At 39.3% G+C, this 57671-nt stretch carries 50 protein-coding genes and 1 pseudogene (2 of these 51 cut by a window edge); 7 read left to right on the top strand and 44 right to left on the bottom strand.

Annotation, left to right across the window (positions count from 1 at the left end):
- Positions 1-591 carry the 3' portion of a ThuA domain-containing protein gene (locus ACY3XC_RS09645; RefSeq protein WP_464868328.1) on the top strand. It extends 147 nt beyond the left edge of the window, so 591 of the gene's 738 nt are visible here — the last part of the coding sequence; its start codon lies off the left edge, out of view; it ends in the stop codon at positions 589-591.
- A 42-nt stretch (positions 592-633) separates the two neighbouring features.
- Positions 634-1725 carry a Gfo/Idh/MocA family protein gene (locus ACY3XC_RS09640; RefSeq protein ID WP_464868327.1) on the top strand — a complete coding sequence of 364 codons (1092 nt, stop codon included), beginning with the start codon at positions 634-636 and terminating at the stop codon, positions 1723-1725.
- Positions 1726-2185: 460 nt separating this feature from the next.
- Here the strand turns inward: ACY3XC_RS09640 and ACY3XC_RS09635 are convergent, their stop codons facing one another.
- From ACY3XC_RS09635 to ACY3XC_RS09620, 4 genes are all read right to left on the bottom strand, one after another.
- Entirely contained in the window at positions 2186-2815 is a 630-nt protein-coding gene (locus ACY3XC_RS09635; protein ID WP_464868440.1) for a nitrite reductase, read from the bottom strand.
- A gap of 114 nt (positions 2816-2929) precedes the next feature.
- Positions 2930-5362 carry a heavy metal translocating P-type ATPase gene (locus ACY3XC_RS09630; protein WP_464868326.1) on the bottom strand — a complete coding sequence of 811 codons (2433 nt, stop codon included), beginning with the start codon at positions 5360-5362 and terminating at the stop codon, positions 2930-2932.
- A gap of 73 nt (positions 5363-5435) precedes the next feature.
- Positions 5436-5642, bottom strand: coding sequence for a copper chaperone CopZ (copZ, locus tag ACY3XC_RS09625; protein WP_464868325.1), 207 nt, complete (start codon positions 5640-5642; stop codon positions 5436-5438).
- Between the two features lie 75 nt (positions 5643-5717).
- On the bottom strand, positions 5718-6050 hold the full coding sequence (locus ACY3XC_RS09620; protein ID WP_179157376.1) for a metal-sensitive transcriptional regulator: 333 nt from the start codon (positions 6048-6050) through the stop codon (positions 5718-5720).
- Between the two features lie 199 nt (positions 6051-6249).
- Here ACY3XC_RS09620 and ACY3XC_RS09615 point away from each other — a divergent pair.
- Positions 6250-6417 (top strand): annotated as a pseudogene (locus tag ACY3XC_RS09615) (winged helix-turn-helix transcriptional regulator); the annotation flags it as partial.
- Between the two features lie 168 nt (positions 6418-6585).
- On the opposite strand, the gene ACY3XC_RS09610 reads toward ACY3XC_RS09615, so the two are convergent.
- The 4 genes from ACY3XC_RS09610 to ACY3XC_RS09595 form a co-directional block, all read right to left on the bottom strand.
- Positions 6586-7188, bottom strand: a complete 603-nt coding sequence (locus tag ACY3XC_RS09610; RefSeq protein WP_464868324.1) for a class I SAM-dependent methyltransferase — start codon at positions 7186-7188, stop codon at positions 6586-6588.
- Between the two features lie 408 nt (positions 7189-7596).
- Complete coding sequence (locus ACY3XC_RS09605; protein WP_464868323.1) at positions 7597-8451, bottom strand: TlpA disulfide reductase family protein; 855 nt, start codon at positions 8449-8451, stop codon at positions 7597-7599.
- A gap of 106 nt (positions 8452-8557) precedes the next feature.
- Positions 8558-8707 (bottom strand): hypothetical protein, encoded by a 150-nt coding sequence (locus ACY3XC_RS09600; protein WP_464868322.1) that lies wholly within the window; start codon positions 8705-8707, stop codon positions 8558-8560.
- Positions 8708-8950: 243 nt separating this feature from the next.
- A complete protein-coding gene (locus ACY3XC_RS09595; RefSeq protein WP_464868321.1) occupies positions 8951-9397 on the bottom strand; it encodes an Lrp/AsnC family transcriptional regulator in 447 nt (148 codons plus the stop codon).
- Between the two features lie 121 nt (positions 9398-9518).
- Here ACY3XC_RS09595 and ACY3XC_RS09590 point away from each other — a divergent pair, with 121 nt between their 5' ends.
- Positions 9519-10070, top strand: coding sequence for a cysteine hydrolase family protein (locus ACY3XC_RS09590; protein WP_464868320.1), 552 nt, complete (start codon positions 9519-9521; stop codon positions 10068-10070).
- A 215-nt stretch (positions 10071-10285) separates the two neighbouring features.
- Here the strand turns inward: ACY3XC_RS09590 and ACY3XC_RS09585 are convergent, their stop codons facing one another.
- On the bottom strand, positions 10286-10459 hold the full coding sequence (locus tag ACY3XC_RS09585) for a hypothetical protein (RefSeq protein ID WP_464868319.1): 174 nt from the start codon (positions 10457-10459) through the stop codon (positions 10286-10288).
- Between the two features lie 210 nt (positions 10460-10669).
- Here ACY3XC_RS09585 and ACY3XC_RS09580 point away from each other — a divergent pair, with 210 nt between their 5' ends.
- On the top strand, positions 10670-11506 hold the full coding sequence (locus tag ACY3XC_RS09580; protein WP_464868318.1) for an AEC family transporter: 837 nt from the start codon (positions 10670-10672) through the stop codon (positions 11504-11506).
- A gap of 421 nt (positions 11507-11927) precedes the next feature.
- On the opposite strand, the gene hutH is transcribed toward ACY3XC_RS09580, so the two are convergent.
- The 7 genes from hutH to hutU form a co-directional block, all read right to left on the bottom strand.
- Positions 11928-13448 carry a histidine ammonia-lyase gene (gene hutH, locus ACY3XC_RS09575; protein ID WP_464868317.1) on the bottom strand — a complete coding sequence of 507 codons (1521 nt, stop codon included), beginning with the start codon at positions 13446-13448 and terminating at the stop codon, positions 11928-11930.
- 55 nt (positions 13449-13503) lie between these two features.
- Positions 13504-14820 carry a Na+/H+ antiporter NhaC family protein gene (locus tag ACY3XC_RS09570; protein WP_464868316.1) on the bottom strand — a complete coding sequence of 439 codons (1317 nt, stop codon included), beginning with the start codon at positions 14818-14820 and terminating at the stop codon, positions 13504-13506.
- Between the two features lie 150 nt (positions 14821-14970).
- A complete protein-coding gene (locus tag ACY3XC_RS09565; RefSeq protein ID WP_464868315.1) occupies positions 14971-16137 on the bottom strand; it encodes a M20/M25/M40 family metallo-hydrolase in 1167 nt (388 codons plus the stop codon).
- Positions 16138-16159: 22 nt separating this feature from the next.
- Positions 16160-17416, bottom strand: coding sequence for an imidazolonepropionase (hutI, locus tag ACY3XC_RS09560; protein ID WP_464868314.1), 1257 nt, complete (start codon positions 17414-17416; stop codon positions 16160-16162).
- A 92-nt stretch (positions 17417-17508) separates the two neighbouring features.
- The gene (locus ACY3XC_RS09555) at positions 17509-18870 is read right to left on the bottom strand and encodes a YjiH family protein (protein WP_464868313.1); all 1362 of its coding nucleotides are present in this window, start codon (positions 18868-18870) and stop codon (positions 17509-17511) included.
- Positions 18871-18972: 102 nt separating this feature from the next.
- Positions 18973-19119: a hypothetical protein gene (locus ACY3XC_RS09550; RefSeq protein WP_464868312.1), complete on the bottom strand. Its 147-nt coding sequence runs from the start codon at positions 19117-19119 to the stop codon at positions 18973-18975.
- Between the two features lie 660 nt (positions 19120-19779).
- Positions 19780-21501: a urocanate hydratase gene (gene hutU / locus ACY3XC_RS09545; protein WP_464868311.1), complete on the bottom strand. Its 1722-nt coding sequence runs from the start codon at positions 21499-21501 to the stop codon at positions 19780-19782.
- Between the two features lie 346 nt (positions 21502-21847).
- On the opposite strand from hutU, the gene ACY3XC_RS09540 reads away from it, so the two are divergent.
- Complete coding sequence (locus ACY3XC_RS09540) at positions 21848-23575, top strand: sigma-54 interaction domain-containing protein (protein WP_464868310.1); 1728 nt, start codon at positions 21848-21850, stop codon at positions 23573-23575.
- Between the two features lie 106 nt (positions 23576-23681).
- On the opposite strand, the gene ACY3XC_RS09535 is transcribed toward ACY3XC_RS09540, so the two are convergent.
- From ACY3XC_RS09535 to bglB, 18 genes are all read right to left on the bottom strand, one after another.
- Positions 23682-24467: a CAP domain-containing protein gene (locus tag ACY3XC_RS09535; RefSeq protein WP_464868438.1), complete on the bottom strand. Its 786-nt coding sequence runs from the start codon at positions 24465-24467 to the stop codon at positions 23682-23684.
- Between the two features lie 484 nt (positions 24468-24951).
- Positions 24952-25752 (bottom strand): alpha/beta hydrolase, encoded by an 801-nt coding sequence (locus ACY3XC_RS09530; protein ID WP_464868309.1) that lies wholly within the window; start codon positions 25750-25752, stop codon positions 24952-24954.
- Positions 25753-25754: 2 nt separating this feature from the next.
- The gene (locus tag ACY3XC_RS09525; protein ID WP_464868308.1) at positions 25755-26729 is read right to left on the bottom strand and encodes a Gfo/Idh/MocA family protein; all 975 of its coding nucleotides are present in this window, start codon (positions 26727-26729) and stop codon (positions 25755-25757) included.
- Between the two features lie 92 nt (positions 26730-26821).
- On the bottom strand, positions 26822-27454 hold the full coding sequence (locus ACY3XC_RS09520; RefSeq protein ID WP_464868307.1) for a YesL family protein: 633 nt from the start codon (positions 27452-27454) through the stop codon (positions 26822-26824).
- 103 nt (positions 27455-27557) lie between these two features.
- Positions 27558-28403: a carbohydrate ABC transporter permease gene (locus tag ACY3XC_RS09515; protein ID WP_179157359.1), complete on the bottom strand. Its 846-nt coding sequence runs from the start codon at positions 28401-28403 to the stop codon at positions 27558-27560.
- A 2-nt stretch (positions 28404-28405) separates the two neighbouring features.
- Positions 28406-29365 (bottom strand): carbohydrate ABC transporter permease, encoded by a 960-nt coding sequence (locus ACY3XC_RS09510; protein WP_179157358.1) that lies wholly within the window; start codon positions 29363-29365, stop codon positions 28406-28408.
- Positions 29366-29456: 91 nt separating this feature from the next.
- Positions 29457-30764, bottom strand: a complete 1308-nt coding sequence (locus tag ACY3XC_RS09505) for an ABC transporter substrate-binding protein (protein ID WP_464868306.1) — start codon at positions 30762-30764, stop codon at positions 29457-29459.
- A 194-nt stretch (positions 30765-30958) separates the two neighbouring features.
- The gene (locus ACY3XC_RS09500; protein WP_464868305.1) at positions 30959-32254 is read right to left on the bottom strand and encodes an ABC transporter substrate-binding protein; all 1296 of its coding nucleotides are present in this window, start codon (positions 32252-32254) and stop codon (positions 30959-30961) included.
- A 25-nt stretch (positions 32255-32279) separates the two neighbouring features.
- Positions 32280-33839, bottom strand: coding sequence for a response regulator transcription factor (locus tag ACY3XC_RS09495; protein WP_464868304.1), 1560 nt, complete (start codon positions 33837-33839; stop codon positions 32280-32282).
- Positions 33832-35616 carry a cache domain-containing sensor histidine kinase gene (locus ACY3XC_RS09490; protein ID WP_464868303.1) on the bottom strand — a complete coding sequence of 595 codons (1785 nt, stop codon included), beginning with the start codon at positions 35614-35616 and terminating at the stop codon, positions 33832-33834. The genes ACY3XC_RS09495 and ACY3XC_RS09490 overlap by 8 nt, the downstream gene beginning before the upstream one ends.
- Before the next feature lie 248 nt (positions 35617-35864).
- Positions 35865-36179, bottom strand: coding sequence for an L-rhamnose mutarotase (gene rhaM, locus ACY3XC_RS09485; RefSeq protein WP_464868302.1), 315 nt, complete (start codon positions 36177-36179; stop codon positions 35865-35867).
- Between the two features lie 25 nt (positions 36180-36204).
- Positions 36205-38193 (bottom strand): beta-galactosidase, encoded by a 1989-nt coding sequence (locus tag ACY3XC_RS09480; protein WP_464868301.1) that lies wholly within the window; start codon positions 38191-38193, stop codon positions 36205-36207.
- 33 nt (positions 38194-38226) lie between these two features.
- Positions 38227-38892, bottom strand: a complete 666-nt coding sequence (locus tag ACY3XC_RS09475; RefSeq protein WP_464868300.1) for a rhamnogalacturonan acetylesterase — start codon at positions 38890-38892, stop codon at positions 38227-38229.
- 33 nt (positions 38893-38925) lie between these two features.
- Positions 38926-41001: a glycosyl hydrolase 115 family protein gene (locus tag ACY3XC_RS09470; RefSeq protein ID WP_464868299.1), complete on the bottom strand. Its 2076-nt coding sequence runs from the start codon at positions 40999-41001 to the stop codon at positions 38926-38928.
- A 112-nt stretch (positions 41002-41113) separates the two neighbouring features.
- Positions 41114-42145, bottom strand: a complete 1032-nt coding sequence (locus ACY3XC_RS09465) for a glycoside hydrolase family 88/105 protein (RefSeq protein ID WP_464868298.1) — start codon at positions 42143-42145, stop codon at positions 41114-41116.
- A gap of 82 nt (positions 42146-42227) precedes the next feature.
- Entirely contained in the window at positions 42228-43547 is a 1320-nt protein-coding gene (locus ACY3XC_RS09460) for a Gfo/Idh/MocA family protein (protein WP_464868297.1), read from the bottom strand.
- A gap of 30 nt (positions 43548-43577) precedes the next feature.
- Positions 43578-44405, bottom strand: a complete 828-nt coding sequence (locus ACY3XC_RS09455) for a sugar phosphate isomerase/epimerase family protein (RefSeq protein WP_464868436.1) — start codon at positions 44403-44405, stop codon at positions 43578-43580.
- Positions 44406-44431: 26 nt separating this feature from the next.
- Positions 44432-45517, bottom strand: coding sequence for a beta-galactosidase BglB (gene bglB / locus ACY3XC_RS09450; protein ID WP_464868296.1), 1086 nt, complete (start codon positions 45515-45517; stop codon positions 44432-44434).
- A 388-nt stretch (positions 45518-45905) separates the two neighbouring features.
- Between bglB and ACY3XC_RS09445 the strand changes: the two genes are divergently transcribed.
- Positions 45906-48488: a rhamnogalacturonan lyase gene (locus tag ACY3XC_RS09445; RefSeq protein WP_464868435.1), complete on the top strand. Its 2583-nt coding sequence runs from the start codon at positions 45906-45908 to the stop codon at positions 48486-48488.
- A gap of 101 nt (positions 48489-48589) precedes the next feature.
- Here ACY3XC_RS09445 and ACY3XC_RS09440 read toward each other — a convergent pair whose 3' ends face one another.
- From ACY3XC_RS09440 to ACY3XC_RS09395, 10 genes are all read right to left on the bottom strand, one after another.
- Positions 48590-49570: an electron transfer flavoprotein subunit alpha/FixB family protein gene (locus ACY3XC_RS09440; protein ID WP_464868295.1), complete on the bottom strand. Its 981-nt coding sequence runs from the start codon at positions 49568-49570 to the stop codon at positions 48590-48592.
- 13 nt (positions 49571-49583) lie between these two features.
- Positions 49584-50378 carry an electron transfer flavoprotein subunit beta/FixA family protein gene (locus ACY3XC_RS09435; protein ID WP_464868294.1) on the bottom strand — a complete coding sequence of 265 codons (795 nt, stop codon included), beginning with the start codon at positions 50376-50378 and terminating at the stop codon, positions 49584-49586.
- Positions 50379-50414: 36 nt separating this feature from the next.
- Positions 50415-51260: an aspartate/glutamate racemase family protein gene (locus tag ACY3XC_RS09430; RefSeq protein WP_464868293.1), complete on the bottom strand. Its 846-nt coding sequence runs from the start codon at positions 51258-51260 to the stop codon at positions 50415-50417.
- A gap of 420 nt (positions 51261-51680) precedes the next feature.
- Positions 51681-53057 carry an FAD-dependent oxidoreductase gene (locus ACY3XC_RS09425; RefSeq protein WP_464868292.1) on the bottom strand — a complete coding sequence of 459 codons (1377 nt, stop codon included), beginning with the start codon at positions 53055-53057 and terminating at the stop codon, positions 51681-51683.
- A gap of 6 nt (positions 53058-53063) precedes the next feature.
- Complete coding sequence (locus ACY3XC_RS09420; protein WP_464868291.1) at positions 53064-53510, bottom strand: GlcG/HbpS family heme-binding protein; 447 nt, start codon at positions 53508-53510, stop codon at positions 53064-53066.
- A gap of 31 nt (positions 53511-53541) precedes the next feature.
- A complete protein-coding gene (locus ACY3XC_RS09415; RefSeq protein WP_464868290.1) occupies positions 53542-54270 on the bottom strand; it encodes an SDR family NAD(P)-dependent oxidoreductase in 729 nt (242 codons plus the stop codon).
- A gap of 17 nt (positions 54271-54287) precedes the next feature.
- Positions 54288-55709 carry an FAD-binding protein gene (locus ACY3XC_RS09410; RefSeq protein ID WP_464868289.1) on the bottom strand — a complete coding sequence of 474 codons (1422 nt, stop codon included), beginning with the start codon at positions 55707-55709 and terminating at the stop codon, positions 54288-54290.
- An 18-nt stretch (positions 55710-55727) separates the two neighbouring features.
- Positions 55728-56600, bottom strand: coding sequence for an isocitrate lyase/PEP mutase family protein (locus tag ACY3XC_RS09405; RefSeq protein ID WP_464868288.1), 873 nt, complete (start codon positions 56598-56600; stop codon positions 55728-55730).
- Positions 56597-57433, bottom strand: coding sequence for an FAD synthetase family protein (locus tag ACY3XC_RS09400; protein WP_464868287.1), 837 nt, complete (start codon positions 57431-57433; stop codon positions 56597-56599). Before ACY3XC_RS09400 ends, ACY3XC_RS09405 begins: the two co-directional genes overlap by 4 nt.
- A 49-nt stretch (positions 57434-57482) precedes the next feature.
- On the bottom strand, positions 57483-57671 hold the final stretch of the coding sequence (locus tag ACY3XC_RS09395) for an acyl-CoA dehydrogenase family protein (protein ID WP_464868286.1). It continues 1008 nt past the right edge of the window; 189 of the gene's 1197 nt are visible here — the last part of the coding sequence; the start codon falls outside the window, past its right edge; the stop codon is at positions 57483-57485.

The following is a 57671-nucleotide window of genomic DNA, read 5'->3' as shown; positions in this document are numbered from 1 at the left end:
TTAAAATCGTTAGATTTAATCGTTCCCCACTGGACGATGGGTGAAATTGAAAGGAAGTATGTCTTAAATATCTCGGAAGCCGTGGCCGCTGGTGTAGGTTTAGCGGGATGCCATGGTGGAATGTGTGACTCTTTTCGAAATAATGTGGACTGGCAATTTATGACCGGGGGTAATTGGGTGGCCCATCCCGGAAATGACGGTGTAGAATACATGGTCAATATCAAGTATTCCTCAAGTCCATTATTAGAGGGTATCTCTGATTTTAAAGTATCAAGTGAGCAGTATTACCTTCACTACGATCCAGCTGTTGAAGTATTAGCTACCACTCGTTTCCCGGTTTTTCACGGACCGCACGCGGCGAATAAAGCAGTAGATATGCCTGTGGTTTGGACAAAACGCTGGGGCAATGGGAATGTGTTTTATAGTTCGTTAGGACATCAAGCGAATATTGTCGCTATGCCGGAAGTTTCGCTGATCATGCGACGCGGATTTTTGTGGGCTGCTGAAGGTAAGAAACGGGCCGGAGAATGGGATGCTGCGTCTATTTATGGAAATGTACGGACCTACACCGGCATGGGAGACAGTCAGTAAGGCGGAAGGCAAGCTATCCATAAAAATATACTGGAGGTTCCTATGAAAAAACTTAAAATCGGTATTATTGGTTGTGGAAATATTAGTTCTATTTATATGGAAAACTGTCAGAAGTTCCCTCACCTCGAGTTAATTGCTTGTGCGGACTTGGATGTACAGCGGGCACAATTACAAGCTGAAAAGTTTGGTGTCCCTAGGGCTTGTTCCGTTGAAGAGTTACTGTCTGACCCAGCAATTGAACTCGTCATTAATCTAACCATCCCTAAAGCACATGCTGCTGTTTGCATTCAGGCACTTGAAGCTGGAAAGCATGTTTATACAGAAAAACCACTTGCTGTGACACGCGAGGAAGGAAAACAAATTTTAGAAACAGCTAAGAAGCATAATCTTCTTGTTGGCAGTGCACCTGACACCTTCTTAGGTGCTGGTATTCAAACTGCTATCCATCTAATAGAACAAGGTGAAATTGGAGTACCAATTGGTGCATCTGCATTCATGATTTGCCGCGGGCACGAACATTGGCATCCAGACCCTGCTTTTTATTATGATATTGGCGGCGGACCCATGTTTGATATGGGACCTTATTACTTAACAGCCTTAGTGGCTCTTTTAGGACCAATCAAACGAATTTCTGGTTCTACTCGTATCAGTTATCATGATAGAACTGTGCTTAGCACACCAAAAGCGGGTACAAAAATTGAGGTATCAACCCCTACACATATAACAGGTGTGATCGATTTTGCCTCGGGGGTAATTGGAAGTATTACCACAAGCTTCGATGCCTTTGGCGGAACCTCGCTGCCCCCTATTGAAATTTATGGCAGTGAAGGGACCTTACTTGTCCCTGATCCTAATACGTTCGGCGGACCTGTGAAAATTAGGAAACGTGACGAAAGTGAGTTTAAAGAGGTACCTCTTGCATATGGATATTCCCAAAACAATCGAGGGCTTGGCGTTGCTGATATGGCCAAAGCAATCCTTGAAGGTGGGAAATACCGAGCAAATAGCGAATTAGCGTATCACGTCTTAGAAGCGATGCATGGCTTCCATGATTCCTCTGATAGTGGTAAACATTATATAATGGAAAGTACATGTGAGCGTCCTGAATCTGTGTCTTTGGAATTACAAGCTTAAGTAATTCGCAAGAATAGAATATTATCATAAACGAAATAAAAGGGCTCCCCCATTCTTGGAGAGCCCATTTTAATATGAAACTAGTATTGTTCCGGTACACTACGTTTTTCGCAGTTCCAGGGAACGATTCTACGATTATTGTTCCCTATACCCCTTTTTTTCGTTGTTTACGGGAACGATTATCCAAGTATCGTTCCCTCACCACTCCGCTATCACGGTTCAAGGGAACAATTAATAACAATGATTATGTAGGTTAATTAGCTAATTGGAGGAAATGGCACGTAAGTTGTATGAAATAAGTAGGAAGGAAAAATAAGAAATCAACTCTAATGTCTTATTGAACACAAAAAGGGCTAAGTAGCCCTTTCGTTTTTCGAATGCAGGGGCCAAAATAAATTTCCGGGTCATATTTTATTCTTAGTTTTAATAATTGCCCAGGAAGCTCCATCGGTTCATTTTTTTATCCAGTTACTTGACTTTTTAAGTTTTCGAATCCAAAACGGTTAATAAATTTAAATAACGGTTCTCTCTTTTTTCCTTGTTCAGCATAGATAGTAATGATTTTTTCGACTATCTTGTATAACTGTTCAGGCATTAGTTGCTCCATAAATAAAGTACCTATTTGGGCATCCTTTCCTTTTGCTTTTCCTCCAATGTATAAATCATATCCGTTTTTCACTTTCATGACGCCAATATCATTTACTAGTGGTTCACCACATCCAACCGGACATCCCGTATAAGCTGGGCGAAGTGTAAACGGAACTGATTTTCCTGCTATTCTCTTATTTAGTTCAATGGCCACAGGCATTCCTTCTTCCTCTTCCCCTTTACAAAAATTGCAGGTTCTTAAGCTTTTTACAAAATTCCCCACTGGGTAACAGGACAATCCCACCTCCTTAAATTTTTCCTTGACGAATTCCACCTTACTTTCAAGTACCTCAATGTAAAGTTGTTGGAAAGTGGTTAACTCCAGTTCATCTCCATCATTCATGTACTCGGCAATGACACCCAGTTGTTTTGCATTTAATTTTGCACCGAATGAAATGCCGCCATTAACAGCCAATTTCACCTTTTTTTCCTTTTGATCCATTACCATTCTCACATCCTACTAATCTATTTTTATAAAAAATATACATTTTTCAGGTATGAAAGGCTATAGAGTAAACTATGCAAATCGTGGTTTACTCTACAGCTAACAGTAACTTTATTTTTCTAATTTCACTCTTTGTAAGCGCAAGGCGTTCAACACAACCGACACAGAACTAAATGCCATTGCTGCACCAGCGACCCATGGTGCCAGGAATCCTGCTGCCGCTATTGGAATCCCGATGACATTATAGGCAAACGCCCAAAATAGGTTTTGCTTAATATTACGCATTGTTTTACGGCTCATTAAGATTGCATCGGCAATACTGTTTAAGTCTCCTCGGATCAGTGTAATATCCGCAGCTTCCATTGCGACATCTGTACCTGTACCAATGGCCATCCCAACATCCGCTGTGGCTAGTGCTGGTGCGTCATTAATCCCATCACCGACCATTGCAACTTTTTTACCCTGTTGTTGTAACTTTTTCACTTCATCTGCCTTACCTTCAGGAAGGACTTCCGCAATGACTGCGTCAACTCCCACCTCTTTCCCAATTGCTTTCGCTGTACGCTCATTATCACCTGTCATCATAATGACGTTGATGCCCATTTCTTGTAAACGATGAATAGCTTGTCGAGATGTATCTTTAATAGTATCCGCTACGGCCACTAGCCCTGCGTATTGTCCATTAATACCAGCTAGCATCGCTGTTTTACCATCACTCTCCAATTTCTCCATGCTTGAGAGAACTGCTGTAATATCGATCCCATATTGCTGCATAAGCTTACGTGTACCAATGACAACCCCTTGACCTGAAACTGTTGCTTGAACACCATAACCTGGAATTGCTTCGAAGAACTGGACGTTGCCAAGTTCGATGCCTTTCTCCACAATACCTTGAACGATTGCTTCAGCTAATGGATGCTCAGATTGTCTTTCCGCTGCACCAATCAGCGATAAAAACTTCTCTTCGTCTTGACCATCTGCTGCTAAAACATCTGTTAATACAGGTTTACCGTGTGTAACTGTACCCGTTTTATCTACCACCACTGTGTCAATGCCCTGTGTTTGTTCTAAATGCTCGCCGCCTTTGAATAAAATACCAAATTCTGCTGAACGACCGCTTCCTGCCATAATGGAAGTCGGAGTGGCTAAACCAAGAGCACATGGACAAGCTATGACAAGTACCGCGATTAACACTTCAAGCGCCGGTGTAAACTCACCTGGTTGAACCCAGATAATCCAAACTAAGAATGTGAGAATGGCAATTCCTACTACAATCGGCACAAAAATACCTGAAATTTGGTCCGCTAAACGTTGGATCGGTGCTTTCGAACCTTGTGCATCCTCTACTACTTTAATGATTTGAGCTAACGCTGTATCACGCCCAACCTTTGTTGCTTTCATTTTGATGAAACCATTTTTATTAATGGTAGATCCATATAATACGTCACCAGCCTGTTTATCTACTGGTAAGCTTTCGCCTGTTAACATTGATTCATCAACGGCTGTTGTTCCTTCTAATACTTCTCCATCAACTGGAATTTTCTCACCTGGTTTCACTAAAATGGTGTCACCAATAACTACTTCCTCAAACGGTATTTCTTTTTCTACTCCGTCACGTACAACAATCGCGGTTTTAGCTTGAAGACCCATTAATTTTTTAATCGCTTCAGATGAACGGCCTTTTGCTTTTGCTTCAAATAATTTTCCTAATAGAATCAGTGTGATCAGTACCGCACTTGTTTCAAAATATAGGTGCGGTGCATGGTGTGTTCCAGCTGTGACAATTGCTTGATATACGCTATAAAAATAGGCTGCTGAAGTACCCATGACAACGAGCACATCCATATTAGCACTGCCATTACGAAGTGATTTGTAAGCACCAACATAAAACTGTTTCCCGATAATAAATTGTACCGGTGTTGCCAGGATTAGTTGGAACCATGGATTCATTAAGATATCTGGTACATATAGAAACGATATAAATGAAAAGTGCGCTACCATCGTCCATAATAGTGGTAACGATAAAATCGTCGAAATAATAAATTTACGTTGCTGGTCTTTAATATGCTTTTCACGATGATCTACCTGAGCTTGCTCGTCTTGCTTTTGATGTGCACCGTAACCTAGATTCTCAACTTTTGCAATAATGTCTGCAATCGTAACTTCCGATGGATTAAATTCGATGGTTGCTCTTTCAAGGGCTAAGTTGACGTTCGCAATTGCAACACCTTCCATCTTATTTAACCCTTTTTCAATACGTGTGGAACATGCTGCACAGGTCATTCCAGTAATCTCGAATTCTGCCTTTTGTTTCACAACACCGTAGCCAAGTGCTTCAATTTTCTTTTCAAAATCTGCTTCACTTAGTTTTGACGGGTCATATTTAATCGATGATTTTTCTAGTGCTAAGTTGACAGTTGCTTGCTCGACACCCTCCATTTTATTTAACCCTTTTTCAATACGTGTCGCACATGCGGCACACGTCATTCCTATAATTCCAATACTTGCTTCCTTAACAGCTACACTTTTTGCTGCTGAACTCATAATGCTTTCCACCTTTCCTATACCTTATAGGGGTATATTTTTTTGAAAATAAGAGAGTGCAAAGGGAGCACTCTTATTCTACGTCATATCCTTGGTCTTCAATCGTTTCTTTAATTTGTCCTAGTGAAACTTGTGATTCATTAAAGGTTACTTCTACTTGAGCATCGTCTAGTTTAACGTTTACTCCATTAACGCCTTCTAATTTACCAACACTTCCCTCAACTGCCTTCACACAATGACCACAAGACATTCCTTGTACGTTTAATGTTATATTTTTCATGTTTTCTCTCTCCTTAAAATGATATGTTATTTTGCATAATATACACCATAGGGGTATAATGAAGATAAAAAATTTTTACTTTTTCAATAGCTTTTGAATCGTCACAACTAATTCATCTAAAACCTCTTCATCACCTACTGAAAGGCGGTCGACCACACAACCTTTTAGATGACCTTCCAAAAGAATTTTGGCTACACTATTTAAAGCCGATTGGGTGGCAGAGAGTTGTGTAATTACATCATCACAGTATACATCTTTGTCGATCATTCCTTTAATGCCTCGAATTTGACCTTCGATACGATTTAATCGTGAGGTTAAATTATTTTTTACACGTTCGGGATGATGACTTTTTCGGCAAGAAGTAACACCCTCAGTATGGCAATCTTCTACTTTCATTGAGTTTTCCATCAGCCTTACCTCCTAAATTGATTTCATCTTACCATACCCTTGTAGGGTATGTAAAGTGTTAAAAAATAATAAACGATTATTTTAATGTTCACTTTTAGCAACTCATGGAATTAGGAGTCAGTCTCAATTTCAGTAACTTTGGATTAAGAAAATGTACGTTAGCAACTGTATCTATACCTATAGTTCAAGTAGACGCGCCAGTCTCAGTTCTACTTTAAAGGAAATGGAGAGTGATGGCCTAATTCATCGAAAGGAATATCCACAAATTCCTCCAAAGGTCGAATATAGCCTTACTGAAAAAGGGCAAACTCTTTGGCCTCTTATCCAGGAAATGTGCCAATGGGGAGAGCATAATAAGGAAAAATAAAAGAGGGAAAAACCAGATATTATACATGGATGACTGGCTAATTAATATAACAAAGGAGGCTTAATAAGCCCCCTTTAAAAAAGTTTGGTTAAAACGTTAAAGTAACATCCGTTTCTTTATTATAATCGTACCCCGATTAGGCTTCTGGCTTATCCCCTGTACCGTGATTTATTCAAGTTTTTGGCCAACAAATTGAATAACATGTGCTAAGCCGGTATGTAATTCTCCCTCATGGCGAATAGCTTCACCCATGAAGAAATGAACAATCCGCCAATCCGAAAAGGTTTGCAGGAACTCTTCCGGAGAATAGAGGAAATTAATATCTCTAGGACCCCCGCTTTTATAGGGAAGTTGATAAATCGAATATACTTCTGTCACAAAATAACCACCTGGTTTTACTGCTTTTTTTACTCCTTCAAGTGTTTTTTTACGTGTTTCTTTTGGGAAGTGTCCAAAAACACAAACTATTTCGTCCCACCGCTCTTTTTCCCAGGCAGCTTCGTTTAAATCGACAAGCTCTGTTCGAACGGTTACCCCTTTGTTCTCGGCAAGCTTCCCCGTTTTTAGCAGACCAGATTCGGCGAAATCCCAAGATGTCACCCTCATTCCTTGTTCAGCTAAAAAAACGGCATTCCTGCCTTCACCTTCAGCAATGGCCAAAGCATCTCCGGATAACTGAAGTTTTTTCTGCATTTCAGATATGAACACATTTGGCTCCGTACCATAAACATAATTCTCAGCTAGAAAGCGAGTATTCCAGTGGTTGTTCATATAATTCTGCTCCTTTTTGTTATAATCCAAATGTGAAAAAAGGGCTTAAATAGCCCTTTCACTTAAACCCGAAGCACAGTAAACTGTCCGCCTCCGAGTAATGACTTTACATAGTCAATCTTTACATCATTAAAATAAACTTGATGTCTTTCATTTACTAAAAAGCCGATTCCATCTTGCTCTGTGATTTCATCATTTTCTAAAGCCGACTCTTCCAGAGTCAGACGAAGCTGTGGGCCCCCTCAGCCAATGCCCATTGAAAAGCGGATCAGCGGTTTTTTACCCTCATTGATGACATCTTGAACTTCGCTTTTAATAGCTGAAATTGCAGCATGTGTTACTTTGACCATTTCAGTACCTCCATTGTCTTTTTATGTTTATAAAATTTCTATCCTTGTTTTATTTCCTTCAATCAACATTTTCTATTAATTGGTTCATCATATCTTTGTCCATAGGCCCGACTATTTTCTTGCGAACAATCCCTTGAGAATCAATCAGGTAACTTGTTGGAATTGTAAGCGCTTGGTATTGGACGCCTACATCCCCATCCTGGTCGAGTAAAACAGGAAAAGTTACATTTCTATCTTTTACAAATCCCTTTACATTTTTTGGATTTTTCTCTGATGTGGTCAAATTAATGGCGAGTATTTCTACTTTGGATTTGTCGCTTGAGACATAAAAATTCTGCATGTGCGGAATTTCTGCTTTACAGGGCGGACACCAGGTTGCCCAGAAATTTAAAATGACCTTTTTTCCTCGCAAATCAGACAGTTTAACGTCAGCATCGTCTAATGTCTTTAATTGAAAATCAGGTGCTTTATTTCCTTCCTGGAGACCAATTTCTACTGTCTTTGTGCTGACTGTATTCACTTTCGGCTTATCCTCATTTAAGAAAAGGTTCAATAAAAAAGACCCGCTCATGACGGCAAACACAAAAACCAGTATCGACTGTAGAACCATTAGGTTTGTTATTTCTAATTTTCTGGCTTTAAAAATCAAATAAATTAATGCACCGAGCGTTCCTAAAATTAATCCCTTCGTTCCACCGGTAAAATATAATAACGACAGTGGACTTTCAATCATTAATTTCGGCTCCAGCAGCAGCTGACTACCTTTCCAAATCAGAAAGCCACAAAAAATACTGTTAAATACCAAATCAAATAATTGTTTACCAGGTTCTTTTTTTTGTGATTGCAACAGCCATAATTTCAGAAAAACAAATCCGATCACAACGGCGATACCCAGAACTAACCATTTCATCATAATAGTAAAAGAACCAATTTGGATAAACTCTATTACCGGTTCCCCCCTTCTTTTGAGTTTCTTCTCATGTTTATGAAATTAGAATATCAATTAAAAGCTTTATAAATCAGGTAAATGACTCCTGCCAGGAGCCATACAAACGTTCCTGGTCATATTGGAAGCGGTTGTTTAACCTGTTTTCCATCTCCAGAAACCTTTGTCCGACTGATTCCTCAAGAACCAGTCGTGGAACAATCCTTGATTTGTTTTTCTTCATCCGACATCATAAAACCCCCTAATTAATGTTTTCTAATTACCCAACAGGGTATTAAAGCATTCAAAAATAAAAGAGGCGATACCTCTTCTATCTACTTTTAACCAACAGTTCATGCTTTCATGCTATACCCACACAGGTATAATGTCAACGGAATTGTTTTGATTGGTTTTTATTTTTGGTCATTTCAAAATCTGGTATAAGAAGCCAGGCTTAAAATTTATAACCTTCTAGAAAATAAATTGTTTATTCCAATGTTGCCGCCAACGGACTATGTTTTTTAAGCTCTTGTATTGATAGATACAAAGTATAATTTCCATAATCGAGAACTTTATTAAGAAAAAGATTCAATTTTTCTTGAGAATTAACTTTTATTTTTATATGGTAACAGCCTTCTCCCGATACACGGTGAGCTTCAACTACCTCATTTTGATCATTAATAAAACGTATAAACGAATCATGGTTTGCTGTTTTCATATAAATAATGACAAACGCTGTAAAGATCAGTCCTACTTTCATTTCATCGACTATGAGAGAATAAGCTTTAATCACACCACTTTCCTCAAGTTTTTTAATACGATTTCCTACTGCTTGTCCCGTCATATGAATTTGTTCACCTAAGTCTTTCCATTGAATACGTGAATTCTCGGATAGTAACCGAAGGATCTGAAAATCAATGTTATCAAGTTCCATTATAAATTCCTTTCACCATGAAATGATTTGAGCTAAAAGTGTTTCATCAAAGTATCGATAGAAATTAAGATATTGTATATCATCATACTTGTAATAAAAATTTTTTATTGAGGTGAATAAAATGAGTACAGCTTTAATCATTGTTGATATACAAAACGACTATTTTCCAAATGGAAAGATGGAGTTAAGCAATCCTGTTAAAGCAGCTGCTAATGCTGCTAAAGTTCTTGATTGGTTTAGACAAAATAACAAAGGTAATATTTTCCATGTTCAACATATCGCAAGTAGTCCAGAATTAGGCTTCTTCCTTCCAAATACAGAGGGAGCTGAATTACATGAAACTGTTGTACCATTAGAACACGAAAACATTATCGTAAAAAATTTCCCTAACAGCTTTTTAAAGACTGATTTAGAAAGCAAATTAAGAGAACAAGGTGTAACCAAGGTAGTGGTTGTAGGTATGATGACGCATATGTGTATTGATGCAACCGTTAGAGCTGCAGTCGACCTAGGTTTTGAAACTACACTAATTGAAGATGCATGTGCGACTAGGGAGTTATCTTACCAAGATGTGGTTGTACCAGCAGAACAGGTTCATTATGCGTTTGTCAGCGCAATTAACGGTATGTATGCCAATGTTATTTCGACCGAGGATTTCCTGCAACAAAGCTAACCAAACTTGAATAATAAATAATTAAATATCAATGGGAGTTGTTCATAAACAGCTCCCATTTTTTTTGATGATAGACTATTAATCCAACCATTATACGTTATATCTTCAGTTTCCTAAAAACTGTTTGTCATACATTATCAAACCGAACCAACGGACACTAGGCCAATAATCAGCATTAGATTGTGATAAAGACAATTATGCAAGAGAATAATACATTAATAGATAGGATTAATTTTCTGTCCACAAAAGGTGTTCAAAGAGAAAGTGCCTGGCTTTCGTCTATTTCCCGAGCCAACGACACCATCAATATACTCTAATTGCTGATCTGATTCTTTCCTTAATTCTTCATATTCCTCAAGGGTAATATATCGGTTTTCAGGTAAATTCATAGAAAACACCTTCTTTCAAACCTAGTCTTATTAATATTATATGAGAAAGCAATGAATTAAACAAAGTTGAAAGTTTTATTTCCACTCTTTATATGAAGAAACCATATCCCTGCTGAAAACAGTCGGTTTTCTGTCCTTTTACTACAATAAACTTAATTAAATTAACCATCTTTATTTCTGCCTCATACAGTAAACGAGGGGGGAATGTGGATGCATTCATCAGGATTATTTTTACAGGAAATGTTCGTCCTATATGGTATTGCATTATTGGGGTTTATTGTAAGAAAAAATGGAATCCTAAATGATCATGCTAATGATGTGCTGACACAGCTGATTCTGAATATCACCTTACCTGCCCTCATTTTATTCTCATTAGATATTTCCTTTTCTTATACAATTGTAAAAGAATTTCTGTTGCTTGTATCAATGTCTGTTTATATACTGCTTTTATCCATTTTTTTAGCGTGCTGGATGAGCAAGCTCTCCAAACTCGCTGTTAAACAAAAAAGTGTTTATGAGGGTCTTATTATTTTTGGAAATCAGGGATTTATTGGTTACGCAGTAGGTTATATTCTTTTTGGCGACCAAGGAATTATTTATTTAACCATATTTAATATATGTTATTTAATTCTCATTTGGACGTACGGAATTTACCTGTTTAGTAAAGGCACGGAAATGATTAACTGGAAAAAGGTTTTTATGAATCCAGGAATCATGTCAACCTTCACCGGACTCTTCCTATTTTTCCTTCCGATCAGTTTGCCCGATATAATATCCAGAGGACTTGAAAGCGTTGGTAAAATGACCATCCCTCTTTCTATGATGATGGTCGGTATGTTAATGGCAAATGTAAAGAGTAAAGACTTTTTTTTATTCATGAAAAATATCTATTTATGGAAATCGGCGATGGTCAGACTTTTGTTCATTCCCTTGCTGCTGCTTCCATTTGCTCTCTTTCTCTGTTCCATATCCATTACTTGTAATTGCTGTCCTAGTTTCTGGTATGCCCTCTGCCCCAACGATTTCCCTTTATGCACAAAAATATGACGCTGATACTAGTTTTGCCTCTTTGGGTGTTCTACTAACAACATTGTTATGTATTATTACCCTTCCATTTCTTTATTTTGTCTTATATTTTTTAAGTAATTAAAGGTAATATGTTTAACACTAAGGAAAACTCTGAAGTCTTTTTAATATTGGCTGTGTTATTATTCATTGTTGATTATCGTGTAGGGTTGATCATTCATAGGCGGAGAATTTCCGGCTAATGTATATAAAGGAACCTTAAGAAGCAGATATAAACGGAAATATTACGGTTAACCGCTTCAAATAAGACAAAATCCAATGATTTGGATACCATAAGCGGAAATTCTCCGCTTATTTTCCAAACACAGTAAAATCAATATTCAGCTTTAACACAGCCTTAATATTAAAAGTGCCCATAATTTATGGGCACTTCTAGCGTTTACTATCTCAGAATATTTTCTCTTAAAATAAATTGTGCCAATTCTTCTATTTGTTCCGAGATGGCGCGGTCACTTTCCAGTGGCGGACAAATTCCACGGATTTTCTCTAGGTACTCTCTTGTTTTAGGGGCCAGGTCTCTTTCAGCCCCTTCTAAGTAGATGGCTTGAGAAGCACATATCATTTCAATGGCAATTACTCGGGCCGAATTATGAATAATTTCCCTTGCTTGTCTTGAGGCGATGGTGCCCATGCTGACGTGATCTTCCTGGTTTGCAGATGTAGGAATGGAATCTACACTGGCAGGATGGGCAAGAACTTTATTCTCAGAAACAAGGGAAGCGGCAGCATATTGCGCAACCATTAATCCACATTCCAAACCTGGATCTACAGCAAGGAAAGGAGACAAACCGCTTAACTGAGGATTAACAAGCCGCTCAATCCTGCGTTCAGAAATATTAGCCCACTCCGCTGAAGCCACTTTTAAAAAGTCCATTGATAACGCAATCGGCTGACCATGGAAATGTCCTCCCGAAATGATTTCACCGCTTTCTAAAATAATGGGATTATCCGTAACCGCATTGATTTCGACTTTTAAGCGGTCTTCCACATAGTGAATTGTCTGCCAGGAAGCACCATGTACCTGAGGGATACAGCGAATCGAATAGGCATCTTGAACTCGAACTTCTCCCTGATGAGTAATCCTTTTACTGCCTTCAAGCCATTTTCGCATCCGGGATGCAACCAATTCCAGCTCTGGATGCGGGCGAACTGCCAAAAGTTCGCTTTCGAAGGCAGAAATGATACCTTTTAAAGCCTCCATTGTTAAACAGGCTGCCATATCTGCAGCTAACCCTACACGCTCTGCTTCATTTAGTGCAATGGTTCCCACTGCCGTCATTGCTTGTGTTCCGTTAATTAGAGCCAGCCCTTCTTTTGCCTCTAGTGAAACAGGAGTAAGCCCCGCTCGTTTAAGCGCCTCTGCTCCAGGAAGAAGTTCTCCTTTATATTCAGCCTTCCCTTCTCCAATTAATACAATGGCAATATGCGAAAGTGGAGCTAAATCACCGCTTGCACCGACTGAACCTTTACAAGGAACGTTTGGGTGAACCCCAGCATTGATCATATCCACTAACAAATCTAGTGTTTCTTCCCGAATTCCGGAGAAACCCTTGACTAAGGAGTTTGCCCTCAGGGTCATCATTGCCCTAACCACCGGAGTTGGCAGGGGTTCGCCGACGCCAACGGCATCCGCACGAAGCAGGTTCAGCTGTAGCTTTGCAATATCTTCCTTTTCAATTTCAATATCACTTAATTTACCAAAACCGGTATTGACTCCGTAAATCACTTTTCCATCATTTATTTGTTTTTCAATCCGCTTACGACTTGCTCGAACTCGAATTCGGTTTTCTTCAGGGATGGAAACGTTTGCATTCCCCTTCACAATACTTTCAATCTTGTAACGATCAAGAGTCAGTCCGTCAAGTTCTATTACTTCCAATTCTACTAATTTACTATAACCCATTCGCTATCAAACTCCCTTTAGTGCTTTCGCAAAAATATTCTGTACATTGACTCTATTATAAAACTAATGCTGCTGTTACACCAAACACAAATAGTGGGATGTTATAATGCATAAACGTCGGAACACATGTATCCCATATATGGTCATGCTTCCCATCCGCGTTTAATCCAGATGTCGGCCCAAGAGTACTATCAGATGCAGGTGATCCGGCATCCCCCAAGGCGCCTGCTGTACCAAGCAATGCCACAGTTGCTAGGGGACTAAAGTCCATCATAATACATATCGGCACAAACACAGTTGCCAAGATTGGAACAGTACCGAATGATGTACCGATTCCCATTGTTACTAAAAGCCCGATTAGCAGTAATAATATAGCGGCTAAAAGCTTACTATCCCCGACAAGGGAGTTTACTGCTCCTACCAATTCACTAACCGCTCCAGTTTCTTTAAGAACGGTAGCATAGCCTGAGGCAACTAACATTACAAAAGCAATTGCCCCCATCAATTTCACACCGTCCTGTACAACCTGTTCCCCATCATTCAATGTTACAATTCTTCCTATGAACATAACAAGAATCCCGGCAAGAGCTCCTAATACCATTGACCCGACGATAAGCTGTGTGGCCAAAGCGATAACAACGGCTCCTATCGTGATAAAGTCTCTAACCTGAAACCTTCTTGCAGCCGTTTCATTCGTTGCACTGACCTCTGCAAAAGCTTGGTCCTGACTTGCTTCATATGCTCTTGCTTTACGATAAGAGAAAAAGATAGCAATAAATAAACCGACAAACATGCCAGCCGCTGGCAGTATCATCGCAAGTGGAATTTGCGATTGAGCAATTGGCATACCATTCGCTTTCATTTCCGCAGCTAGAATTCCATGGAAAATGATTCCATAACCAACTGGAATTACGATATATGGCATTTTCAAACCAAAAGTAAGGGCACTGGCCACAGCTCTTCGGTCCATTTTTAAATAATTAAAGAAAAGCAATAGAGGCGGGATTAAAATTGGAATAAAAGCAATATGGACAGGAATTAAGGTACCAGAAAGACAGGTAAGTCCAGCGATCATTAGCAATAATACATATTTGCTCTGCTTTTTCTTTGCCAGTAACTTGTCAATCAATATCTTGGTAATTCCTGAGTAGGCAATCATGGCGGCAAAAACACCAAGTAAAATATAACTTAAAGCCGTTTCCGCCTGTCCCCCCATCCCGCCGATTAGAGTTGAGAGCGTTTCCGATAGTGATAATTTGGCTGTCAGCCCGGCAATCATGGCGGCAAAAAGCAAAGCAAAAATGACATGTACCCTCAAAAGACTTAAGACCGTTAAAACAAGTACAGATATTAGTACAGGATTATCTAACATATAGGCCCCCCTCATAATTTGACCAATTAATAAATTCATTTTTTTCCGCCGTCCCTGGAAAAAAGCAACTTGCCACATATAAATTTTGAAGAGATATGCGGGCTTATTATAGTATTTTTATCTATACATGCCCCTGGTCTTCCTCACCGATTATGATTCTTTATGATTGGTATACCATTGCTCAATGAGTGCAGCCGTTAGTCTGCCAGTGTTAATTAGGTTTTCAATGCTGATACATTCCCTGAAAGAATGGATATTCTGAAACCCAAGTCCCAGTGTCAAACAAGTTAATCCATTTTCATTCAATACATTCGTGTCAGCTCCGCCCAATGTTTCTGTTAAATAAGGTTTTACAACGATATTTTCCGCGGCTATCCAAACTGTCTTTACTAAAATATCATCTTTAGGAATATCAAAGCCAAAATACTTTTTCTCGATTCTTACCTTTACCTTTCCGCCTTTTTTTTCAGCAGATTGCTGCATGACTTCTTCCATATGCTTTAGCTGAGCATCAAGCTTTTCCTTTGAAAAGCTTCTGACTTCGCCTGAAACTGTGACACTGCCAGGTATAATAGAGGTAAGCTCTCCCCCGTTAATAATCCCGATATTAGCCAGTGTTCCTTCTTCGATTTCACCAAGCTTCATATTAGAGAGACCTTCAGCAGCTATTAAAATAGCACTATTGCCTTCTTCTGAATTAAGCGCAATATGGGCGGCATTGCCTTGAACCTCCATATAAATACGGCTGCTATATGGACCTTTAAGAATAATTTGACCAACATCGCCGCTGCTATCAAAAATATAACCTGTTTTACTTTTTGCTTTAGAGTAATCCATATAGCGGGCACCAACTAATCCCGGCTGTTCATTTACCGTTAATATAAATTCAATTGGACCATGTGGAATACCGCCCTCAATGATGGCTCTCATGGCCTCAAGATAGGCCGCTAATGCCGCTCTGTCGTCTGCCCCTAAAATCGTTGTCCCGTCAGAATGGATCACACCATCTTTAATTACCGGCTTCAAACCCTCTGTTGGTAAAACGGTATCCATATGTGTAGAGAAGAATAATGGCGGGATTGTTGGATCTGTTCCTTCATGCCAAGCAATCAGATTGCCTGCTTCCCCATTAAAATTTTTATGTGCTTCGTCAAACTCAAGAGTAAACCCTAGCTCTGGTAAAGCCTTCTTTAAATAATCAGCGACCTGCTGCTCTTTTGTACTCGGTGCGTTTAATTTCGCTAATTCCAAAAATAAATCTAAAAGACGCTCTCCATTTACATGCTCAGCTGCACTAGATTTAAGTTTAGTTTGCATTTATACCCCTCCATACCTCTATTCATTTAGACTTGCGGTTAACAACCACTTTACCGTTTTTTATAACCGTTTCTACGACATTTGTTCCTAGTTCATATGCCACATGCTTATAGGTTGGAACATCCCAAATCTGTAAATCTGCTAATTTTCCTTCCTGAATGACTCCGCGGTCATCGAGGTTGAGTGCCCTCGCACCCGCGATTGTGGCTGCTTTAATCGCTTCCTCCACGGAAAACTTATACAAACGGCAAGCAAGAGCGATGACAAACTGCATTGATTGTGTATAGGATGCAGGGCAAAGGTCTGTAGCCAGTGCGATGTCCATTCCTAAATCGAGCATCTGTCTAGCATCAAATGGTCGCTTATGACCTACAGCAAAATCAAGTGCCGGCATTAAAACAGCTGTTACTTTTGCCTCTGCCAGCTTTTTCATTACTTCCACTGGCGTGTAATTTAAATGATCAATGGAAACCATTTTCATTTCAGCCGCCAGGTCAGAACCCCCAATGTAGGAGTAGGCATCTGCATGAATTTTTGGCTTCATTCCGTACTCTAAGCCAGCCTTAAGAATCCTTTCCGATTCCTCTGCTGTAAAATAACCAGCATCACACCATACATCACAAAACTCAGCCAGTTTTCGTTCAGCAACCTTTGGAATCATATCATTGATAATGACTTCCATATATTCCTCTTTCGAAAGGTTTTCTGGAATTCCATGTGCTCCTAAAAATGTATTTATCACATCAAGCGGCGTTTCTTCACCGAGTCTTCTGCTTACTTCTAGAATTTTAATTTCACTTTCTGTCGTTAGACCGTAGCCGCTTTTACTCTCCACTGTTGTAATTCCATTCTCAAGCATTGTCAGCATACGTTTCTTTGATTGTTCGAATAATTCATCTGAAGGGGTATTCCGTGTAAGCTCAATTGTTCGATTCGGCCCTATTGTCATCAAAAGCTTTTCAAGCTTCTCCGGCTTTCCTGTCAACTTAGCCGCATATTCTTCCACCCTTGTGCCATAAAACACTAAATGGGTATGGGAGTCAACAAAGCCTGGAACAACAACTTTGCCTGCACCATTAATTACACTGCCCGAATCAAATTCAAATTGGGCTTTGACCTCTTCTTCCGACCCGACTCCGACTATTTTGTCATCCTTGATTGCAATCCAGGCATTTGTAATTATGCCGATGTCTTCCATGCTATCTCCAACACAGGTTAAAGCTTCTGCGGCCTGTGAGATTACTAAATCTACCTTTATCTTTACCTTGGTATTAGACATTTTTAGCTATACCTCCATGATTATTTTTCACATATCTAGTTGTACTAGAGGTGATTCTTTCCTAATTTATACAAAAATCACAAACTTGCAATTTATAAAAATAGCAAAGCAAGCGGTGTGATTAGCATAAGAGAAAATACCGTTCTTAAGAACCAGATAGAGATGATATCTCTCATCTTCAACGGAATTTCTGTTGACATGATGCACGGAATTAACGAAGAAAAGAAAAGAATGACAGAAATGGATAAAGATCCAATGATAAATCTTGTCTCTAAACTAGACTTCAAAACGACTAAAGAAGGAACAAACATATCTACTAAATTAATTGCTGCAGCCTTTGCTGCCAAAAATGGCTCTGGGATTTGCAAAAGCGCTGTTAGCGGATAAAAAACATAGGCTATATAATCAAAAACTGGTGTTTGATTTACTAATATTAAACCCAGTAAGCCGATTGACATAATCGTAGGCAGAATGCCCATTGCCATTAGGACTCCGTCTCTTACATTTTCAAAGATATTCCGCCACAGTTTAGGGGCTGAATAGGCTGTCACCATCGCTTGATTCCATGCTACTTTCAGGCGGTCCTTCTTTATTACTTCTTCTGGATAACCTTCACCCGAATAGTAATCATCACTCATTTTACTGATTGGTCTTAGACGTACCGTAATGGCTGTAACCGCAAATGTAACAACTAATGTTAACCAAAAGTAAAGATTCCAAATATGCATTAAATCCAGTGTTTTCGCGACAACAATCATAAATGTGGCGGAAACGGTTGAAAAGCCAGTGGCAATAATCACCGCTTCTCTTTTCGTATATTTTCCTTCTTTATACACCCTATTTGTAATTAAAAGTCCAATAGAATAGCTGCCAACAAATGATGCAACAGCGTCGATTGCAGACCTTCCCGGTGTTCTCCAGATTGGCCTCATGATTGGCTGCATAAAAATACCGATAAACTCCAATAATCCATATCCAACCAACAAGGCTAAGAAAACGGCTCCGATTGGAACAAGCATACCAATTGGAATGAGTAAGAAGTTTAACCAATAAGGCCCCATATCTTCAGCCATTAACCAGGCGGGACCAGCCTTAAAAATGACAAGAACGGTTGCAATTGCCCCAAGAACTTTAAATAAAGAAAAAACCACTTCCACAGCATTTTTATTCCATGTCTTCTTATAAAAGGGGTGGATGGCGCCTAACACAACAAGGATTAAGACATAATAGGATGCCCCATTTCCAACCAATGATCGAACCCAAGTCACGAAATGATCTAATGGAATAGAGCTTTTCCCGTTCCATTCGATTGGAATAAAGAACATGAAGATACCAATTGAGCTGAACAGTAAAAACTTTATAATGTTCGGAATGGTATGAATGGGCGCCAGAAAATCAGTATTTTGTTTGAGCCCTAGCTGATGGGTTTCAACGGATTCTTGAAGTTTACTCATATGTTCACCTCTTTCAATAATTAACCGGAGTATGGGATTCTTTATTCAAAGGCTGTTTTCGCAAAGATTGTGGTTTTTTTATTGGTTAATAACGTTTTTTGCTTAAGTCGCCTCTGATTCGACACCATGGCTCATAGATTCAGCAAACTTGTCTGAGTTTCCACAGGTTCGGACACCTTGACTCTTAGATTCATCAAACTTGTCTGAAGTTCTCTCTGGTTCGGACACCATGACTCTTAAATTCATCAAACTTGTCTGAAGTTCCCTCTGGTTCGGACACCATGACTCTTAGATTTATCAAGCTTGTCTGAAGTCACCTCTGGTTCGGACACCATGACTCTTAAATTCATCAAGCTTGTCTGAAGTCACCTCTGGTTCAGACACCATGACTCTTAAATTTATCAAGCTTGTCTGAAGTCACCTCTGGTTCGGACACCATGACTCTTAAATTCATCAAGCTTGTCTGAAGTCACCTCTGGTTCAGACACCATGACTCTTAAATTTATCAAGCTTGTCTGAAGTCACCTCTGGTTCGGACACCATGACTCTTAAATTCATCAAGCTTGTCTGAAGTCACCTCTGGTTCAGACACCATGACTCTTAAATTCATCAAGCTTGTCTGAAGTCACCTCTGGTTCGGACACCATGACTCTAAAGTTCATCAAACTTGTCTGAAGTTGCTACAGGTTCAGGCATGATGCCTCTAAAGTTCAACAAACTTGTCCGAAGTTGCGATAAATTTAGAGTAATTTGTACAGAAAGCAACTAAGTTTACAAAAGAGCCAATTCAAAAGAAAGGGCTGCCCCTTAAGTTCTATTCCATTCTAAGATCATACCGATTTCATCTAGATGATTTTGAATGGCAGGTTCATACCCCTTTACTTGGGACAGCCTTATTTCAGAGTAAAATTAAGCCTTTACATTTTCCTTCTCAAGATCCTTTGGACCAAATGTTGCCTTCGGTGACCACCATAGTGGAATCTTAATGCTTTCATCAGTCAGTTTTCCGTTTCCGTTAGCTACATCACGGGCAGTTTCGTAACCAGCCTGGGCATGGCGTACAACTCCGATACCTGAGTCAACGGTCATTGCCACTTCAAGTCTCATATCAGATTCTGCAGTACCATCAGCAATCATCGTTACACCCGTATGAACCGCTTCACCCATCGAGTAGTTTGCTTGTAATGCGATTAAATCACACATACCAACTGCATTTAATAGACCATTCAATACCGGCCAGTCAGAGATTAAGTCACCGCCATCCTTCATGTTCTCAGACTCGAATGTTGGGTTTACGATGGAACCAGAGTCAAGGTTGTCACGGGAGAATGCTACTGGTCCTGCAAGTTCACCTTTCTTAATCATGTCATTTACTTTTAGGGCAAATTTCTTTCGCTGTCCAAAGCCCATGTAACAAATACGTGCAGGCAAAGCTTCGATTGGAATATGTTTCATTGCCAAATTAATCCAGCGTGTTACTAGGAGGTCATCACTAAATTCTTCAAGAATCATTTCATCAATTTTGCGTAAGTCTTCTGCTTCACCTGATAAGCAGATCCAGCGGAACGGTCCGCGGCCTTCGCAGAATAGCGGACGAATGTATTCAGCCACGAATCCTGGAAGACGCTTTGCTTCTTTTGCATCAAACCCAGCATCGATACATTCCTTACGGATACTAGTGCCGTACTCGAAGGAATGTACGCCAAGATCCAATAATTTAATTAATGCTTCTAGCTCACGGATCATTGTTTCACGGGCTTTTTCTAAATAAAGATCACGATTTGTGTCGCGCAACTCTTCTGCTTCTTGAACAGTGTAACCGGATGGTAAGTAAGAGATTGGGTCATGTGCCGGTGTCATTGAGGTTGAGATATCTGGTAACCAGCCTGTTTGAAGTACTTCCTCGAATATATCTGCAGCGTTTCCTACCACAGCCACACCAAGAGGTTTGCCTTCTGACGCATATTGCTTAGCCATTGAAATTGCTTCATCTAATGTGTCTGCTACACAATCTATAAATCCTTTTTCAATTCTTCGATTAATAATTTCAATGTTAGAGTCACATAGAATCGCAACCCCGCCATGCATGGTCATTGCTCTTGTTTGGTTGCCACCCATTCCGCCAGCACCGGCAGTTAGAAGGATCTTACCAACAAGGGAATCATTATAGTGAAGGCGGGCAATAGCCGATAAGGTTTCAAATGTCCCTTGGATAACACCTTGTGTACCTATGTACTCCCATGGAGCAGCAGTATAGTTAGCATACATTGTTAAGTTCTTATCTTGAAGTTCATAGAAAGTTGGCCAGTCCGCTTTCATAATATTAGTTGTTGCCATAACAACGGTTGGTGCATATTTATGAGTTTTGAAGACGGCAACAGGCATACCAGATTGAACAACAAGTGTTTCATCATCTTCAAGCTCTTTTAACGATTTTACAATCGCATGGTAGGACTCCCAGTTTCGTGCAGCCTTTCCAATCCCGCCGTAAATGACGAGTTCTTCTGGTTTCTCAGCATTTTCCATATTATTTTCAAGCATTCTTAGGATTGACTCTTGTCTCCAACCTTTACAACGAAGTACATTTCCTCTTTGTGCCTTTACGGAATATAAAATTTCTGGCTTTGACATATACATTTCCTCCTAAAAAATAAATGTAGTATTAACTCTACTCACTTTAGATATTGCAAGTTGCGTGCCAACTTTGGAAATTCCCCTAATTTTATTGAATTCCCGCAAAGAGCCTGAATGGAAACTTATAATTTTCAATAAAACAAACGAATAAATGGAAATATATTCAAAAATACCGCAGATAGATTTTGCACCGCTTTTGTCTATAAAAGTCATGTAAACATAATTACTGTTGAAAACGGTTACGTTTTCTGAGTGCAGATATTTTTTGCATGCAGACTATTAATAAAATTCAAAATAAGTGTTATATTCTGATAAGGGTTATCTTTTGAAGGAGGTAAAAAATATGATTGCACAATCGATAGGTTCTATTATTAAAAGTTTTGTTGACGGAGTGGTTGTTCTAGATGACACCTCCCATATATTATGGTATGACCTGCATCCAGAACTTAAATTGGATCTAATAGAAGGGCAGCATATTTTAGACCATTTCCCCTGCAAGCGGGAGAAATTAGTTGAGAACGAAAAATTCACCCTAACATTGAATCAAAAAAAGCTCTCTATTGAGGTAAAAAAGTTTTCTGCGGAAAGTGAATACATTATTCTTTGCATCGAAGACATTACAAATTTAATAGAAAATCAATCAGCACGATTATACTGCCTTGAGAAAATAATGGAATCTTTAGATGAAGGGGTCATGATGAGTGACAATGAGGGCAGGATTGTCTTATATAATCATGCACAGGAAAAGCTTGAGGGATTAGACAGCCAAGAAATTATCGGAAAGCATCTTTGGTCTGCCTATAATTATAATCCGCAATATTCCGAACATAAACATACCTTCAAAACAGGAAAGCCCATATTTTCGCGGTATCGGGCTCATTCAACAGTAAACGGAGTACCACGGTATGTGAATTATAGTACGTTTCCTATTCAAAGAGATGGAGATACAATCGCTGTTTTTTCAGTAAGTACAAATGAATCACAGCTTAAGAATCGCTTACACCAAGCTATTGAGCAAAAAAGGCAAATTATCCAAGCTTCTGAATCTGGTTCCCGGCATTTTAACAACGGAACCACGTTTACATTTGAAAATATCAAGGGCAAAAGTTTCACCTTAAAAAATCTCATTTTAGAAGCTCAAAATATCGCGATACATAATACCGATGTGTTAATTGTCGGAGAAACTGGAACGGGAAAAGAACTATTTGCCCAAAGTATTCACAACCATAGTCCAAGGGCAGAAAATCCATTTGTAGCAGTGAACTGTGCTGCCATTCCTGAAACCTTATTGGAAAGCACACTATTTGGAACTGTTAAAGGGGCTTTTACCGGAGCAGCCAATCAAATTGGGCTTTTCGAATATGCAAAAAATGGTACACTTTTTCTTGATGAGATTAACTCTATGCCGCTTACACTTCAATCGAAACTGATGAGAGTTTTGCAAGAACGTTTGGTTCGAAGGGTCGGATCGAATGACGTTACCCCGGTAGAATGCACAGTTATTAGTGCATCAAATGAGGATCCAATTAAACTGATAGAAGAAAAAAAGATGCGTCTTGATTTATTTTACCGTATCGCTCATACGAGTCTTTTTATTCCCCCTTTGAGAGAACGTAGCGAGGATATCATATTTTTTATCAACCACTTTATTGAAAAACATCAAAAGAAATTTAACAAAACTGTGCCGGGTCTTTCAAAAACATTACAATCTACACTCCTTCAATATCCTTGGCCTGGGAACACCAGGGAATTGGAGCATCTAATTGAAAATATCATCATACAAACTAGTGAATCGGAAAGTGAATTAAATATTGAGCATCTTCCTGCCTATTTACGAAATAAACTGGTTTCAAAAAGTTCATCAAAGAATAAGAAACAAAAAGAAATGGCGAAAAACCCGTTTAAATCTATTTTTAGTAACTCCCAAGAGCATTATATTCAGAGGGTTTTAGACCAAAACGACTGGAATATTTCAAAATCGGCTAAATTGCTTGGGATTACCCGGCAAAGTTTACAGTATCATATAAAAAAACATGAGTTAAAAAATACCTGTACGAAGAAGGAAAGGTAAAAAGGAAATATTAAATTTTATCTCAGCAGGATAGAGAAAGTTCCAATATCCCATAAAACTGAGAATGAGACAGGAATCCATTAGATTCCTGTCTCTCTTCATACTATTACTTACCAATAAACATTTGTGTCCAGTGGTTGCCAGACTTTTCGTAACCAACTCCAATATGAGTAAAGTTAGCGCTTAAAATGTTCTTCCTATGCCCTTCGCTGTTCATCCATGCCGTTACGACCTCTTGTGGTGTACGTTGTCCTTGGGCGATATTTTCCCCTGCTGACTTATACGACACGCCCATGTCCCTCATCATATCGAATGGTGAACCATAGGTAGGGCTCGTATGTGAAAAATAATTGTTTTGTGCCATGTCTACAGATTTCTTTTGTGCAACTCCACTTAATTGTGTATCATGTTTTAAAGCCGGTAAACCGTTTTTACTACGTTGTGCATTGGTTAAATCAATTACCTGTTTAACGTATGCACTTACATCGCCAGTTGCTGGTGCTGGTGCCGGTGCTGCTTGTTTTGGTGCTGGTGCTGCTTGTTTTGGTGCTGGTGCCGCTTGTTTTGGTGCCGGTGCAGCTGGTGCTGGTGCTGCTTGTTTTGGTGCCGGTGCGGCAGGTGCTGGCGCCGGTGCTGCTGGTTGTTGAGTTGGTGCTTTTGTTGTTGGTTGTTGCTGTTGTGTTGGAGTCTTTCCTTGTTGACCTCCAAATTGATACCATTGAACAGATCCGAATGGAATGTACCTATACTGAGCATGTTGAATTAAAATCGCTTTTGTATGAGGGTAATTCTTACTATTCAATGTTGTTCGATCTGCTGAGATATTTAATGCATCATTATTGTTGTCGTTATCCACATTTACGTTATTGCGATTTACATTTCTGTTGTGGATTCGATTTGTCTGACGATCATTATTTACATTGGTTACAAAATCATCATTATTGTTTCGATTATTTGTACCTCGATCCCAATCGCTATCATTATTATCATTATTGGTGTAATCCTCGGTTAGTGGACCATTATGGTCTATCCCGTCATCTCTTCCATTACCAACATTTAAAGTGGTTTGGTCTCGATCTATCCTGCCTGTACGGACTTCATCTGCTGCATCATTTCCATTGTTACATGCAGCTAGACCAAATGTTAAAACCCCTGAAAGCAGCAAGCCAAATGACTTTTTTATCAACCTGATTACCCCCTTGCAAAAATGTTTTTTTGCCTTCTTATTTTTGATTTTTTTTCAAAATATATTGATGGTATTTTCTGCATAAAAAAACCGAATGGTAATGGTTACCAATCGGTTATTTGTTATTCATATGGGGTAAATTACTATTATAAAATTTATCTTAACTAGGGAAGTTGGTATTTAAATTTAACTAAAACCCTCTTTTCCTTAACCATGACTCACATAACCCTGGCCAAGCTTTTGCTTCAGGATGTTCCTCAGCCATCCCTAATCCATGTCGACCGCTTTCAAAAACATGAAGTTCAAAGGGAATCTTTAACCTGTTTAACATAGAGGAAAAAAGCAAACTATTTTCTACGTCAACTGCTGCGTCATCGGCTGTATGCCAGAGAAAGGTCGGTGGAGTATCTTCTGTAATTTGAGATTCACTTGATAATAATTGAATCATTTCTAAACTTGGGCTTTCACCTAATAAATTGATTCTGCTTCCTTCATGGGTATACTCTCCCATAGTAATGACTGGGTAACAAAGTACCATGACATCAGGACGGCTGCTAATCCGTTCAATCGGATCTTCTGCCTGACTTTTTCCTGAGTCAAAATGTGTTCCAGCGGTTGAAGCTAAATGACCTCCTGCAGAAAACCCAAGGATTCCAATACGATTTTTATCTAAATTCCACTCAGAAGCATGATATCTTACCATGCGAATAGCTCTCTGGGCATCGACTAGTGGAATTGGATGACTAAATGGTGCTACTCGATAATGGAGGACGATTGCAGAAATGCCAATGGAATTTAGCCACTGTGCTACTGGGTATCCCTCATGTTCTGCACGGTGAGAGTACCCGCCTCCAGGAGCGATAATCATAACCGGATACGGCCCATCCCCATCAAGCAAAAAGGGCTCGATACTAGGACAATCTGTGTTATTTTCATTTAGTTTTACATTGTCCCACAATGCTATTTTTCCTCTTGGCTGTTTTAGATTCATAATTATTCCTCCACCTCCAAGGTAACTGGTTGCCCAGTCATGGCTGAATGTGCTGCTGCAAGTGTAACACGATGTGTTTTCACAGCATCCTTATAGGGTGATAAAATATGGGTTGAATCCCCTGTTTTGACGGCATCAAGGAAAAGTCTATTTTCTACTTTGTATGGATCTAATTGATTCCTATATTCTGTCATCTCCTTACCACGAATGTCTCTTAATAGATTAGAACTAATCTGAATGACTCCTTCATTCGTGTATACATCCAGCCCAGCCTTGTTTGATTCAGGGAGAATGCAGGTATTAGATATTGTTGCAATCATGCCATTATTCAGCCTTAAGGTCACACTTCCTACATCAGGAACAGTGGTGCCCTCCACTTTATCTGCCATCATCCTGCTGCTATAGGCAGCATAAACTTCTTTGATTTCACCGCAAAGAAAACGTAGAAGGTCGACAATATGTGTAGTCTGTTCAACAAATTGTCCCCCTGATTTATTTACGTCTCTCCACCAAGGAACCATTGGCATATCCCCCATCCAATAACCAAGAGCCATCCCTATTTGACGTTCTTGAAGAAGGTATAAAGCTTTTTTAGAAAGATCCATATAACGCCAGTGGTAACCTACAGAAGTAATAAGACCCTGCTCTTCTATCTTTTTGGCAATTTCATATGGCGCATCATTTATCCCCAGCGGTTTCTCCACAAAAAAGGGAATTCTTCTTTCTATTAATGCTTGTTCTATTGAACCATGAGCCATTGGCGGTACACAAATATAGACTGCATCTAGTTTTTGTTTATCTAACATCTGCTCAACGTTTGTATAGCCTGACGCATTGGACCAATTTCTAGCTTCTGTCTCTGACTTTTCTATACTAGTTCCACAGAAGGCTGTTACTTCTACCCCAGACATTTCCCCTAATATGGATGCATGCTTTTTGGCAAAAAATCCAGTTCCAATAAATCCAATTTTCATCATAATCACCTCTTAACTTAGTTTACACTAATTAAATGCATAGGATGAAAAGGAGAGATAGTAAATGGCTTCACTATCTCTCCCTTTCATCATGATTAATTTACTAATAGCTTTGATTTTTGATTAATTTTTTCAAAGGCATTGGTTGCCGGCTTCATAATAAATAGTGCTAATAGATTTCCGCTATAAAGTAGACAAATTGGCGGTGCGTAGGATAGGACAAAAACGATACCGAAGCTGCCAATCAGCATATAAAAAGTAGAAAGAGGATTCATAATCATTACAAAGAATGAGTTCTTAATTACCTGGCTAAGCTTCATATCATAATGCACAAAAATCGGAATGATATAAAACAGCATTGAAATAAAAATGAACGTGATAATGAATAATGGAACATAAAGAATTGATACGAAACTATTCGATGCATTTAGTACGAACTGGAAGTCAATATACAAAATCAATCCAATAGTAAGAATGATAACTCCAAGAATATTACTCTTCAAAAAGTCTCGTTTATATGCAGTCCAAAAAGTCTTAAAAATAGACATTTCATCATTACCTAGCATCCATTTTCGAACAACTGCGAACATCGCCACCGTTGCAGGAAAAAATCCAAAGAAGATAAGGCCTAGAAGAGAAAATGCGATCCATAATAAATTTAAGAATGCTAGTCTTGAAATCCATTCAAGCAATTTATTTAAACTTTCCATAAATCCTGAAGTGTCCATTTGTAATCCTCCTTGAACCGTTGTTCTTAACCATCGTATCTTTGCCACTTCCTTATAGGGTTAGAAGTGGCAAAGTTTTAAATTAGATAATTTCGTTACCATGTTAGCCCTTTAATCCACTCGTACTGATTCCTTCGACAACATGACGTTGGAAGAGGAAGAATACGACGAATACAGGAATCAAGGTAACCACCGACATCGCAAACATGGCACCCCAGTTCGATACGGTTTCATTACTTAGGAACATATTTAGTGCCATGGAAACGGTATACTTTGTAGGACTGTTTAAATATAATACAGGCCCTAATAGGGATTCCCATGTCCAATAGAAAGAGAAAATTGCTGCTGTCGCTAAAGATGGTTTAATTAATGGCAAAATGATCTTCGTGAAAATCTTGAAGGTACCGCAGCCATCAATAATGGCCGCTTCATCCAGCTCTCTAGGAATTGTCCGTATAAATTGAACGAGAAGGAAGATAAAGAACGGATGTCCAAAATATGCTGGTATTGCAAGTGGTTTAATCGAGTTTAGCCAATCTAGTTTCGCGAAAATGATATATTGCGGTACCATTAACACATCATGTGGAAGCATCAAGGTAAGCATCATAATTCCAAACCAAATTGCTTTTCCTTTAAACTCTAAACGTGCAAAGCCGAAGGCAATAAATGCAGACGATATTACTTGTCCAATTAAGGTAATCACTACTAGGATGGCAGTATTTTTGATAAATACACCGAATGAATTTCCGCCAATCCCTTCCCACCCGTCTACAAAGTTCGTCCAAATCCAGGTTTCTGGTATCAATGATTTAGCCGTAATAAAGATGGTATCACTTGGTTTAAATGAGCTCATCACGAGCCAAATAACTGGATAAAGCATTAAAATCGCAAAGGCACCGACTAGTATATGATAGATCCACCATCTAGGTGATTTTAACTTGGATGTCATGGTTATTTGCCTCCTTCTGATTCATAGTGAACCCAATATTTTGATGTCGTAAAAATAATGACTGTTAAAAATCCTACGATAATAAGCATGACCCATGCCATTGCTGAAGCATATCCCATATTGAAGAACTCAAAACCTTGGATGAATAAATATAATGAATAAAGGAGTGTTCCATCTAACGGTCCGCCTGTACCTTTTGAGATAATAAACGCTGGCACGAATGTCATAAATGCAGCAATTGTTTGCATAACCGTATTGAATAGAATAACCGGGCTGAGCATTGGAAGAGTAATTTTGAAGAATTGCTGTATGCCATTGGCTCCGTCAACACTAGCAGCTTCATAATAACTTTTTGGAATCCCTTTCAATCCTGCTAAGAAGATCAGCATCGAGGAACCAAATTGCCATACTGACAAGAAGATGAGCATCCATAATGCCGCAGTCGGATTACCAAACCATTTCACGATTGGAAGTCCAAGTAAATCAAGTAAAATGTTAACAATACCTAAGTCACCAAAAACATTACGCCACATAATCGCAACAGCAACGCTGCCGCCAATTAGGGATGGTAAATAGAATAATGAGCGATATAGTCCAACTGCTCTTGAAGTTGTATTTAATATCACAGCAATTAATAATGCAAATATTAGTCTTAAAGGAACCCCTGCAAGCACATAGATGAGTGTAACTTTTAATGATTGCAATAAGCGCGGGTCAGATGTAAACATTTTTTTGTAGTTTTCAATTCCTATCCATTGTGGTGCAGCAAATAAATTATAGTTTGTAAATGATAAATATAAAGACGCTATTATCGGAATTAACGTAAAAGCAAGGAATCCAATAATAAACGGACTGATAAACGCATACCCTGTCAAGTTTTCCTTGATGGCACGGCTTCGTTTGCTAACAGAGCGAATGGGGATATCTACTTTTACATTTTCCTTTATCACACGTGTATTCATTTATTCAACTCCTTATTCTTTGGCTACTTTCCCTAAGATGAAAGGACGATAGCTGATCTAATTAAGTGACCAGCTACCGAAGTGGAAATTATTATTTGTTTTGTGCTAGGACGCTCTCAGCTTGTTGTCTAAACTGTTTTGCAGCATCGTTCACTGATAGATTTCCATAAGCCATTTGTTCAGCTAAACTGTCAAGCGTTTCAATTACTTCTCCGGCACCAACTGGGTCTGGACCATCGAATTCTGAGCTATTTCCTTCTGCCCAATCAACATAATCAAATACTTGGACTTGTGCCGGTGAAAGCAGTGGCTTTAATGCTTCTTTAACAACAGAAGAACCAGGGACACCACGGTCACCAAGATTTAATTTGTTCGCTTCGATATCATTGATCATGAAATCGATGAACTTTGCAGCTTCTTCTTTATGTTCTGAATTATTTCCAACAGACCAGAACATACTTGGTTTTAAATATAAACCTTTTTCGCTGTCAGGACCTGGCATTGGAGCGATAGCAAGTTCTCTATTTGCCACTTGTTGAAGCCCTACAAACTGGTTAGACCATTGCCAGATACCAATTGCATTTTGAGTAACGACAGGATCATCTTCAATCCCTTTTAACTGTGCTAAGAAGTCAGGTGTAGGAACCGCCTTATCCTTTACTAAACCAGCCGTCATGTTGAAGAAATCTTCGAACAGCTTGTCATCTTTATATCCTAGAGATGCACCATCTTTGCTATAAAGTGACTTTCCTTGTGTTCTTAAGTAATAGTTGAAGAATACATCGGCTTTCATTCCTGTATCCATGAATACGCCAGCAGCTTTTGCTTTTGCTGCGATTTCTTTGTAATCGTCCCAAGTCCAATTTTCAGGGATAGAATCTACACCAGCTTTTGCAAGTACTGCTGGATCATGATGGAAACCAACCACGTTTACACCAGCATTAATTCCATATAACTTGTCGCCAAGTTTACCGCCGTTGATGATATTTTCAGCAATATCTTTTGTATTGATTTGTTTATCCAAATATGGAGTTAAATCAGCAATTTGGTTATTTTGCGCATACTGTGAGAAGTATGATAGGTCCATTTGGACAATATCAGGAAGCTCATTTGCTGCTGCTTGTGGAGCTAACTTTTTCCAGTAGTCATCCCATGCTGCATATTCTGCTTCGATTTTTACATTTGGATTTTTTTCTTCATACATTTTAATAATTTCTAGAGTATAATCATGTCGTGGCTGCGAGCCCCACCATGCAATTCGAAGAGTAACTTTTTCATCTTTTTTATCATCTTTTGAATCAGAATCAGAATCGTTGCTGCTTGTTGAACTACTACCGCTGCATGCAGCTAATGAAAAGGCTAAAACAAAAGTTAATAATAAAACTAAGAATTTTTTCATTTTTTCTCCCCCTTATTTTTTACACTTTTATGTAAGTGTTTACATTTACTATTATAAAATCTTGTCGGAATTGTCTGAATCCAATTTTCCGCTTAGTTTGTTCAAAAATCAGACATTTCATAGAAATAGAAAAGCTCCCATAGAATAAGCAGTCTAATGCTTGTTCCATGGGAGCCTTTATCGTTGATGAAACCTTAATTCTTTTTTGATAGGATTTTATTTGCTTCCGTTCTAAAAATTTGTGCTCCTTCATGTGGGGTTAGTTTTTTAAACAATATTTGTTCTGAAACATCTTGTAAAATTTTCACTACCTCTATACCTCCAAGGGGATCCGCTTTCTCAACATTACTATTTGAATTTTTCACTTTATTTACGTAATCGAATACGATTCTCTGATTTTCGGATAAATCTTCTTCTATTTTCTCGACTACATTAGAAGAAATCGGAACCCCTCTTTCACCCTTGATTACCTTATTTGCTTGAATATTATTTATAAAGAAATTAATGAATAGAGCAGCTGCCTCTTTATTCTTTGAACTTTTTGACATTGAAAAAAGCATACTAGGCTTCACTGTAAGTCCTAACTCTTGGCCAGGTCCTGGTGGAGGAATAAGCTCGAGCTGCCGGTTTGCTGCTTCTAAAAAACCGAAATATTGGTTGGAATATGCCCATTGCATCGGGGTCTGTTGATTTACGATTAACTCATCTTCTATTCTTTTTATTTGTTCTGTAACATCTGCTCTTGGAAAGGCCCCTTTTTCCAGCATTCTTAATTGCATCTCGAAATAATCAATAAACAATTGATCATCCTCATATCCTAATCCAGTTCCAGTTTTATTATATAAATTCATTCCTTTCGTACGTAAATAATACGAAAAGAATACATCCGGGGATTTCATACCGTTTGTACCATAAATTCGTTTTTCTTTTTGAACCTGTAAAGCAATTTCTTCAAAATCACTCCATGACCAATCAGGCTTTGGATAGTCATCGACCGCTGAAGAAAGTAATGGGCGATCTACGATAATGGCTGGTGCATTAATTCCTAATGGAAATCCATACAAATTTTTGCCGATTTTTCCGCCAGAAAGAATTCCCGTACTGATTGATTTTGTCTTAATTACATCTTGTTTAATATAGGGGGTTAAATCCTCTAGAAGGTTATTATCACTGTACGGTCTAAGATAAAGCAAGTCCATTTGGATGATGTCAGGAAGTTTATTACCCGCTGCCATCGGGGCGAGCCGTTTCCAATAATCATCCCAATTTGCATATAAGGGCTCAACATTAATATTTGGATATTTTTCCTCAAACAATTCAATTACTTCCAGTGTATAGTCGTGTCGTGGCTGCTCTCCCCACCAGGCAATTTTTAAAGTAATTTCCTCTTTAGCTTTACTCTCAGCGGAATCTACGATATTCAATTTCCCGCAACCACCAGTGAAAATTACCATAACTAGGGATAAAGTTGAAAACAATAGTTTTTTCATCGTTTTTTTCCCCTTTGACTATATTTTACGATCCTTGTAAGGATTCTCTCTTGTATTCTGATGGAGTAAAACCAGTGTGTTTTTTAAATACCTGACTAAAATATTGAGGATTTTCACCATAACCAATTTTTTCAGCAATTTCGAATACCTTTACATCATTTTCCTTTTCTATTAAATTAATAGCCAATTCAATTCTTAATCTCGTAATATAATTTGAAAACTTTTCTCCTGTTTCCTTCTTAAACAGCTTCCCAAGATAATCAGCATTCATATACAACATTTCGTTTGCAACCCAATGTAGAGATAAATTTTGATTACCAATATACTGATCAATCGTCTCGATGACTTTATTGATAATCGTTGAATGTTTATTATTATTGTGTTCAAAAAAGGAAAGAGTAATTTCTCGGGCAACGCTTTCAAAAAAGGATTTTAAATTTTGAATCGTGTCTATTTCTAAGAGAAACGTTAATTTTGTTAAATACATAGTCATATCTTTAGGTTCACATAACCGTATCATGGCATTAAATAATTGGATCACATATGACTTTGTGATATTAATATCGAGTCTTAAATCTATTAAATGATTAAAAAATGTGTTTATTTCTTTAGTCACATCTGTCCAGGACCCTGATTTCACTAATCGACAGAAGGTTTGATCATCATAATAGAATTCTATTTCATCTGAAGGGTTTTGATAGGCAATGTCCTTCTTTGTTATGACGCCCCCTTCCCCTAAATAAAAACGATACGTTAAACAATCGAGGGCTTCATTATATAATTTATTGGCATTACTAATTTTACCTGATTCGCTAATCGCAACTGTCGAATCAATCTGGTAATATTGATAGAATGTATGTTTAATTTTTTCAATTTGTGAATAAAGTTTAGGGTAGTTACAGTAATCCTCAATTAGAAATAATATGGTTTCCCCTACTGAACAACTAACAATATATGAATCAAAAATATTTTCAGCAATTTTTCTGATTGCAAACATGTGCTCAAATTCAAAATTCCCCTCTAGTTGAAATAAAACGAGCCTAACCTTGGGAGTATTTAAATCGATATTAAAAAGGTTTTGATAATACTCTAAATCTTTATTTTCATAATGATTGGTAATAAACTCTTTAAGCAGCTGTTCTTTGGCATAGGGAAGAACACTTTCAAGAGTTCCCTTCATTTTTTGGATAAATTGTTCTCTCTTTTGGTTTTGATTAAAATCCTCACAAATCTCCGAAACTGCATCCATTATCGTAATCTCATTACAAGGTTTTAATAGATAATGCTTCACGCCGTATTGCATGGCTTGTTTTGCAAAATCGAATTCACTAAATCCTGATAATAAAATAAATCGTATTTCAGGAAAAACGCTATGAACTTTTGCAACTAGCTCAAGACCATTCATACCAGGCATTTTGATATCACTAATCACAATATCTGGTTTGTTTTGTTCGATTATGTTGTAGGCCTCTATACCATTTCTTGCCGTCCCAATTAAACTTGTCCCAATCGACTCCCAATTAATGACCTTTGACATTCCTTCGGTAATGATTCTTTCATCATCGACTAATAATACCTTATACATGGTCTTCCCCCTTATCGAAAGGTAAAACAATGATAACTTTCGTTCCTTTATTGGGTTCACTTTCAATCCTTACTCCATATTTCTCCCCATAAGACAATTTTATTCTGTCATCAATATTTGATAAGCCAACCCCTTGTCCGCGGGTTTTCACTTCTCCTTTTTTTAACTTTTCTATAAAAGCAGACTCCATTCCCGGTCCATCATCTTCTACAATTAGTTTAATAGCTTCTTTATTTATGATCGAATAAATACTAATTTTACAAGAATCAATCTTCGGCTCCAGCGCATAATGAATGGCATTTTCAATAAGTGGCTGCAGTGTTAACTTCGGAATATAGTATGGGTAAATATCTGAATCCACCAGCATGTGGAAATCCAATCTTTCTTCAAATCTGTATTTCTGAATAGTCACATAATTTTTTACAATACTAAGCTCCTCTTCAATCGTTATCAATGGTTTTTTTAAGCTAATTGAATTACGCAGGAGAAACCCAAGTGATTCTACCATTCTAGAAATTTGTGTCTGCCCATTGCCTTTTGCTAACCAATTGATGGATTCTAGCGTATTGTATAAAAAGTGAGGATTAATTTGGGCTTGCAGCGCCTTAAACTCAGTCTCTTTTATCGTAAGCTGCTTAGAGTAATTTTCATTTATGAGTTCATCAATTTGTTGGATCATGGTCTGGAAATTTTGCTGGAGGTTACCCACCTCATCGTCCTGCAAAATCGAGGTTTTCAGTGCTTTTTTTCTTGCTTCCTTAAAGTCCCCCACTTTCACATACTGCATGCCCGCTACAAGATTCTCTAAAGGAATCGTAATGTTTCTGGCAAATCGGATACCAAAAATCGTGACGCCAACAAACATCAGAATAAATATGATGATTAAAAATGTTTTAACCTTATTGATATTTTCAAAGATTTGATTAAAGGGAATAACATTCAAGTAACCCCAATCAAAGTAGCTGGATTTAATATGTACTAGAAAGTAATTTTTATTATCAATTTTTTTGATTTGATAGCCTGAATTGATTGTGCCAGAATCTAATGATATTGCTGCTTCTTTAAATGGAGAATTTGTTTCTTTTGGAAATATTTGATTGTTATCACTAACGATTAAAAATTCCCCATCCATTTTTTTTGATCCCTCTAATATATTTCCAGCGAGTTTATCCATATTAAGATAGATGATAATGGTACCTAAATTGTCAAAGCTTAAATTCCGAAACTGTCTTATTTCTCGTGCGGTAGCAAATATAAAATCATTTTTCTCTGGATTTAACCAGACATTACTGCCATTAGCCTTGATGGCTAACTTAGTAATATCGGTTTTTTGCTCTGGCGTTAATTCAAATGTCCTTGGCCCCACCACATACTCTTCTCCATTTGTGTCAACTACATTAACCGATTGGATGTATTCTTCTTTGTTTGCATAGCTTAGCAGCTTATCCAACATGTTGGTGCGCAGACGAAATTTTTCATATTCGGTACTATCCTCTCTTATCGAAGATAAGTATTGTTGAATTTGGGGATCCGTCAAAATATTATAGGATAGGTCCTCTAAATCTTTTAACTCACTTTCAATACTATTAGAGGATGTACTTAAAACTTGTGAGGACTTACTATAAATTTGCTCATCGTAAATTTGAAATGCATATGTTAATCCGAAAAAGGTAAAAGAAAATGAAATAACCATGATCCATGACACTAGTAAAAAAAGTTTGTATTTTATTTTTAGGTTCAAGTACTGCTTCCTTAGTCTTTGAAGTACCTTCATCATATAGAGTAAGTCTCCGTTTGTTTTTTTTATTCCATTGTAAGCGTAGCCAAATTAATAAAAATAAAAAATAATCAACTTGTCCGTATGAAATTAATTCGATTTTATCATTTATATACCTTTTTTCATAGAAAACTATGAAAAATTTTATATATTTAGTGTTTCGTCAAATATGTACGTACAAGCCAAAAACCCTCAAAGGTTCTTGAGGGCTTTTTACAGAATCTATTATTTTTAATAAGTGGAGCTATTTAATCTAAATAAAATACTTGCTTTAATTCGTATGCAACGGGGCTATTATCGGGATTGGTTTCCATAATATCTTTCATATGGTCCCACCATTTTTGACAAATTTCTGTTTTTGCCATATCACCCCATTTTTCTTCACTCTCAAGTTCTACATATGCGAACAGATTATTGGTCTTCTCGTCTAAAAAAATAGAATAATGATGTGCACCATGATTTTTTAATTCCTTTTCCATTTCCGGCCATAATTGATCGTGGCGTTTTTTATATTCTTCATGATATCCTTCGAACACTTTCATAACCGATGCTTTTCGAATCATAAGAGATTCCCCCTTTAAAAATTCACTAGTGATTGAATTGAATTATTTTATATTCAAATTTTCCCAGTTTCAGTTTTCCTGGCTCTACTGCACTATTCGTCTGCAAATCTATTCCTGTCTGAGGAATGGTAACACTTCCGCCATTACCATCCATATTAATTACAAACCAAATAGAATAACCTGCTCCCTGGCGTGGAGCAACGATAGTCCCTTCTGAAACGTCGGTTCGGAGGGTAACTCCTGCTTCTTGTGAGTAGTGCTCAACCAACTTCCTTAGTAACACATCCCCCGTCTCGCCCATTGGCATTGAGCCAAGCATAATCATTTTTCCTGCACCAAGCTTATGCTCTGTGATAAAGGATTTCCCTTTAGCAAGTCCCTCTTCGATGATGCCGACTGCTTGTGTGGAGTCTGCCTCCATAACCGAACTCCACAGTCCTAAAGGAGCAGAGATATCAAAAGCACGTCCGATTGTCCCGGTATCATCTAAAGGAAAGGTAAATAATACTTCAGCACCAGCTGTTTTTTCAAGTTCACCTAATGCCCTATCAGTATGGACGGTATGATTTTCAGTTTGGCCGCCCGTTAATGGTCCTGCAATCCAAATCCCGCCATTTTCAACAAACTGTCGAGCCCGGGCATTATATTCAGGTGACAAATATTGAATAAATGGAGTGAAAAGTACCTTATACCCCTCAAGGTCTGCACCTTCCGGAATCACATCGCGATGAATACCCATTGATAAAATACGCTTGTAAAAATCAGTAACTAAACCGCGATGATTTAAGCTTCGATGTGGTTCTGTTTTTAAGAAAGCCTTAGCCCTGTCTGAATATGTGATAGCCACTTCTGCCTGACTTGGTTTAGTCGATAAGATAATAGGTTCAATTTCTTTTCGCATTTCTTCCACTTCTAAGACATTTTGATAACCAATCGTAGGTTTACCCCAGGCACTTAAGACAGAACCATGCGGCTGTTCACAGCCCGAACGCTGCTGCCTCCAAAGCCAATAACAAAAGGCTTCTGCTCCCAGTGCATAAGCGGCTGCTGCTTCCACTTTTAAATAACCGTTTGGATGTGGGCTCGCATAGCTTTCTAATGACGCGGCGTAGGATGGACTCGTCTCCATTACCCAGAAAGGTCTGTCCTTTTTAAGATTTCTCCACAGGTCACTATTAATCAAGTAAGCTGGAAAATTATCGATGGCTGCATACGTATCAAAAGATGCAAAATCCAGGTTTTGGAATAGCCTTTCGTTATCTACACTAAAGAAAACAGAACTGTTATGAGTAATCGGTGCGGATGAATATTTTCGAATAATACCTGCCTGTTCATCGGAAAACTCTGCAATTTTCTCCATTGAAAAGATTTGGTACATCGTACTTAACGAAGAGTTGTGTAAAAACGGGGCCGGCCCTGGCTGTGGCACCTGTTCAAAGCTATGATAATATTCACTCCAAATTTTCGTTCCCCATGCGTCATTAAGATTTTCAATCGTTCCATAGCGATCCTCTAACCAAACATGCCATAACTCCTTACAGGTATTACACATACATTCGCTGACATGACACTTAAACTCGTTATCCAGCTGCCAGCACATCACACCTGGTAAACTTCCTAATGCTTTTGCGATATGTTCCGTGATAAGTGCTGCTCTTTCTCTAAAATAAGGATGGTTGGTACAGGCATGCTGCCTTGAGCCATGTCCCATTACTTTTCCGTCAGCATCCACATACATCCGTTCTGGACGATTGTGGGAAAACCAGATGGGAGGAGTGGGTGTCGGTGTACACATGACGGTTTCTATACCATTTTCATAAAGTTTGTTAATCATTCTTGCAAAAAAGCTAAGGTCAAACTTACCTTCTTCAGGCTCCATCGATGCCCAGGCAAACTCTCCGATCCTGATAACATTAATACCGGTCTTTTTCATTTCGATAATATCTTCTTCGATTACTTTTTCATCCCATAGCTCTGGGTAGTATGCAGCACCATGATATAATTTCTTACTCATCTATTTCACCTCATGTTACAGATTTCTATCAATCTATTCCTTAATAAACTGGGAAATTGGTAATTGCAATTCTTTTATCCCTTCGATTACCAGTTTGCCGACTTCCTTTGCACCGTGTTCACAAAAGTGGGTATTATCCTGAATGCCATCAGGGTAATTTGGATTTTCATTTGCACTAAACCAAGTGAATAATTGTTTTGAGCCTTCAGTGCCTAATGATTGATAAAGCTTTTCTGTTTTTTTCCATAAATTAATAAGCTGGACATCCAGTTTTTCTGCTAATTGCATCATCGATATCGGATAGTCCCCGAGAGTATTTACCATTCTGCCCTCTTCATCAAAATTTCTTCGGTGAACAGAAGTAATTAAGACCGGAATTGCACCTTTGTCCCGTGCACCGTTAACATATTCCGTCAAATATGATTGATAGGTGGTAAAGGGCTGGGTACCGAACGATTTTTGATCGTTATGTCCAAATTGAATAAACAGGTAATCGTTCTTCTGAATGAATTCTAGTATTATACCTAAATACCCTATTTCAATAAAAGTATTGGTGCTAGCTCCACCCTTTGCAAAATTATGAACCTTTATGTCCTCTGAAAAAAAGGATTGAAACTCTTGCCCCCAGCCGGCCATTGGCGCCTCATTTCGCGGACAGCACGCAACGGTAGAGTCACCAGCTAAGAATATATTCGTCAATATTATCCCCTCCCTTTAAATATCGTTTAATCCTTAATCTTGAAGGAACTTTACTGCTAATCTTCGTGCCAGTTCATCATCTGATAACGGATTTCGGTGAGTATTCTCTAAATAAATATACTTTTCCGTTTCCGGCATTAGGTACTCTTTGTACCATAAAAAGAAATCAGGGCTGTCTCCCTGCATCCGTAGAAATTTACGAAGTGCTTCCAAAGAATAAATGGTGCTGTCAATGTTTGTTAACCAATCACCACGATAAAAGTTTTCCCACTTTCCATGCTCTGCTCGTTTTAATGCTCGTTTACAATCCTTATAATGATCGATTGATTTCGATGCATAAACAAAAGCAAGCGGATTATCATTTTTGGTAAAAGAAAGATAGGCTTTACAAAGGGATATAAAACCTTTACACCCGAAGGCATGTAATTCCGCTTGCAGGATTAGCTGATCGGAGAAAAGTTGACGGTCTTCTTTTGGCAGATTCATAGAGAGATACCTGCACTGATTTAAAAATTCTTCCCAATGTGCTAAACCAGTTTCACACTTTTCCAAGAACCAATTCACTTGATTAGTAAAAGTAATTTCTCCTGTGGCCCAGTACAGTCTTTCCATCGGAATATTTGTTTTCCCCTGAAGCCAATGTCCAATAATCTTCCTTGCAGGATGGTGATAAAATTCATCCCCTGCTTTGTCATCTGAATGAGGACCATAGAAAATAGTATTTTCAAAATATCTTTTGTAAAGCTTTGCAATTTCTTTGTTTTCGGTTCCATAAAGTCGTTCAATATATGTTTGTAAATGATTATCTATATTTATTGTGCCGTGATTCCATAATTCACTGACAATATCCAGCGGGTAAAGATGCATGCGGATATTGCCGCTGTTAAGCAGTAAGTAGGATAAAGCACCGGCATCAAACGCCTTTTCTAGCTCCTCTTTAATAAGTTCTGGCGGAGATGGAAACATCGTTAAATGATTCGAAGCCTGGAGGTCATGGAAAGTTATATGATAATAAATGCCATGCTCCCCTGTTTCATTAGCTGCCGGAAGAGAAGGAATCCTGTAGTTTTCATTTCCCTGTCTCCGGGTCACCATTTTTCCATACCCATTATCAGCCCATATTTTAATAACTCCTTCAGGTACCTTCACATGTCCTGCTTTGTACAGTTCGGATATTTCACCATATAAAGCCATGGAACAGACAGGGTTTTCAACGGAGTTCCTAATCATTTCATATTGCCTATGCACAACCTTTGATATCATAGCTCCTCTATTTTCCGGTGTATCAAATTCCGGATCGTACTGCCAGAAAGGAGCATCACCCTGGCCGCGAAACGAAAGTACCCAGACAATTTTCTCATTCTTTTGTTTTTCAATGGCTTTTTCCCATAAAGACTCGAATAACTCTGGATTTTGTTTGTAGCTGGGTTTCTTTCCTGGAAATGCCCTTAAGAACATTTCTGCCCCCAAAGGTTCAGCGTGATGATGGGTAACCCATAAGCCCATTTCCGCTGCTAAATCACCATGAATGCCATTTTTCGGGAGATCAGTACCGGGGATAACCATATTCCCGCCGCACCTTAATAATGCTTCGAAAACGGGATACCATACCTCTTTTGACGGAGGGTATTCTTCCTTCCATCCAATCAGAAAGACCTCATCATTGACAAACCAGCCACGGTATTTCACCTTTTTTTCAGAGGAATTAAACTCTACAGCTGGTATATGAATCTCAGATTTGGGTATAATCTGCAAATCTGCCCAGAACCAAAAAGGGTCCACACCTAAGTATTGATGACTGTAATGAAGTAAACCATAGATGATTCCTAAATCGTCATAGCCAATGATTTGGAAAGAACACTTCCCATTGTTTTCTGTAAACCGAAAGCCGTAGGCTTCTGGCCTTTGTGGGCATTCCTCATTATGTGCGGCATATCGAATAACTATATCGGCAGCCTCACTATTTGGAGAACAGAGTTTTGGCATTTTTCCAAATACCTTTTCATGATCTCTCATGATCATGTCCACTGCATGCCTGACCGGGGTGGTGACCGTTGCAGGCAGGGAGATCGTGGAATTACCATCGATCACTAGATAGGAAAGCTTCAATGATTAATCCTCCTTTATCAGTAATTTCTATTAATCTCTTAATCTCTTAACTAATAAGAGTTCTACCTGCAAAATAACCCGTGGAACATCCAGTTATTCCACAGGTTATTTTTTACTCTTGTCTATTTTCTCTTTTTAATAGTAACGATAAAAAGGCCAGTACTAGTCCTTGTCCCCATCCCTGTACACGTTTATAAGGGACTTCTTTGTATCCATCGGCATCAAACATTACAGCCGTTCCTGCAGAAACCCCCATAACAGAACCATCATCTTTGATTTGGCTGAGAATGGCTTCAACTGCTTTTTGAGTATATTTATTGTATAATTTCCCACTCGTTAACAGTGCTGCAGCAATCCCGGCTGAGCCTGAAGTTTCTAAATAAGAGTCCGGGTCGTCAACAATCGTATGCCAAAGACCTGAATCTGATTGTAATCTTACTAATGCGCTTAACTGATCACGCAACGAACCCTGAATCACCATAAATGATGGATGCTGAACCTCGATAAGTTCTAGTGCTCTGGCCATTGTATAAGCAGCCCAGCTGTTTCCCCGTGCCCAGAAAATACTGGACATATGATTTTGGGCGATGTTATCCCAGCCATGATAATACAGGTTTGTCCTATCATCCTGAAGAAAATTTTCATGACCATGATATTGCTTTAATCCAAAGTTAAAATAATCTTCCCTTTCTAACATGTGCCCAATTCTCAAAAGGAAATATCCGGCCATAAACATGGTATCGACCCATGCCTGCTCTGGGAATTGATATTTCGTGCCATTTACAGTATGCTGCAATACTCCATCCGCAAACCTCTCTGCATCATGAAGGAGATAATCTGCCATTTTTATTGCTGTCTCTATATACTTTTCATCATTGGTCGCTTTGTATAGAGTTAATAGCACGTGACCAATCGAGGAGGCATTTACCGTTAACCTTGGCAGCCCATCCTCTAATTCTGCATCAACCCATTCCTTAATCTTTTGAAGGTATTTCTCTTCTCCGGTCGCTTCATATGCTTCGGCTACACCAAAAAAAGCAACACCTCCTGGCCAATCCCAACTAAAATCCATATTAAAAGTTCTTTCAACAACCGTATCAATTGCCTGAGATACCTTATTTTCTTCAAGTACTAACCGTGGCATACTTATCCTCCTTAATTTGGAACCAAAAGGCTCATTGATTCCCTCTATCTCGATTTTTCGGGTTCAGCGGTCACCAAAAGCTCTAAAAAACAGACTTTTGCAAAGAGAGATCTACGTTGTTATTTAATAATTCCTTAATCTTCATCGGTTTATTTTCTTTCACGGAACGCCATACACCTTCACCAACTGCAATTGAGTATGCTCCTGCCTCTGCACCAGCTAAGATGGAGTAAGAACGAGTCTGGTCAACTCCCATAAAGAGGTCCTCTAACAATACAGGGTCTCCGCCGCCGTGTCCCCCTCCGGTTTGGAGAACATGAATGGTCTCTTTTGCCCCGCCAAATAATGGATAGAACTCAATTGTTTGTTCTGGAACAGAAAATGGAATTCGGCTAGGTTCGTGAAACTCAGTGGTTTCAATTCTTCCTTTCGTTCCGTTAATGGCTAAACGATATCCTTCATATGGAAGCGAGAAATTTACGGAATAGCTTAAGAATGCACCTTTATCATATTTAACAGTGGCTACATACGTATCTTCGATTTCAATTTCGTGGTCAAAGATACAAGAATCAGGACGATAATGGGTATAGTTTTGGGCCGACTTTTCTATGCTATCGGCTGTAATATGGTCGTCTTTAACGGCAATATTATTTCTACGGTTTGACCAGCGCATATAGTATGCACACGAGAGTTTCACATCACATGTACTACAATAACGGTTATCGGTTGGACTTGGATTAAATTCTCCGTCCTTTCCGAAGTAATTTAAGGCCCCATATGCAAATACTTCTTCTGGATTCTGCTCAAGCCACCAGTTGACTAGGTCAAAATGGTGTGTGGATTTATGGATCGATAAGCCGCCTGAAAAATTTCGGCTGCGGTTCCACCTTTTAAAGTAACTGGCGCCATGATAGGTATCAATATACCAATTTAAGTCTACGGAAGTGACTCTGCCTATTTTTCCTTCTAGAATCAGCTCTTTTATTTTTCGGTGGAACGGATTGTATCGATAGTTAAAGGCGACGATTACTTTTCCCTTGCTTTTCTGTTCTGCTTCAACTACTCTTCTAGCATCTTCCGCCTTTGTTACCATTGGTTTTTCTGTAATTACGGTTAGGTTATTCTCTAAGCCTTGTAATATATAATCAATATGGGTATCATCTCTGCTTGTTACAATGACTGTGTCAGGATTGGTTTCGTCAATCATTTGTTGGAATTGGTCTGGATTGTACGAAGGGACAGATTTTAATTTAGAAAAACTATCTTTGCAGATTTCTATTCTTCGCGGGTCGGTATCAAGTATTCCTACAACTTGATTGTTTGAACCAAATTGATGAACGATTGATTGAATAAACATTCCTAATGCTCGATTACTTAACCCACAAACTACGATTCTATTCATCGTCAACCCCCTCGGTAATATCAGTGAAAGTTAATATTTCTCCTTTAAGAAAGCTATACTTTCATCAATAAATGGTTCTTTTGTTTCTTCTAATAGGATGTTTATAAATGGTTTTTTCTCTTTTATAACGTTCAAAATATACTCATAGTTTAATAGTCCTTTACCAACTGCGGTTGGTATTAGCTGGTTGTTTTCAATGATAAAATCCTTTGCATGGAGGATTACTACTCTGTCACCAAATAAATCCATGGCTTCTTGAAAAATCTCTTCTTGATTTTGGTAGGTATCTATTGTTAATAGATTTACCGGGTCAAGAATTACTTGTAGATTATTGGAATGGATAGAATCTAAGAGTCTCTTCATTACTTTCGGCGAGTACACAGGGTGGTTAACTCCCGCTTCAATACCAACAATGACTCCGAACTTTTCTGCTTCCTTAACAAGTTCAGTGACACTTTCAACCACTTCTAAAAAAGGTTCTTCCTTGAAGTTCTCTTCGGTATAGAAAATCTCTGCATTTACGTTTCCGGTTTCCGTCGCAACGATGCTGCAGCCAAAATCCCTGGCAAAGCGGATATGCTCTTTAAAGCGCTCCATCCCCTTTCTTCTCTCATCTGAATCCGGATGAATCATATTAAAATAGCAGCCTATTACCGCAATTTGAACATGATGCTTTGCGAATACACTTCCAACATACTGGGCAAATCCTGGACTTAAACTACCTGTCTCGGTATTCACATTCGCTAATGATTTACTTAAAGCCAACTGAACAGATGTAAGTCCTTTACGTTCAATTTTTTGAACTAATTCTTCCAATGGCAGGTTTTCAATATCATGTGCTCTTATTCCTATATTCATCATTTACATCCCCACCTATACTTCTTTTATATTCTGTAATGCAGGTATTCTACTAGTGATAGAATCGCCATTGATTGTCCATACGGCATAGCTGTGACAGGAATCTGCTTGTAAAATTCTTGTGTTTCCCCCATAGCCGTTCCAGCTGAAACATGCTGTAACTCACCGTTTTCATCAATATTTTCAATAACAGCCTTAATGGCCTTTAATCCCATATCCATGTATTTCTTTCCAACATAGCGTTTACGGACTGCTCTTAATGTTCCAAAAGCAAAACCTGCTGTGCAGGATGCCTCAACATAGGAGGTCGGATCGAGCAGCAGGGTATGCCATAAACCGTTTTCATTTTGGCATGTTTCAAGTGCTTCTAATTGTCTTTCTAACGTATCAATCAGGATTTGACGAACGGGATCCTTTTCATTTAATTCTACTAAATCCAGGAATTCAGGAATCCCAATCGTTACCCATGAATTTCCACGTCCCCATAATGCTTCTGCAAAATTGTGATTTCCTTCAAATGTCCACCCATGGAACCATAATCCAGTTTTCTTATCAAATAAATACTTTATATGTATCAAAAATTGTTTTTTAGCCTCTTCGACATATTCCGGTTTATTTAACAATAAACCAATTTTTGTTAAAGGCAGTACGCTCATCATTAACGTGTCATCCCATAGTTGCTGATAATTTTCATTTCCAAAAACAACGTGCTGGATGCCGCCATCCTTAGTTCTTGGCATATCGTAGTACAGCCAGTCACCCCAGGTTTCTAAGTATGGAAGATAGGTTGGATTCCCTGTTTCTTCATACAAATATGCAAGCGTTAACATTTGTACCATCGTGTTAACATTTTTTTCGACAGGAAGTTCTTTAAACTGATCATCAAACCACTTGACAATAATAGTTAATACTTCTTCCTTTTTGGTTAATTTATAATATTTCATCATTCCATATAGGCCTACACCTGCTGTCCATTCCCAATAGTTAAAGCTCTTATTATCAATTTTTCTTCCATCAGCAAGCGGTATCGCATATTTCCCGTCTGGATCGTTTAGGTTAATTAAGTTATCAATCAAGAGTTCAATTTTCTGTTCAATTTCAAGTCTATGCATTTATGAATTCCTCCTCTTATGTAGTGAAAATTGGTAAGGTTTATTTTTAAAAAAAGATTTCCAGGGTATACAGTTTCATTATATTTAAACTAATTTCAGTATTTAATGTAAAATTCAGTTTTTTTTTATTAAAAAACAGTGTTTTCACTCGTTCTATTTAGCGGTTTTTTCATGGAGAATTGATGATGATAATCCAACTTGTAGTCTGATAGGTCAATTAGGCTGTGAAAATAGACATACTTGGCGGTATTTCTTACTAGATAGCACTGTTTTTTTGATAAAGAGAACTGATTATTAAATTCGGTTTTCGGAATATTTAAAATATAATTTTTGTAAGCGTGTTCATTCTTATCTTTTATGAGGAACCGTATCAAAAAAATGAAGGAGGATAACAAATTCGAAGAAGACTTTTACAAAGAAAGTACTATCTACTGCTTTAGCATTGCCCCTCTTATTAACTGGTGTTTCTGGTGTTTCTGGTGTTTCAGCTGTTGAGGTCCAGAAAAACAATGTACCTAGTAATCTAGCAGGCATCCAATTAGAGTACCTTGACAGAGGCTTAATTGTTGCACCAACATCTGAGGGAGTATTCCTAAGCTGGAGATTATTAGCTAATGAAGTGAAAGGTTATTCTGAAACAGGATTAACTGGTGTCAACTTCAATTTATATCGTGATGGTAAATTGATTGCAAGTGTTGAAGACAGCACCAACTTTGTAGATCAAGATGGCGACTCCGATTCCCGCTATTATGTTCGTTCCGTATTAGATGGAAAAGAGCTGGATCAAAGTTCTACTATTACACCTTGGAAGCAATCCTATGTTGATTTACAGCTTAAGAAACCAGCTGATGGTGTCACTCCTGCAGGTGGAAATTATACCTATTCTGCAAATGATATGAGCGTCGGAGACGTTGATGGAGACGGACAATATGAGTATTTTGTTAAGTGGGATCCTTCCAACTCAAAGGACGTTTCGCAGGTGGGATACACCGGCAACACCTATATTGATTGTTATAAATTTGACGGCACTCTATTATATCGGATAGACTTGGGCGTTAATATTCGCTCTGGTGCACATTATACCCAGTTCTTAGTTTATGATTTTGATGGTGACGGCAAATCAGAAATTATGTTCAAAACTGCACCTGGTACTAAGATTGTTAAGTTTGATAAAGATGGAAATGTCACCTCTGAAAAATTTATTACCATGCCTCAAAAGGATATCGATGCTGGATATAGTAATGAAGATGATTACCGGATGAGCAGCGAAGACTATTATAATCATGTTGTAAAAATGTTTATGGGCTGGCATGAGCATGAAGAAGTGGTAAATGGAAATTGGCCAAGCACGCTTGAAGAAGCCTTTGGTATTGATAATCAATACAGTTACCCATTATCAAAAGCGGATGCTGAGAGTTTAACAGATTATTTCATCGACGAATATGCACCAGGTCGAAGTTCCCGGAATAATTTACGTGCGTTTGAAGGCTTTATTTTAGAGGGTCCAGAATATTTAACGGTCTTCAATGGTGAAACCGGCGAAGAAATGGATACAATTGATTACAAACCGGGCAGACATGATGATGGCTTGATGTGGGGCGATTATGCCATGTCTAGAATTGAACCAGGTAACCGTGTCGACCGTTTCCTTGCGAATGTTGCGTACCTTGATGGTGAAAAGCCGTACGCCGTGTTTGCCCGCGGCTATTACACAAGAGCCAATCTCGTTACATATAGCTGGGATGGTAAAGAACTAAAAGAAAATTGGACTGTTGACAGCGGATGGACCCCAATGAGTAATCCATTTAATGATGGGCCACATGGCAGAGACGGGACTGATCCGGAATTTGGTGCCCTGACAACACAAGGTGCACACTCGCTGAGTGCAGCTGATGTTGATGGCGATGGCAAACAAGAAATCGTATACGGCAGTGCGACCATTGATGATGATGGCTCTTTATTATACAGTTCAATGGATACAATGCCTGATGGAAGTGGAGCACCTGGAACAACAGCGAGACTTGGCCATGGAGATGCGATGCATGTAACAGATATTGATCCAAACAGGCCGGGAATGGAAATCTTTATGGTACATGAAGGCGGTGCATGGGCTCCTTATGGTTATTCATTACGGGATGCAAAAACAGGAGAAATACTTTTTGGAGGCTATACAGGAAAGGATACAGGACGAGGAATGGTCGGAGATATAGATCCATCCCAGCCTGGTTTAGAAACATGGGCTAATACAGGTGTAGGATTATGGACAGCAGCAGGCGAAAAAATTTCTTCCTCTGCACCTGGCACAAATATGAATATTAAATGGGCTGCTGATATGACTACTCAAATTGTGGATGGCTCAGGTAATGCAGATACCACTATTGAAGACTGGCAGAAAGGCAGAGTTCTTACAGCAGTGGGTACTAGAACGAATAACGGCACAAAGGGTAACCCAAGTTTAGTTGCAGACATCATGGGTGACTGGAGAGAAGAACTTTTAGTCAGAACAACTGATAGTTCAGCGATTCGTATTTACACAAGTACTGAAGCTACTAACCACAAATTGTATACATTAATGCATGATGCCCAATACCGTGCAGAGGTAGCTAGACAAAGTACAACCTATAATCAGCCTTCCTATACAAGCTTTTACTTCGGAAGTGATACCGATTGGGCGAAGGTCCCTATTCCAAATCTTTCTACACCAGGTTTGATGTCAGTTTTGGAAAAAACAATGGCAAAATATAATGTAAATAATGAATTGACTGGACCGTTAGCTTCCAAATTAGAAAATTCATTCAAACAGGCAGAACACCACTTGGAAAAAGGGTCTGAAGAGCAAGCACTAAAATTCATCGAGAAATATATATCAGAAATTAACAATAAAAGTAATGCTGCTTACATCTCTACTAGTGCAAAACTAAACTTGACACACAAAGCTCAATTATTAATTGACATGTTGGAATTAAAATAACGGCTTAATATTAATTACAACCACCCTGCCAATTGGTTAGGTGGTTGTTTTTATTTTAGAGGCTTATTAGGCACCTGTTACCTTTTTAACGCTTCTTTATATTATACTAGGACTTTTTTTAATTTTTCAGTTAGTGCCGGAATGACAGTCTTATAATCAGCTACGACTCCTATATTTGCTCTTTTATAGATTGGAGCCTCGGCGTCTGTATTAATCGCAACAACAGTTTTTGCATTTGTAATACCTGCTAAATGCTGACTGGCACCTGAAATGCCTACAGCAATATAAAGGTCTGGAGCCACAACTGCACCAGTCTGCCCCACTTGAAGATTAGAAGGAACCCACCCCGCATCACAGGCTGCTCGCGAAGCACCAACAGTACCTCCCAGTAAGTTTGCCAGTGTTTGAAGCATATTGAAGCCCTCAGCACCTTCGATACCTCGTCCACCAGAAACAATAATTGACGCATCTTCGAGCCGAATATCTGACAAAGCCGACTGAATCTTCACAACTAATTTCGTTACAATTATATCTTCTGAAGGAGAATAATCTACTGGAATGATTTCACCCGTTGCTGTCTTGTCAAACTCCGCTAACTCCTGACTCTTCTGGCGGAGACCAACTACCACCTTAGAACGGGTTGTAGTGTATTCCCCGTATGCCTTGTCACCATAAATTGGGCGAACCCATGTTAGTTTGTCGTTGCTGGTATGAAAATCAACTACTTCCGTAATAGCAGATGCGCCAGTGCGTGTAGCTAATCTGCCTACTAAATCCTTCCCCATTTTGTCGAAGGACAGGATAAGGATATCGGCTCCAGACTGTTGAAAAACTGTATGGATGCTGTTCACAAACAGTTCAACATCATATTCAGCTAACAAAGGATTAGCAATGGTGTAAGCGATGCTTGCCCCACTAGCTATTGCTTCCTTAGCGCCGGCCTCAGCGAAAGGTCCAAGTGTGACAGAACGAACTTCGCCGCCAGTTGAACTAGCCAAGCGACTGCCAAATGCTAGCGCTTCCTTGGCACCTGAACTCAATCCATTCCCCTGTTGATTTGCAAATACAAGAATTCTCGACATAGTTGAAATCCTCCTATAAAAGCTTGAGTGCCAATAGCCTATTAGCTAATTCACTAGCAAGATCAGCACCATCATCACCAGGCAGGACCTCGCAAGCAACTTCCTTATTCAGGACGTATGCCCGCTCCAGCTTAACACCTGGTTGACAGCGCTCATGATCAAGATTAAGATCATCTGATTCTAATTGCACAATTGGTTTACTTCTCGCAAGTCTAATATCCTTGACCCTCGGAAGCCTTGGAACGTTTGTCTCAGAGCTTATGATGGTAAATACAGCAGGATATGAAACACTGACAACCTCATATCCACCTTCAACTTCAACAGTAGCCTTTGCACTATTCTCTTCCGCCTCAAGGTCTGAAACAAGTGTAACGCAAGGAATTCCTAGTTCTTCAGCCATCACAGGTCCAACAAGACCTTCCTCGATATCACTTGCTTGATACCCTGACAGCACTAGTTGTGCTCCACCTAAGGACTTAATGGTTTTTGCTAGAATATGGCCAACAGCCTGTCCGTCTAGATTCTCCCATTCTTCCTCCCACACCCTTACAGCTGCATTCGCAGTAAAGGCGAGTGCCCTGCGTAGTACCTTCTCCGATTCCTCATCACCTAGACAAAGTGCTGTTACAGTAGCTCCAGGAACCTTATCACGAAGCTGAACAGCTAGTTCAAGTGCATTCTCGGCAAAAGAGTCAAGTACCAAATCAGTGTCACTATTCTCAGGACGATTCGTCTCGGGATCTATTTTAAAATATTTTGGTGTAATTTCCGGGTCTAGAACCTGTTTAAGACATACAACGATGTGCATCTCAATTTCACCTCTCTATTTGTTCACTTTTTCGTTTTAAACTCCTATCCCTTTAACGGATAGCCCTTTGTCGTCCTTAGGATTAGGAGAAGGTATGAGTCCGTACATTTCCCTTAGTCTTTCCACTGCCTCAACAGGTGGCTTTGCATTGTAGAATCCACGACGGGTCATATAGACACCGGAATTTTTGCGCAAATCTACAAGTGACTCGCACATCTTGATTCCAGCCGCAAAGGAGTCAACCACTGGCACATCGCCAATTCTAGAAATTCCATGTGTCGCTAAAAAGACATTCATTGGACCTTCTCCTGGAATGATTACATCGGCTCCCTCTGCGATAGCCACCTCCGCTGCTTTTTTGAAGGATTCAATGATCGGCTCAGGGTCATTGAATCCGGCCATAATGTCGTCAAAGCCCACCTCAGTTTGAGCGATTGGACCAAGTTTTCCTCCTAATCCATACTTGTCAGCATTCTGACGGAGTTGATCTGCTAATGGAGCTAGGAAATTTACTACTCCTATACGGTCCCCAAGCATGGATGCCATATGGAAAGAGGCTTGACCATACCCCACTACAGGAATATCTACCAACGTACGTGCTTCCAAAAGCCCTACGTCCGGTATGGTTGCAATGAACATTGCATCGTACCCGGCTTTTTCAGCTGTAAGTGCAGCTCGTACGAACTGTTCCCGGTGGAGATTTTGCAGGTAGGAATGGGTTATAAAGATCCCAGGGTAGTGGGAAGGATACGTCTCTTCCGACATGCCATGTAAAACCACCTCGACATCCTGGCGAGCAATCCTGCTTACATGTTTGATGATTGCATCCCGATAATGGGGAACCCGGTCAATAGTTGTAAGACTTTGATGCCAAATTTTCATACAGAAGACCTCCTTTTTCATAGATTTGTATATGGATATTTCATAAACTTGATGCTTTTGTACAAGACTCTGGATTAGGGACTAATCCTTTTGACGGGATGTGCGATTTGTCCTTAAGACCCTCGATTAAGGACTAATCTTTCTGACGAGTTGTGTGATTTGTCCTTAAGACCCTCGATTAAAGACTAATCCTTCTGACAGGCAGTGTGATTTGTCCTTAAGACCCTTGATTAAGGACTAATCCTTCTGACGAGTTGTGTGATTTGTCCTTAAGACCCTCGATTAAAGACTAATCCTTCTGACAGGACATCTGATTTGTCCTTAAGGAACCTTAAGTAACATCAATCTATGCCAAAAAAAGCCTTTTTAAAAATAAAATGGAGTTCTCCAATATATCTTCGTTCCTCCAATCACAAAAAATTAAATCACTGCTTTTTCTGCTAATGCCTGCCTAACTGCTATTCTTCCAAATACAGCTGCCTTCCCCAACGAACTTCCCGTCATGTATCCGGCCCCATGGAATCCGCCAGTTACTTCTCCCGCTGCATACAATCCTGGAATCGGCTCACCGAAAGAATTTACTACCTGGGCTTCAGCATTGACAGACACACCTGCATAGGTTGCCAGCATAGCGACCGTTGATTCGAATGCATAGAATGGGGCTTTTTCAATTGGTGTTGGTTTTCCATAGTTATGTGTCAAAGAATTTCTGCCATAGTCTGGATCTTCTCCGTTAAGAACACCTTGATTATATCTAGAAATGGTATCTTCCAATACTTCTATTGGAACATCAATGCAATCTGCCAATTCCTCCAAGGTATCAGCCTTGTATAGCAGTCGGCGTCTTTTTAACAATTCAAAGTCATAGAGGGGATCATCAAATACACTCTTATCCATGACAGTCTGATCCCAAACCTGATAACTAATCTGCTCCGGCTGCTCGAAAGCTGCCTTACCTAATAATTTATAAGAAATAGACTCATTAACGAATCTCCTGCCAAACTGATTAACCATAATTGCACCTTTGTAAAAAGCCAATCCCTGCGACTTTACCGGTCCTGCTGCACTTGGATGGAAACCGTACGTTCCATTTAAATACGGCAGATCCTGGACCCATGCACCATGTTCCCAAGCCATCCGAATTCCGTCACCGTGGTTCCCAGCACCACCTATCCTTAATGCCCCCTTTAATTGCGGTGCAAAATGACCAAGCAGCTCTTCACTTTTAGCAAACCCTCCAGAGGCAATTAATACCCCTTTAGTCGCGAGCGCTTTTTTCTCTGCACCTTCGGCCTCATATAATACCGTGTCAATCCGAGCTTCAGCATTCTTACGTAGTCGTCGTGCTGGAGCATTAAAGCAAATTGTCACGTTTGGTAACTGCTTAACCCTTCGGTATAAGGACTGGATTGCTTGATGAGGATCAATAATATGCCCACGTGGAACACTATGACCACTTACCGCTTCCAACGATCTGAACTCAACACCGTGGTCAACCAGCCATTGATAGGTTTCTAGCTGTTGCTTGCCATAAGCCGCAACTAGGGTTTTATCATTTACTCCACCGCCAACTTCCACCATGTCAGCTAATAGTGATTCTGTTGAATCAATGATTCCTGCTTTCTCCTGCATATCCGTCCCTGCAAATGCCATATACCCTGAGCTGAGGACCGTGCTGCCGCCAAGTTCATCCTGCTTTTCAAGCAGCAGGACGTTAACGCCCTGCTCCCCAGCCTCAACTGCTGCACACATTCCTGCAAGTCCGCCGCCTAATATAATCAATTCATAGCATTCCATATGCTATCACTCCTCTGATTCAAAGGCTTTTAACACTTCTAAGCCTGCTTGGCAGACCTGCATATCATGAGAATAATGTCCTCCGCTAACCCCAATTCCACCAATTAATTCGTTATTGATTTTGATTGGATATCCACCGCCAAAAATAACGAGTCTAGGTGTATGTACGATACCATGGAGCAATGGAGGATCATCCTTCAGTCTGTCATACCATTCGTGTGTGGCACGATTGTAAGCGGCAGCAGAAAATGCTTTATTTTGAGCGATGTCAAGACTTAGAACTGGAGCACCATCCATCGCATAAAATGCTTTTAAATTACCTGGTTTGTCGACAATTGCAATACTAAACGGCATTCCTAGTTCTTGTCCCTTTGCTAATGCAGCTTCGAGCATTTTACTTGCTAAAGCTAAGCTAATATTTTTTGATTCAATGGCTGTTGTAAAGTTTTCCATTTTCTTTCCCCTTTTCTATCAACATATTAGTTTATAAATTTACAGGTCTTCCATTACCAAAAGCTTCAATTACTGTCGCCGATACGGCTTTCATTTTTGGCAGACATAAATCAACAATTACATTTGCCATGTCAATTGGATGCAGCCAATTATCTTTATTCGCATCCGGAGCAATATCCTCCATCATCTTTGTGTCAACTGGACCCGGACAGACCGCATTTACTCTAACATTGAACGGTTTTAACTCTTCTCCTAATGCTTTGGAAAAACCAATTACGGCCCATTTCGAAGTAATATAGGCACTTCTATCGGGACCGCCTTTTGTTCCCCAAATGGATGATAGATTGATAATGACACCATTTCTTTTCTCTTTCATTTGCGGTACTACTGCTTTCGCACATAAAAATACACCGCGGGTATTGACTTCTTGGATAAAGTCCCACTCTTCAACTGCCGTTTCATCGAATGGCTTTAGCAGCATGACACCGGCATTATTGATTAAAATATCAATACTTCCGAGTTTTTCTACCGTCTCCTGAACAGCTTTGTTCACATCATCCTCAGAGCGTACATCACCCGAGAGAGCGATGGCTTCGCCAGCTAGCTCTTCCCTAATAAAAGCAGCCACTTCCGAAGTTTCTGTTAAACTGCGAGAAAAAACAGCTACTTTTGCTCCCTGTTTTGCTAGGAGTATACATGTTTCCCGACCAATTCCCCTGCCGCCGCCAGTTACAAATGCAACTTTATTTTTTAAATCCAAAGTTAATCACCCCTTCTTTACACCCCAAGTTTTTTATCACTGCTAACGTAAGAAGCTGCATGCTCACCAGCACGTCGGCCAAACACCAGTCCTCGGAGCACGGATGTTCCGCCAGGGTATTTTCCATAGTATAGACCGGCTGTTTCACCTGCGACGTACAATCCTGGAATTACATCATCATCCTGCGATAAAACCCTGCCATTTGTATCAGAAGCTATGCCTCCATTAGTGAAAACATTGGAGCAGACAATTGGATAGGCAATATATGGCGCCTTATCAATCGTAATGGCCCAATTTGATTTTGGCGGATTAATTCCCACAGCCTGTTTTCCGTCCTTCTTATCCCAGTGGAATTCCCCTGGCTGTACGGCAGCATTAAAGGATTCCACTGTTGCAATCAATTGATCTGCAGGCACCCCAATTTTCACAGCTAATTCCTCTATTGTATAGGCCTCAATCGCCGGTTTATCCGTTTCGATTGCCCGTTCATAATTCGGAATGTCGTACATTTTTTGGTCACTGATCATATAGGCGATATGGTAAGGGAGATCATAGAAGATTTTGCGGGCTACTGCTTCATATTGCTCGTCGACAGTGGAAATGCCTTCATCGACAAAACGGTTGCCATTTTTATCAACCAAAATTGCATAAGGGTAGGTCATAACAGCTGCTTCTTCCCGCTTACTTCTAGGGTCAACTGGTTCTGCATGAAATGCGTCAAACTGACCCGCTCCTTTCGCCCCTATCGCCATGGCCATCCGAATACCTTCTCCTTTGTTGTAAAGGCCTCCTTCGGCAACAGTACGAATTTTATGTGCATCCCTGCCAACATACTGTGCCATCATCTCTTGGTTCCCCTGAAATCCGCCAGCTGCAAGAACAACGGCGCCAACTTTCAACTGAAGAGAATTTCCACCCTTAACCCGAACCATAAGTCCGTTTATCGCACCTACATCATCAAGGAGTAATTTCCAAGCAGTCGCTTCATAAATAATCTCGACACCAAGACCGCCAGCACGGCGTGATAATGTATCAATGATTGCCCGGCCGCCGCCAACTGGAAGCAGCCGCGGTTTTGAAGAAGTTAAAAACATCGTTGGCAGGTAATCAAAATCTACCCCTTTTTCCTCGACCCACCTTAGTGTACTGCCAGCGTTTTCTGCGAGAGTTTCTATGTACTCCCTATCGGAGAAATCATCTGAGAATGCCATCATATCTTCTACAAAGTTGTCTGCGATTTCATCAATATTCTTCATTCGCATGTAAGAGGCTGTCCATCTGGAATTTCCGCCCCGATGATCGTAATCCGTGCGTTCTAAGATCGCAATTCGTAAATTTCTTCCTGCCTTCTTGGCACTTTCCGCAGCGGACAAAGCTGCTGCTGTTCCTGCCACACCGCAGCCAATTACTACAATGTCATAATCCAATTCTCTATCCACTTTCGTTACCTCCTAGTATTAATTATTATATAAATACTTCTTTTCCCACTCTTTGATTTGACCCAGTTTGAAAAGTGATTGTCTTTCCTCCCAAGTACAAATTAAAGGTAATAGATTTTCCTGAGAGCCGTCTTCTTTCAGAATTCTTAAGGATTCTGTGATTCCTTTAATAGCTGAACGAAGAGCAGTATTTGCACACAACATGATTTTAAAACCGATTTCCTCTGCTTCTTTTAAGGAAATAAGCGGGGTTTTGCCGCCCTCTACTAAGTTAATAACCTGTGGGATTCCTTTTAGCGAACTGGTAATTTGCCGTAATTCTTCAATCGTATTTGGTGCTTCAACAAAAATAATGTCTGCACCCGCTTCATAATAAGCAAAGGCCCTGTCTATCGCGTCTTCAACACTATTAACTGCTATTGCATCTGTACGTGCCATAATGGCAAGATTTTCATCTTTCCTTGCATCTAAGGCAGCCTTGATTTTTCCGACCATTTCTTCCTTCGTAATGACTTCTTTTCCGTTAAAATGACCGCATTTCTTTGGTGATACCTGGTCTTCCATTTGAATGGCAGCGACACCTGCACGTTCAAACTCTTTTACAGTCCGAATCACATTGATTGCATTTCCGAACCCAGTATCTCCATCTACTACTATTGGAATATTGGTAACGTCGGCCATTCTTGCAACAATATCAACCACTTCCTTTAGAGAAGTGAGTCCTACGTCAGCCCAGCCAAGCTGTGCATTGGATATACCTGCTCCTGTTGCGTAAATCGCCTTAAAGCCAGTTTCTTCTATTAATTTCGCTGACATCGCATCATAGGCTCCAGGAAGGATAAAGGAACCTGGCTCTCGAAGCAGCTTTTGAAAATCTTGACATTTATTCATAGAGTTAATCCTCCAACTTTTAAAATAGAACGAGAAATGGGAGCCTTCTCGGAGATACGCTGATGCCAAACAATCGATAGCTCCCCAAATATATATAGCGGCAGTTCTGAAACAGGTTTGATAGATTTTTCTTCCACGATCACTTCTGTAAGTTTTGAGAAATTTCCTATTTTAATCGTTACCGTATACCTTCCGGGGGCAGGCAGTGTATAGTATGGATTTAGTTTGAAGAATTGACCATCCCACATTCCTTCTACTTCATAGGAGCACCCAAGAAAATCTGGCAGTTCCTCCACATTGCCTGCAACTAATCTTTCACGAATGCTGGTAGAACTAATTTTCTCGCCACGGCATGCCACTTTTTCCACCTTTGTCACATCAATGATTCCTCCGGAATCATTTTTCAACCGCTCTAAATTTCCAATTCCCCTAGAACCATAAGTAAAATCAAAACCAGCGACTGCATGGATAACCCCTAGATTGACCAGATAATCTTTAACATATTGTTCAGGTGAAAGAGTGGCAAATCCCCTAGTGAATTTAACAATGTAAAACGTATCGACTCCAAGCCCCCGGAGAATTTTCTCCTTAACAGAAAGCGGCATTAAATAGTCAATTTGTTTTTCCCCATTAGACAGGACAGACTTTGGATGTGGAAAGAAACTCATAACTGCGAGCGATACATCCTTTTCTTTTGCTATCCGTAAAGCCGTTTTAATTACTTCTCGATGTCCGTAATGTAGTCCATCAAAAAAACCAAGGGCCATTACACATGCATTTGCTTTTCCCTGCCAGTCTGCTAAATTATCATGGTTTATATAGATCGTTTCCATATAGTCTCCTTTCTTCTTGATTAAGATTTTTTGATAGATTAGGAGTGTCCTAATATCTCAGTGCATTCGATTCTAAGCCGGATAGAACGCGACCATAATTTTCTTTGGTGATTAAAGGTGATAGTGTTCTGTGTGAATATAGCGTCCAAAAATCACGGAAAATCCTTTGCAGCGGGTGACCTTCATACACATAACCAGAACCGCTTGCAAGAATTAGAATATCGAGTGCTTCCTTACT

It is taken from the genome of Bacillus sp. CZDM1 (genome assembly GCF_055502545.1).
This window is presented reverse-complemented; position numbering and strand designations above follow the sequence as displayed.

Bases quoted from the DNA above. Each gene is read 5' to 3' on its own strand.
- ACY3XC_RS09640 (WP_464868327.1), top strand. From the start codon at position 634: ATGAAAAAACTTAAAATCGGTATTATTGGTTGTGGAAATATTAGTTCT.
- ACY3XC_RS09635 (WP_464868440.1), bottom strand. From the start codon at position 2,815: ATGGATCAAAAGGAAAAAAAGGTGAAATTGGCTGTTAATGGCGGCATT.
- ACY3XC_RS09630 (WP_464868326.1), bottom strand. From the start codon at position 5,362: ATGAGTTCAGCAGCAAAAAGTGTAGCTGTTAAGGAAGCAAGTATTGGA.
- copZ (WP_464868325.1), bottom strand. From the start codon at position 5,642: ATGAAAAATATAACATTAAACGTACAAGGAATGTCTTGTGGTCATTGT.
- ACY3XC_RS09620 (WP_179157376.1), bottom strand. From the start codon at position 6,050: ATGGAAAACTCAATGAAAGTAGAAGATTGCCATACTGAGGGTGTTACT.
- ACY3XC_RS09610 (WP_464868324.1), bottom strand. From the start codon at position 7,188: ATGAACAACCACTGGAATACTCGCTTTCTAGCTGAGAATTATGTTTAT.
- ACY3XC_RS09605 (WP_464868323.1), bottom strand. From the start codon at position 8,451: ATGATGAAATGGTTAGTTCTGGGTATCGCCGTTGTGATCGGATTTGTT.
- ACY3XC_RS09600 (WP_464868322.1), bottom strand. From the start codon at position 8,707: ATGAAGAAAAACAAATCAAGGATTGTTCCACGACTGGTTCTTGAGGAA.
- ACY3XC_RS09595 (WP_464868321.1), bottom strand. From the start codon at position 9,397: ATGGAACTTGATAACATTGATTTTCAGATCCTTCGGTTACTATCCGAG.
- ACY3XC_RS09590 (WP_464868320.1), top strand. From the start codon at position 9,519: ATGAGTACAGCTTTAATCATTGTTGATATACAAAACGACTATTTTCCA.
- ACY3XC_RS09585 (WP_464868319.1), bottom strand. From the start codon at position 10,459: ATGAATTTACCTGAAAACCGATATATTACCCTTGAGGAATATGAAGAA.
- ACY3XC_RS09580 (WP_464868318.1), top strand. From the start codon at position 10,670: ATGCATTCATCAGGATTATTTTTACAGGAAATGTTCGTCCTATATGGT.
- hutH (WP_464868317.1), bottom strand. From the start codon at position 13,448: ATGGGTTATAGTAAATTAGTAGAATTGGAAGTAATAGAACTTGACGGA.
- ACY3XC_RS09570 (WP_464868316.1), bottom strand. From the start codon at position 14,820: ATGTTAGATAATCCTGTACTAATATCTGTACTTGTTTTAACGGTCTTA.
- ACY3XC_RS09565 (WP_464868315.1), bottom strand. From the start codon at position 16,137: ATGCAAACTAAACTTAAATCTAGTGCAGCTGAGCATGTAAATGGAGAG.
- hutI (WP_464868314.1), bottom strand. From the start codon at position 17,416: ATGTCTAATACCAAGGTAAAGATAAAGGTAGATTTAGTAATCTCACAG.
- ACY3XC_RS09555 (WP_464868313.1), bottom strand. From the start codon at position 18,870: ATGAGTAAACTTCAAGAATCCGTTGAAACCCATCAGCTAGGGCTCAAA.
- hutU (WP_464868311.1), bottom strand. From the start codon at position 21,501: ATGTCAAAGCCAGAAATTTTATATTCCGTAAAGGCACAAAGAGGAAAT.
- ACY3XC_RS09540 (WP_464868310.1), top strand. From the start codon at position 21,848: ATGATTGCACAATCGATAGGTTCTATTATTAAAAGTTTTGTTGACGGA.
- ACY3XC_RS09530 (WP_464868309.1), bottom strand. From the start codon at position 25,752: ATGAATCTAAAACAGCCAAGAGGAAAAATAGCATTGTGGGACAATGTA.
- ACY3XC_RS09525 (WP_464868308.1), bottom strand. From the start codon at position 26,729: ATGATGAAAATTGGATTTATTGGAACTGGATTTTTTGCCAAAAAGCAT.
- ACY3XC_RS09520 (WP_464868307.1), bottom strand. From the start codon at position 27,454: ATGGACACTTCAGGATTTATGGAAAGTTTAAATAAATTGCTTGAATGG.
- ACY3XC_RS09515 (WP_179157359.1), bottom strand. From the start codon at position 28,403: ATGACATCCAAGTTAAAATCACCTAGATGGTGGATCTATCATATACTA.
- ACY3XC_RS09510 (WP_179157358.1), bottom strand. From the start codon at position 29,365: ATGAATACACGTGTGATAAAGGAAAATGTAAAAGTAGATATCCCCATT.
- ACY3XC_RS09505 (WP_464868306.1), bottom strand. From the start codon at position 30,764: ATGAAAAAATTCTTAGTTTTATTATTAACTTTTGTTTTAGCCTTTTCA.
- ACY3XC_RS09500 (WP_464868305.1), bottom strand. From the start codon at position 32,254: ATGAAAAAACTATTGTTTTCAACTTTATCCCTAGTTATGGTAATTTTC.
- ACY3XC_RS09495 (WP_464868304.1), bottom strand. From the start codon at position 33,839: ATGTATAAGGTATTATTAGTCGATGATGAAAGAATCATTACCGAAGGA.
- ACY3XC_RS09490 (WP_464868303.1), bottom strand. From the start codon at position 35,616: ATGATGAAGGTACTTCAAAGACTAAGGAAGCAGTACTTGAACCTAAAA.
- rhaM (WP_464868302.1), bottom strand. From the start codon at position 36,179: ATGATTCGAAAAGCATCGGTTATGAAAGTGTTCGAAGGATATCATGAA.
- ACY3XC_RS09480 (WP_464868301.1), bottom strand. From the start codon at position 38,193: ATGAGTAAGAAATTATATCATGGTGCTGCATACTACCCAGAGCTATGG.
- ACY3XC_RS09465 (WP_464868298.1), bottom strand. From the start codon at position 42,145: ATGCCACGGTTAGTACTTGAAGAAAATAAGGTATCTCAGGCAATTGAT.
- ACY3XC_RS09460 (WP_464868297.1), bottom strand. From the start codon at position 43,547: ATGAATAGAATCGTAGTTTGTGGGTTAAGTAATCGAGCATTAGGAATG.
- ACY3XC_RS09455 (WP_464868436.1), bottom strand. From the start codon at position 44,405: ATGAATATAGGAATAAGAGCACATGATATTGAAAACCTGCCATTGGAA.
- bglB (WP_464868296.1), bottom strand. From the start codon at position 45,517: ATGCATAGACTTGAAATTGAACAGAAAATTGAACTCTTGATTGATAAC.
- ACY3XC_RS09440 (WP_464868295.1), bottom strand. From the start codon at position 49,570: ATGTCGAGAATTCTTGTATTTGCAAATCAACAGGGGAATGGATTGAGT.
- ACY3XC_RS09435 (WP_464868294.1), bottom strand. From the start codon at position 50,378: ATGCACATCGTTGTATGTCTTAAACAGGTTCTAGACCCGGAAATTACA.
- ACY3XC_RS09430 (WP_464868293.1), bottom strand. From the start codon at position 51,260: ATGAAAATTTGGCATCAAAGTCTTACAACTATTGACCGGGTTCCCCAT.
- ACY3XC_RS09425 (WP_464868292.1), bottom strand. From the start codon at position 53,057: ATGGAATGCTATGAATTGATTATATTAGGCGGCGGACTTGCAGGAATG.
- ACY3XC_RS09420 (WP_464868291.1), bottom strand. From the start codon at position 53,510: ATGGAAAACTTTACAACAGCCATTGAATCAAAAAATATTAGCTTAGCT.
- ACY3XC_RS09405 (WP_464868288.1), bottom strand. From the start codon at position 56,600: ATGAATAAATGTCAAGATTTTCAAAAGCTGCTTCGAGAGCCAGGTTCC.
- ACY3XC_RS09400 (WP_464868287.1), bottom strand. From the start codon at position 57,433: ATGGAAACGATCTATATAAACCATGATAATTTAGCAGACTGGCAGGGA.